A 47,701-nucleotide genomic window follows, 5' to 3' on the forward strand; every position below is an offset into this window, starting at 1 on the left:
GATTAGTATATTTCATACTGTTTTGTGCCTTGAGCGAGGCGAAAGGAATGGTTATAAAAATGAAAAAAGTCAATGAATGGATGTTAAAAAAGCAAAGTAAAATGGTATCACTTCTTAATAATCAAAGAGGTTCACAGACATTAGAATGGATAGGTATTGCGGCAGTTATTGTTATTTTAGTGGGTGTGATTTCTACGGCAATGTCTAATGCTGGAAGTATTGGGGATGAAGTAGTAAAAAAAATAACAGAATTGATCCAGAATATAGGATGATTTATTTTACCTTCCAGAATTCGTAGCTAAAAGGAGTTACATTGCTTATGTCGAGATTATTACTTATTATATTTCTTTCAGCCCCCTTTCTTTTCATTAGTTGCTTGTAATGAAGGGGGGGAGAATGGTTCAAACCAAGGTGTAAAAGCACCAGTTGATGTAACCGATGAACAAGAGGCAACAGAGAAAAATCATTCAAAGATTGAAAAAGATGCAAGAGCAGAAGAACCATCCTCTAAAAGTAATATGAGATTTTTAGAAGATATACCCGAAGTACCAACAGATGCAGCTGGGTTTATTGATCAAAAACCGGGAAAATATGGTGAAAAAAGCTTAACTGATAAGGAAGTAAGAGACGCGCTGATAGATGACTTATCCAAACTTGAACCCTTGACAGATCAGGCAACGGATGAAGAAATAGAAGCCTATTTTAAGTATGCGTATTCGTTAGTGGTGAAAGATTTTCCTGATCCTGAAAATTTGGTGAAAGAGTGGGAGTTTCAATCTTTTGGTAATCCTGATTTACCGGATAGCCGTTATCACTTCAAAGAGAATTATAATATTGAAGTAATCCTCGATGCAAGTGGCAGTATGGCTGCGCTACATGATGACAAAACCTTAATGGAAACAGCAAAGGAATCAATTTTAGATTTTATGGCACAAGTACCAGAAGAAGCAAATGTTTCTCTTCGTGTTTACGGACATGTAGGATCGAGTGCAGACAGTGACAAGGAAGCTTCCTGTAAGGCAATTGAACAGGTATATGATTATGCCACATATGACGAAGAAATCTTTCGAGAAGAAATGGATCTGATTCAACCGGCAGGCTGGACACCTTTAGCAGGTGCACTGGAGGAAGCGAAAGATGCGTTATCCTCCTTTAATGGGAGTAATCACACCAATTTAATTTATTTGGTTAGTGATGGAATTGAAACCTGTGATGGAAATCCGGTAGAAGTTGCAGAGTCATTAGCAAATTCTGATGCCCAACCGATTATTAATATTATCGGCTTTCATGTGGATGCCGATGCCCAGCAACAACTCCAGCAAATGGCCGAAGTATCCGGAGGGATCTTTGCCACTGCGTATAATCAACAGGAACTAAGTGAGGAATTTAAACGAGCTGAGCAAACATTAGCTGCATGGGAAAGATGGAAAGAAAATGCGTTATCGAGTCTAGACATAAAAGAACTTAACCAAGGCGGAGATATCATCCAGTTTACGGGCGATTGGACGTCTGCAAGACTTCAAACTTATGATAAATTGACTAGTGCAATATATGATATGGAAACTAACGATATTGTTACTAACGATATAGCAGATGAACTGGATGAGCAAAGAGAAGAATTGCAAGAGTTATTAGAACAGATAGAGCAAGAATTAGTTAACGACCTAGAGGGTAAAAATGTGGAACACATCGAAGAATTGAGAGAGACGATCCGTAATAAATATAATAGCCAAGTTGAAAATTAAGTAAAATAAATTACTGATGTTTTAAAGAATCTGTCGTAAAAGTTAAAAGGGGGAATTTTCTTCATGCTAAAACTTTTATTGATTGTCCTATTATCTTCTTCCTGCCTTTTGTTAATAGCTTGCAATGCAGAAGATGATAGTCCACCAGAAGATGTAACAAAGACAGTTGATACAACCGATGAACAAGAAGCAACAGAAGCAGGTTCCAATCGTGAGCAAGAGGCAAAAAAAGAAGGGTCGTCTTCTGAAGCTGATATGAGATTTTTGGAAGATATACCAGAAGTACCAACAGATGCAGCTGGATTTATTGATCAAAAACCTGGAAAGTACAGCGAAAAAAATTTAGTGGATAAGGAAGTAAGAGACGCGTTGGTGGATGACTTATCCAAACTTGAACCCTTGACGGATCAGGCAACTGAAGAAGAAATAGAGGCCTATTTCAAATATGCGTATTCGTTAGTAGTAAAAGATTTTCCTGATCCTGAAAACTTGGTGAAAGAGTGGGAGTTTCAATCTTTTGGCAATCCCGATTTACCGGACAGTCGTTATCACTTCAAAGAAAACTATAATATCGAAGTAATCTTGGATGCGAGTGGTAGTATGGCTGCGGTCCATGATGGCAAAACCTTAATGGAAACAGCAAAGGAATCAATTTTAGATTTTATGGCACAAGTCCCAGAAGAAGCAAATGTTTCATTACGTGTATACGGCCATGTGGGATCAAGTGCAGACAGTGACAAGGAAGCTTCCTGTAAAGCAATCGAACAGGTATATGACTATGCATCCTATGACCAGGAGGCCTTTCAGCAAGAGATGGATAAGGTTCAACCAGCAGCTGGACGCCTTTAGCGGGAGCATTGAAGGAAGCGAAGGATGCTTTAGCATCTTTTAATGGCAGTAACCATACCAATTTAATTTACCTTGTTAGTGACGGAATTGAAACCTGTGACGGAGATCCAATAGCTGTTGCAGAATCCTTAGCAGACTCTGATGCCCAACCGATTATTAATATTATCGGCTTTCATGTGGATGCCGATGCCCAACAACAACTCCAGCAAATGGCCGACGTATCAGGTGGTATATTCGCCACTGCATATAACAAACAGGAATTAAATGAAGAATTCAAGCGGACTGAAAAGGCGTTAGCGGCATGGGAAAGATGGAAAGAAAATGCGTTATCAAGTACTAATATGTAAGAATTCAACCAATGGAGAGAGATAATGAGTTTTCAAGATGATTGGTTGTCAGCAAGACTTAAAACAGATAACCAACTATATAGCGCAATATACGACTTGGAGAAATACAACATTATTACTGAAGATATAGCTGATGATCTAGATAACCGAAGAGAAGAATTGAAGGAGTTATTAGAACAGATAGAGCAAGAATTAGTTAATGACCTTGAGGGTAAAAATGTGGAACACATCGAAGAATTGAGAGAGACGATCCGTAATAAATATAATAGCCAAGTTAAAAATTAAGTAAAATAAGACTTCTTAGCTGAGACCACTGTAAAAATATGTATAAGGAAGAAATGAAACAATGTTGAAGATGTGTCCGATGTATTGCTATAACAGTTTATTTGAAAAGGAAACTTTTTAAATCCTAACACGATTAAAACATGATCATTAAATAATTATAAGAGAATTAGCATCAAAGGAGGATAGCATCGAAAGGAGAGATAATTTGCGGAGAGCCAGAAGCTATTTTCAAAAACTATTTATTATTCTAGCAATATTTATTATCACCTTTCTACCAGTAGTTACACCAACTGTATATGCAGTTAGTTCATGGACGGGTAATTCGTGGACTGGGAACAGTTGGGAAGGAAATCCATGGCAAGGAAACCCATGGGATGGATCTGACTTAACATGGAAAGGGAATTCCTGGAATGGACAAGACTGGAGCGGAAATGAATTTGCTGGTGATGTAACAAACAGCAATATATCGTGGTCTCTTGAACCATGGATGGGTCATGATTGGTCTTCTAATGGTTTCCAAGGTAACGATTTCAGTGGAATGCCATGGTCACAAGATGGCTATAGTGGCAATTCATTTAATGGTACCCCCCCGTGGATGCAAAATGGCTATAGTGGCAATTCATTTAATGGTACCCCCCCGTGGATGCAAAATGGCTATAGTGGCAATTCATTTAATGGAAACCCGTGGATGCAAAATAGCTATAGTGGCAATTCATTCAATGGTAATCCATGGATGCAGAATGGATATAATGGCAATTCATTCAATGGTAATCCATGGATGCAGAATGGTTATAATGGCAACTCATTCAATGGCAGTCCATATATGCAAAATGGTTATAATGGCAATTTCTTCAGCGGGAATGCATGGGACCGTTATAGGCTAATACAGCAATGAATAGTTACAATTATTCGAATTCGAATCCTCAGCGATTTTATGATTCGAAAGGTTATAAAATAACTGAATTTATAGCAAAAGATTTTATTGGTAGTAGTGCCCAAATGGCTGTCGGTGGTATGGAACATATGAGACATATGGATGCTGGCAAAAATTATAATTGGGATTATGGAAGTCGATTTTATTCTGATATGTTAGTCGGTGGATTTAAAGTAGCTGGTGTCGATAATGGCGTAACCCAAACTTATGATGCTGCCTCTAAAATGTGGGATGGCGTAGAGGGTTATAATCAGTTTAGGGGGGGTAGACCTGATATTTTAAATAGCTTTCGGTCTTCCATCGATGATAGTATTATCCCAACATTAGGTAGTAAAAAGAATATATTGAATAAACTTATCCCGCCAGCTCCTGTTCAAAAAGTATTGTCAAAGTTAAGTGTTCCTGGTGCTGCATTAGGTGCAGTCTCGTCAGGTGGGAAAATAATAGATAGTTCATTTGAGGCATTTAAAGCATGGAATAGTGATTCTTCTACTGCGGAAAAGGCAGTTTCAACTGCTTCAGCTGGTGAGAATGTTGGAGACTTTTTGATGAGTGCGGGGGGGGCAATAACTGCGGCGATCCCTGGTGGGCAAGCAGCAGGAGGAATTTTGGCTGCTGCAGGTGCTGGGATTTGGGCGGTTTCTAAGGGTGTTAAATGGTATGCGAAAAATTCTGAGAAAATAAATAAGGGAATAAAGAAAGCAGGTAAAGCCGTAGTAGATGGAGCTAGTAAAGCGTGGAACTTTACAAAAGGACTATTCTCATAAATGATGAGAATAGTCCCAACAAAGAGTAGAAAGGATGATTATTTGAATAAAGATCAGAAACAATTGCTTAACCAGGCAATGAAATATAAAAATATGTTTGAATCCTATGAAATAAATACCGGGGGGCTTATCAAATTGAAAATATAGCATTTTATTTAGTCGTTTACTCAAAAAAAATACTATTTCAAAAAAAAATTACAGGAAGTGCAGTTATTTCCACAGAATTTTCAGATTCAGTAGAGGAATCTAAATATGTAGAAGCATATAATTTATTAACTGATTTTGCCTTACTAAAAAACATGATAAACACACACGTTTTTTATAGCTGATATCAATATGGATTCATTTAAAACGGTTAAGGGTTTTTTAGAAAAAGTTACTGAAAATGTAGAATTCAATCAAAAGTCATTATTTTTGGATGCATTAAAAGCAAATAATTATATATTGGAATTACAAGATATTTTAATGGAAAAATATAATTTCTATGCAGATAGAGGTCAGAAAATACAACGTGGTGAGATTGAGTATATCACAAATGAAATAATGGAAGATTTGTATAACTTATTATGTGAAGCAGACTATATACAATATCAACAAGTCCATAGACAATATATTAAGATGAACGATTATAAAGAAATTTTGAAGATATCAAAGTCACATCCTTCTATTAAAAAGTTTTTAACTTATGAAACAGAAATTTACTTAAAGGAGTTCACTAAAGGAAAGAGAGAGTTTGAAGATACTTTTGAGAGGATAACTCGTATAAAAGATCAACATAAACTAACGAAAGAAGAACATCTTGACTTGGCTAGAGAAGTCCTAACAAAAAGTGTAGAAAAAAGAAAAAAGGAATTTGCGAAAAAAAATAGATATCCAATTATGAAAAACCAAATGAAATATAATAAATTGAGGCGATAAAATGGACAGACCCTTACATTTCACTTGGAATATATACATGCATAAGTTTGAAAAAATCCTTGTGTTAATGCTCTTAACAACACTACCTATTTTATTATTCCATTCTGTAGTAACTAATTATATGTATGCTGTTTCGGCTCAGGGCGATACAGCGTACCTATTTGCTGATTTGTTTTATGCATTATTAACATTAATCTTTTATTTGTATGCACAAATTCCCTTTATTCGTTTTGTTTACAATGAGCATCAGGGAATCGAAAATAGTTTACGTAATGCACTTTATCACTTTTTTGGCAAATGGCTTTACCGTTTTTGTTTTTGCCTGTATTGTATCCTTGTTAAGTACAATCGGCTTCATGCTTTTGGTTTTACCTGGATTGATTATATTAGCGTTACTCTTCCCGATACCATATATTACGATATTTGATGATAAATCAGTTTGGAAGTCATTCAAAGAAGGTCTACGTTTAGGGAAGAAATATTATTGGAAGCTTGCATTATTAATAGGTCTAGCTGGAGGGATGGAGTTAATCTTCGGCATAGTAATTACTGTCCAGCTATTTAATGTCACCGATTCATTTATGGCGCAAGTTATTACACAAATAGCACTGAATATTATAATTTATCCATTCATCGTTATTTTAATAACCTGTTACATATTGAAATGGCGAGAATCCCTTCATACATTTGATCTTGCAAAATGATATAGACATTTTTATCTATACCTATTAAAAACAGAGGTGTTCATAATGAAAAAGTGGTTAGATAAATTTAAAAAACAAAAAGGTTCGGCCACTATAGAATTTTTGGGAATTATACCTTTGGCATTTTTATTGATATTAATTCTGTGGCAATTTTTAGTCGCCATGCATGGAGTACTGATTACACAATCAGCTGCGAATGAGTATGCAAAAGTGTATTCCATTACTGAAAATGCAACGGAAGCTGCACAATCAGCGGGTAATATACTTGCGGAAAGCAATTCCTTATCCTACACAATTAATGGTCCCAACTATACTAGCAGTAAAGAATTTACCACGCAAATTAATGTTAATATTAATCTCGTAGTGTTACCAAATGAATTGTTTGGATACAGTAGCCCCTCTATCCCGTATTCAGCAGAATCAAGCAGTAGGGTGATAGAATGAGAAGAATATACAATTTGAGAAATCAGAAAGGTAACATTGCCCTCTATGTTTTAGGTATGTTAAGTGTCATCATGATACTATTTTTGCTAGTCGTCAATTTGGCGGGTGTACTTATAACTAAAGAAAAATCACAAAATACGGCTCAGCAGGCAGCTATGACAGCATCCAGTGTATATTACGAAGAAGTACAGAAAGCTATTTATGAATATGAAGACGACGCATTAGTTGAAAGTACACTAATTTTTTTAGCACAGTTGAAATGCTTGTTACTGATAAAAAAATGACTTGTCGCAAAATCCGACTTATAATGACTGGTCAGCTAATGAGATCGAATTAGAAGCGTTTGATCAAGTATTAAATACATGGTTAAATGATTTAGAAGTGAGAGCTATCATATTGATGATACTATCATCCGAAAATATAGAACAGAAAGTAATAAATGAAGTAAAATCAAGTATCCTTAAAAACGATGGAGAGTTAGAAGATGCTAAGCTTGCAATACATAATAACAGATTCCATGTGAAAGCTTCGAATAAAATGAAGTCAGTTAATTGGTCTGATCATATAGATGATTTTGAGGAAAATGTATTTCAAGAATCTTCTGGTCCTAAAATCGATTTCTTAGAATTACTTTGGAGTGGAAGTCAAGTAATTGACTTAAATTAAGGGAGGAGCAATTAAAATGAAAAATATTCTGAAAATAGCAGTTATCACAACTGTGATCACCTTAGTAGCATGCTCTTCACCAGAAGCAGAAGCGATTGTCGATTACCATGATGGATATATCAAAAACGTAAGTGATAAAGTAGAAGAGATTGATACTATAAATGAAAAATCTTTAACTTCTGCAACTTATGAGCAGGCATATGCTATACAAAAAGAAGAATTATTGCCTATAATAAATGCTATTAAAGAGTACATGCATAGTAATGAACCGGAGGATGAATCGGTGACAAAATACCATAACCTGAGGTTAAAACAAGTGAATACATGGATTGAAGGATTTGAAATTCAGTTAGATGCTTTAGAAAAATTGACAGCGGAAGAAATATTTGAATCAGAATTAAATGAGTTAATTGCAGGTGCACAGACAAAAATTTCTGAATCATTTGAACTTGCAGCTCAAGCAGAAGCTGAACTAGAATCATTAGTATCAGAATATAATTTGGAAGTAATAGAATAATAAGGGGGGGAAATATGTCACAGAGAGAGAAGAAATGGAGAATCTTTTATTTGGTATTAATGTTATTTATCTATCTCATTTATATTCCGATCAATATTTATGAATGGCTGGTTCAATCAAGTGGCTTTCCTATTACTGCTTTTGTGTTGTTCTTTGCTCTACCTTTGATGCGTTATAACCATTTGAGAAGTATTCGTACCAGTGAATAAAAAGTTCTTTTATTCATTTAATGAGAAATCTACTTTGCATTAAGGTCCTCTTTTTTATATACTCAGACAATACAATATACTAATAGATTTTACTGTTAAACTTCAGGATGTAAGAAGGATCTCTTCAAAGAAATTAACTATCGCTAGACGGGAATTTTCTTCCTCATTACTGGGAAAATAGGTAAAATAAAGGATGCAAGTGGGACAGAGAGCCTGTCCCCTTGTCCCATTATGATCCCATCCAGCCGCCGTCTACGCATAGAATGTGGCCGTTGACGTATCTGGAGGCGCTGGATGCTAAGAATATGACTGGTCCTTTAAGATCTTCGGGGGGGTTCCCCCATTCACCTTGTGGAATTCTTGATGTAATATATTGATAGCGAGTTTCGTCTTCTCTAATAGCAGCAGTGTTATTGGTTATCATATATCCTGGGGGGGCAATTGCGTTAACATTGACACCTTTACTAGCCCATTCATTAGCAAATGATTTTGTTAAGCCGGCAACTGCATGTTTGGTGGCTGCATAAGCAGGCACCTTAAGTCCGCCTTGAAAAGACAGCATGGATGCAATATTAATAATTTTTCCTGTCCCATGCTCGATCATGTGGTTACCGAATTCGCGGGTTAATCGAAAAACAGCGTTTAAATTTACATCAATAACAGCATCCCAATCTTCATCCGTAAAGTTTTCTGCCTGATTTCTTCTAATAATCCCTGCATTATTGACAAGGATATCCACTCTGCCTGTTTTGCTAATAGATTCTTCTACTAAAGACACGATTTGATCCTGTTGAGATAAGTCAGCTTGTATTTGATAAAATTTGCGACCTGTTTTTTCGACTTCCTTCTTAGTATCATCCTGATTACTGCGAGAGGCAATTCCGATAATATCAGCTCCAGCTTCAGCCAAGCCAATAGCCATCCCTTGTCCTAAACCTGTAGAAGATCCTGTTACAACCGCAACTTTACCTTCCAGTGAAAAATCATTATTCATGGTTCATCCTCCTAGTCATTGAGTCTAAGTAATACAAAGTCAAATTTGTTTCAAAAAGCTATTTTAAATCTTCGATAGGAACAAAATCCATATCCTTGAATGTATAATTTTCTCCTGCCATTGCCCAAATAAATGTATAATTTTTAGTTCCTACCCCCCCAGAGTGAATAGACCATGGAGGTGAAAGAATAGCTTGTTCATTTTTCACCAGTAAGTGACGTGTTTCATCCGGTTTACCCATAAAGTGAAATACTCTTGATTCTTCCTCCATATCAAAATATAGATAGATTTCAGATCTGCGGTCATGTACATGTGCAGGCATCGTATTCCACATATTATTCGGTTCAAGTAAGGTCATACCCATCATCAGTTGACAGCTTTGAATTCCTTCACCATGAATATACTTATAGATCGTCCGATTATTAGATTCAGCATCTGCGCCTAGTTTCGTCGGGATGGCATCACTAATTGGTAACACCTTTGTAGGATATTCTTTATGCGCATTAGCTGAGACAAAATAAAGTTTCGCAGGGTTTGACGGATCGTTACTATGGAAGGTAACATCTTTTTTGCCTAAACCGATATATAGACAATCGCGTTTATTTAATTGAAATTCTTCGCCATCTACTAACACTTTTCCTTGTGAACCAATATTCACAATGCCAATTTCACGACGTTCCAGGAAAAATTCGGTGCGTAATGCCTCACCTGCATCTAGCTGAATCGGATCTTTCCCTGGTATGACACCTCCAACTAATAGCCGGTCATAATGAGAATAGACCATATTCAATTTATTCGGTTGAAATAGTGATTCGATTAAGAATTGATTTCGTAATTTTTCGGTGGTGTACCCCCCCTTCACATCTTCTGGATTTGCTTCATGTCTAATTTCCATTTGCAGATTCCCCTCTCATTTTTATAAAAAGTTTTGGTGAATAACAATTTTCGCTGTGTGTTTCTATTCATGAATGAAGTAATTGGCATATTCGGTATGAATTTTATCTCCCAGCCTTGCAAAACCGCTATTAAGGTGATCTGTGATGTGTCTTTCAATATTTTCAATATCCCGGTTTTTTATAGATTCCACTAATTTTTGATGGTCATTGAAAATAGATTGAAAATCTTTGATGACGACAATATCTAGCATTCTAAATCTTGTATAATGGACTTGTAATTTTTGAATCTGCTCCCAAACTTTAAGCTTATTAGTTGCGCTAAACCAAATTGCATGAAATTCACCATCCAATCGGTAAAATTCCTCTGCGGTAAAATCTGATTGTAGTAAGGACGCCTGACTGTCAAGATTTGATTCTAGTTTATGAATCTGTTTATCGTCTAAATTCTCAATGAAGTCTTTGATAACCGCTATTTCTAGTACTCTTCTCATATAGATGAATTGTTTAATTGTCTCTATAGATAGCAAAGTTACATAGTTCGCTTTATATGGGATACTTATTACTAATCCATCATTTTTCAATTTTTGGAGCACATCCCGACTTGGTGTCCTGGAAATATTATATTTTTCACATATCTCCTGCTCTGTGATTACCTGTCCAGGCTTTATAGTCAAGTTTAGAATGTCTTTTGACAAACTTTTATATACTTCTTCTGGCTTCGTAGCTGTGTCATAAAATTTGTAAGTTGACATGATATACTCCTTCTACATATGATAATTATTTTAAAAGTTTATTTTCACTTCATTTATTCTCTATAGAAATCACATCCCTGCGTCAAGTATTTTGTACTATTATTTTCTTTTACGGAAAAAATTAAGCAACTTTTTGCCTCTAATAAGTGGAAGCACGGTGGTCAATACGACAATGATAATGAATAAAACGGAAATAGGCCTGGTGAAAAAAATCGAGATATCACCACTTGATAGTATTAAGGATTGTCTTAATGACTCCTCTACTTTTGGCCCTAAGATTAAAGCAATGACCATAGGAGCGGGTGGATAGCCATTTTTTAGCATTAAATAACCTATCACACCAAAAAATAAGCTCACACCCACACCTGTTAATGTTCCAATAATCGCGTAGCCACCAATAATACAAAAAGCTAATATGACAGGATACAAAATGGAATTTGGAATCTTAAGAATATTGATAGCCCATTTTGAAGCAAAGAATCCTAGGAAAAGCATAATGATATTAATAATGAAAAAACCTATAAATACAGTATAGATTAATTCACCTTGGAACCTGAAGAGATCTGGTCCCGGAGTTAAACCATGGATCATTAATGCTCCTAAAAATATCGCAGCAGAAGAGGTTCCCGGAATACCTAACGTAAACGTGGGAATTAAGGATCCTCCTGTAATCCCATTATTGGATGACTCAGAGGCGATAATTCCTTCGTAACTACCTTTTCCGAATAACTCAGGCTTTTTAGAGGTTCTTTTTGCTTCATCATATGCAATAAATGATGCGACACTACCGCCTGTTCCAGGAATCGCACCAACGCCAACACCAATGATTGAGGACTTTAGCAGTAATAGCTTGTGTTTAAATAAATCTTTCCATGAGACATTACTTGGTGTGTCAGAATGATCAGGCATATCTTGAATAAATATTTTCCTTCGCCTTTCTATTTGATAAAATACCTCTGCAATCGCAAATAATCCAATGCAAGCTGGTATAATATTTAATCCAGCATTTAAAAAATTCATTCCAAAATTAAAACGTGACACGCCTGATACAAGATCTATCCCAACACTCGCAAACAATAAACCGAATGCAGCTGATATCAAACCTTTGATAGGGGGGGAAGTTCCACTAACTCTTGCGATCACCGTTAATCCTAAGAATGTAAGAGTAAACATCTCAGGAGGTCCGAATTGTAATGCTATTTTTGCTATTTGGGGGGGAGCAAATAGCATTAAGAAAATGCCACTAATTAATCCACCTATTACAGAAGAATATAACGCTATCCGTAGCGCACCTGACGCTTGTCCTTGATTGGTAAGTGGATAGCCATCCCAAGCTGTAGTAACGGAAGATGGCGTTCCAGGTGTGTTAATTAATATTGCTGTGATAGCACCGGCATATGTTCCTGCACAATAGACACCAGTCAATAGGATAATCCCTGATAAAGAATCTAATCCAAATGTGAAAGGGAGGACAAGGGCGACTCCCAGAGTAACCGTTAGCCCTGGCATTGCGCCGACAAAAAGTCCAATAACAACACCAATAGACATAAGCAGTATATTTTCAAATGTAAACAATTGACCTAGTCCTGCTAAAAGGTATTCCATTAACAATATACTCACCTCCTTTGATTAGAAAAAGATTCCGGTTGGTAACGTTCGACCAAGAAATGTTGTAAACACATAGTTAAGTAAAAAACTCGTGAGTAACGGCACAAGGATAATTTGCAACCAGCTTCTATTTCCCATTAACAGCATGACAGACACTAACAGAATGATCATTGCGATAATAAAACCTAGATATGGAACAAGGACAATCCATAATACAATAGCAATAAACGTGAGACAAACTCTGAATATGTTCATATATTGTGTTTTACTCATTTTTTTGTACTCTTCTACACGTTCTTTCCTTTTGATATTTATTATTTCTACCACACTTAATAATACGATGAGTGAAGAAAGGAAGTAAGGTAAAGTACGGGCATCAACTCCGCTAACGTTATTTCCATTGACCATACTTAGATCGATTTGAAATGGTACAAGGATAAAAATCGCCAGTCCGATCAAAGCAGTACTAATGCTCGGAATATACTTTCTGCTATTGAGATACATATAAACACCCCCCCTTATCACTTTAGAAAAAGCTTGACTTTTTTTGTTTTGAGTAAGATATAGATACGGGAGATTTGAGAAAGGGCTTTCATTCCTCCCGTATCTGAATTATTATTGAAGAAGTTCGTTAAACATTTCAAAATCTTTTTTGTTCTTTTCCATAATTTCTCCCCCATTTCGAATGATTAACTGCTGTCCTCTTTCATCAACAAATGCCTTAAATTCCTCACTAGCTGCAGCTTCCATTACAGCAGTTTCTAATGTTTTTACAATATCATCGGGAACCTCATTTGGTGCAAGTACAAAGAATTCCACTCCTACCGAAACGTCATAACCTTTTTCTTTGAAGGTTGGAACATCTGGCAAGTTATCTAATCGCTCATCGGACGCGGCTGCTAAAATTCGAAGTTCACCAGATTCAATATAAGGCATCATAGCACCAGCTGTACCTCCGACAACATCCACGTGTCCTCCCAGAAGGGCTGTAATTGCCGCTGCACCTCCATCAAAAGGAACATCATTTGTTTTTATATTTGTTTGTCCGAAGAATAACTCTAGGAATATTTGGGCAACTCCTCCAACTCCTGAGTGGCCTCGATCTATTACGGTATCCGTATTTTCCTCTTTAAGTAAATCATCTAGTGTTTCCCAAGGTGAATCAGCACGTACAGCTAATACACTGGCATCATATGAAACACCTGCAACACCTTTGAAATCATCGAGACTATATTCGACATCGATTAAATTGGGTTGTACAGCGATTGGATCAGTTGGAGCAAAAAAGATTGTATAGCCATCTGGTTCAGCAGTAGAAGCAACTGTGGAGCCAACTGTTCCAGAAGCGCCTGCAATATTTTCAACATTAAATGGCTGACCTAATATCTTTCCAACCTCTTCCATTAGTACACGTGATGTTAAATCATTTGAGCCACCTGTTCCATATGATACGATAACTCTAACTGGTCGGTCGGGATAGGCCTTATCAGAACTAGCCTTTTCCGTGCACCCAAATAATAAAGAACTAAAGCTTACCATTACCATTAACAAAACGATTAATTTTTTGTTCATAAGTTCATTCCTTCCCAAATTAATTGTGGAATTATTTAATAAAAACTTTTTTAGAACCCAAAAATTCAATTGCCGGTAATATCTGTGGTCCGAGATAACGCTTTCAAAATAAAATGTGTTGGATACTTAGATGGCAGACAAGTTAATAGAATTACTTTCTCACTTTATAGTATCTCACTATCTGACCAATTCCCCCCCTTATTTATTGGTAAATGTATACATTGTATACAATGTATACGATATAATTAGATATTATATAGAATAACTTAGGAAAAAGCAATATATTTTTTTGGGAACATGAAACATGGAGACGAGCGGTTCTTTTGTCTACTTGGCGTGATAAAGGCTGAAGTGAAGGAAGAAAGGGACAGATAGATGGCAAAGGAGAAGGAAAAATGGAAGCACTTGCTAATGTTACTATTTGATTTATTATGAAATTTGTAACTGGAGTGTTTGAAAAATTAATTTAAGATAAAGGGAGACGCTGGAAATACCTGTTCTTCTGATGTCTATGAATTTATCGCTCTCTTAATATTACTTGATTTCTCCCCCCCTTATCTTTTGCTTGATACAAGGCTTCATCCGCTTGTTTTAACATGTTGTCTTTATCGATATGTTTGCCAAGAATAGCAGTAAATACACCAATGCTGATTGTAACATAATTAGATACCGGAGATTTTTCATGTGCTATTTTGAGTTGCTCGATTAGCTGATTGATCTCATTAGCAATTTGTCCTACTTCACCTTTACTCAATTTAGGAATCAGACAAACAAATTCCTCACCGCCATAGCGGGCTGCTAATCCATCAGGTAATGCGTGCAATTGTTTATCCAGTGCCTGGGCAACCTGTTTAAGACACTCATCCCCCTTCTTGATGACCATACCAATCGTTGAAAAGTTTAAAATAATCAATATCTAAGAACAACATGGAAAGAGGTGTATTATTTTTAGCACAATCCTTAAATTGTTTTTGAAAGTAATCATCAAATTGTCTGCGGTTCGGTATATTGGTTAGTCCATCCACCAACGCCATATTTTTAAGTTTATCGTTTAATTGCGCTAGTTTTTATTACTTTACTGAAATTGATTGGTGTGCGCTTCGATCTTTATGGAATCTTTAAACCAATTACTTCATTCAGCTCTGTCGCTGAAACTTGCAATCGATAGGTAGCATACCCATCACCAGGCAGGCTTTGATCATTCCAAGTTCCTGGTAAATCTATTACACTAGCACTTTTAGCTTTAGTATCTTCAGCAAAATCATCTGGTTCTAATAGCTGTTTCCAATAAAACAGCCATTCACCATTAAACTGAATTAATTCGTCTTTATGATTCCATTCAGATAAATCTAATTCACCATTTACGGCAAACTTATTTTCTGAATCTATTTCAGCGGGCACACCACATGCTAGTAATATGAAAATAAAAGATAATAAGATGATTAATTTAAGCTTCATAATCCCACCATTTCTTCTAGATGCTGTGAAACTAGGGGGGGAAGGTTTTTCAGTTTCAATAGGCAGTTTCGTTTTAAGCTTATTATAACAGGAAATAAGAAACGGGGGGGATAGGCTTATTTTCCTATCTTAGTGAAAACATCAGTACTGACATACAAAGCTTTAATTTTAAAAGCTAAATGAATTTAAACTCATAATTCAACAAGGTATAACTGTAATTTTAAACATCTAAAAGTGGATTGTTAGCATTTATAAAGCATTTTTATCAACTTTTTTCATACACTGCTTTTAGAGGTGATAAAAAGTGGCAAGAGTAAAATACAACAGCAGTGATATTGACTTAATGGCACGTATGATGAGGGCGGAAGCGGAAGGGGGAAGGGAAATTAGGAATGCTGATGGTTGGCAATGTCATCATAAATCGAGCCAAAGCAGGTTGTTTAGATTTTAAAGATTTAAGGAGCATCTCCGACGTTATTTATCAGGTTCAGGGTGATAATTATTCTTTTGAAGCTGTTCAAAAAGGAAACGTTTTTTATCAGCGTGCAAGAGAGGTGGAAAGAAGATTAGCAGAACAAACGATAAAGTACTGGAGAGAGCATCCTTCTAAATATGCGTTATGGTATTTTAATCCTTATGGTGAATGTCCACCGACATGGTATGGCCAGCCATTTGCTGGACAGTTTAAAGAACATTGTTATTATGAACCAGAAGCAAATACTTGTGAAGGTGCTTATAGATGGTAACAAAACCCCCACTGTTGGTGGGGGGGTTTTTATTTTGGGAATAGGAAACAGAGCCTGTCCCCCTGTATCCAAAACAGGTCAATTTTATATCCCTGTGTGGTCAATTTTGTTGACTTTTTTAGTATGCGCTTACATTTATAATGGGGGTTAATTACTTAACGAGGTGGTGCTAGAGGGTGAATTCATATGCAGAAGAGAAAAAGGTGGATGTTCCAATCCAAAAAGCTCAAGTAAATACCGCCAGAAGAAAGGCGAAGTGGAAGAAGGTTTTAGCATATGCAGCGTTCGTTGGACCAGCACTGCTATTCTTCTTAACCATTCAGATTGCTCCTTTTATCATGGGGATTTATTATTCCTTTACTTCCTGGAATGGGGTAAGTGCAGCGATTGAATGGGTGGGATTTGACAATTATATAAAAATCTTTACCAACGATCAGAAATTTTATCAATCCTTTCTATTTACAACAAAATTTATGTTAGCCGCTGTCTTTATTAGTAATCTGATAGGCTTTGGACTTGCTTTAATATTAAATGCGGCGCTGAAGACAAGAAATATTCTGAGAACTGTCTTTTTTATTCCAAATGTAATCGGTGGTTTATTGCTTGGTTTTATCTGGCAGTTTATTTTTATCAAAGGTTTTGCTTCCATTGGTAACATAACTGGGCTGTCTTTTTTTCAGCAACCCTGGTTAGGAACAGAAAACACGGCATTTTGGGGGAATTGTTATTGTATTTGCATGGCAAATTAGCGGCTATATGATGGTAATTTATATTGCGGCATTACAAGGGGTAGATCATTCTCTTTTAGAAGCTGCCAAAATAGATGGTGCATCCTATCTGAAAGTATTAACCAAGATTATTGTTCCATTGATCTTACCGGCATTTACGATCTGTTTCTTTCTAACGATTTCAATGGCCTTTAAAATTTTCGATTTAAATATTTCGTTAACAGGTGGCGGACCATTTAACTCCACCGAATCGGTAGCGATAAATATTTATCAAGAAGCTTTTACCAATAATAGATATGGACTTGGAACAGCTAAATCGATCTTGTTTTTCATCGTAGTAGTGATCTTTACAACATGTCAGGTGATGTTTACCAAGAAGAAGGAGGTTGAAGCATGATCACAGGAAGATATACAAAAGCTACGTTACTTTTAGAAGTGTTTGCGATTCTCTTAGCTTTGTTTTTTCTCGTTCCCTTTTACTTTGTAGTAGTCAATTCTGTCAAATCTTTCTCAGAGATTCTTGTGGATGCAGCAGCTTTACCAACAGAAATTCTATTTAGTAATTACGCCAATGTCTGGGATGTGCTTAATTTCCCGGTAGCCTTTATGAATTCATTTTTAATCACGATTTTTAGTATTGCTGGTATCGTGTTGATTAGTGCAATGGCTGCATGGAAAATGGTTCGAACACCAGGCAGACTGAGTAAAATTTTGTTTATACTGTTTGTTTCCGCAATGGTGATTCCCTTTCAAACGGTGATGATTCCCCCCCTGATGAAGCTGGGAGGCATGCTTGGGATCATGAATAGTATTCCAGGAATTATTCTTATGTATTTCGGTTTTGGGGTTTCGTTATCCTTGTTCTTATTTCATGGTTTTGTCAAAACAATACCAAAGGAAATTGAGGAATCTGCGAGAATTGATGGTGCCAATGACTTTAGTGTGTTTTGGCGAATTGTCTTTCCACTATTAAAGCCAATTGCAGTTACCGTAGTGATTTTAAATACGCTATGGATTTGGAATGATTATCTGTTACCACTGCTAGTTTTACAGGATCCAGATTTGAGAACGATTCCATTAGCAACTAGTTCCTTCTTTGCTCAGTATACAAAGCAATGGGATATGGGACTTGCGGCACTTGTAATGGGGGGGATTGCGCCAATTGTTGTCTTTTTCCTCTTTTTACAAAAACATATTATCAAAGGGATTGCTGCTGGTTCTATTAAATAATTCAGAAATTTTATTAAAAAAGATAGATACAAAAGGTATATAATGAAGGTAGAAAACAACTGCCTCCATTTATATAAAGTAAGATTTCCTTTATTGGGAAGTCTTACAAACGGTTCACGCCGTAATCAATCTAACAGGTAATAAAATATCAGGGAGGTTATTAGAAAATGAAAAAAGGATTGCTATTATGTTTATTATTGATGTTCTTGGTTGGTGTACTGGCAGCGTGTGGTGGCACGTCTGATAGTGCGTCGGAAGCAAATGATGCAGAAAGTCAGGAAACAGATGAGACGAGTGAAGAAACCACGGCGGAAGAGGGAGAACAGGTAACACTTGAATTTTTTAATGGAAAAGTTGAAATTCATGATCAAGCATTAGAAATGATTAAAGAATTTGAAGCAGAGCATCCAAACATCAGTGTGGAATTAGAAACAGTAGGTGGAGGTGCAGATGGGGGATGCGGCATTAAAAGCAAAATTTGCCTCAGGCGAAGCACCGGATATGTTCACGAATGGTGGCTATAAACAGCTGGAACTGTGGAAAGAACATTTAGCGGATCTGTCAAATGAGCCATGGCAGAACATGTCTTACCATTTGCGAAAGAACCGATGACAGATGAAGATGGTAAGCTGTATGGAAGACCGGTTAACTTAGAAGGTTATGGCTTTATCTATAATAAAGATTTATTCGAACAAGCTGGAATTACCGAGCCGCCTGCAACGATGACAGAATTGGAAGAAGCGGTACAAAAGCTGGAAGACGCAGGTATCACACCGTTTGCAGCTGGATATGGTGAATGGTGGGTGATTGGACAGCATTTATTAAATATTCCCTTCGCTCAACAAGACGATCCAGCGGCATTTATCCAGGGATTATATGATGGAACAGAAACTTTTGTAGGTAATGAACACTTCGAAAACTTTAAAAAAGTCATTGACATTGAGACGCAGCATGGTAATGATAATGCGTTGACGACCGATTACAATACCCAAGTAACCTTATTTGCAAGTGGCGAAACAGCTATGCTGCAGCAGGGGGGGAACTGGACAGAAAATATGATCTATGAAGTAAATCCCGATATCAATATGGCATTCTTGCCGATTCCATTGAGCGATGAAGCGGATAGCAATCGAATTCCTGTCGGTGTTCCTAACAGTTATGTAATTAATAAAAATTCCGAGCATCTTGAAGAAGCGAAACTCTTTTTAAATTGGATGACCACTTCTGAGACGGGGAAACGTTATATGACAGAAGTGTTTGCCTTTATTCCAGCCTTAGATAATGTCGAGGCATCAGGATTGGGTGACTTAGGTCAATCGATCTTGGAATATTCTAAGGAAGATAAAACGATTCCATGGACATGGTTTAGATGGCCAGAGGGTGCCAACAAAGAATTTGCAGCTTCGATTCAAAAATATGTGTCAGGTCAAATTGAATATGAGCAAGTATTAGAAGAATTCCAAGCTTCATGGGATAACTTAAAATAATAATCGATGTGGCGGGAAGTATCTATTACTTTCTGCCGCAAAACCGAATAACCAAACGAATTAAGATAAACACAAGGATGATTAGGATCATAATCGTTGTAGAGCAAATCAATAGCGAAGGCGTCCGCTTTCACTCCTACGGGATGTTTTTATCCGAAGATCCACTTTGGCTTGCCAAAGTTAGCTGAGGAGAAAAACCCGTGGAAAGGGAAGCGGACAAGCCAAAGCGATGGTTAAGCACTTATAGCATTTCAAAATTATTCCATCAGTTAGAGAACATAATTTTTCTGTTATGCAATTAATAGATCTGAACGATAACAAATTCTTTGCAGAATTCGCATATTCGTTCGGATTTTACTTTTATTAAATAAATTTTGTCCCAGGCCCTTCTTGTTTTATACTTAGAAGCAAGATAGGAGGTACCTTCTTGTTTAAAAACAGTATACGAAATAAGCTGATTGTTCTATTATTATTGATCACTATTATTCCGTTTGGTTCTTCGGTATTGGTAACTTATCTCTACACGAAAGAAACATTAACAGAAGAAACAACAAAGGAAAGTGTGAATTTGCTCTACCAGGGAAAAATCAATATTGAGAATTACTTGAATGAATTAAACAATCTTTCACTGTCTATCTATAATAATCCAGATTTAATGAACCATTTAAAATCATCTAATTATCAAACTAATTATTTGATGCAGGACATTGTCAGCAATGTGATGTTAACACTCTTGTACGCAAATGACAGCATAAAGCGTGTGACGATTTCCAATACCGAAAAAAATTATCGGATTTCAGTATCAGCAAGATCGAACGTCGTTTTTACCTCTTTGGGAATGAATGTAAATAAAGAGATTTTTCATAAGGCAAAGAATAGTCCTAATCATTTATTTATCGAGTCGATCTATCAAAATGATCAACTAAATTCGATTGCTTTCCACCGAGCAATTGTCAATGTACCGGCAAATAATATTGTTGGTTATATTACTCTCGAGATTGATCCTGATAAACTTTCAGAATTAAGTCAACGGCTTTATCATAATGAAACAGAAGAGCTTGACATTGTGTCCCCCAGAAGGAGATTTCATTTTTCGATCGGATAACAACGAAGTCGAGCACCATAAACAGCCATGGGTCAAGGAATTACTAGAATCAGAGGATGATAGTGGAGTACGCGAGCAACGTGATGAACATTTTGACGGAATCATTGTCTATCAGCGCATTTCTGAAAAATTAGGGGGGGATTGGCTGTTGATTAAACGTCTGCCTTATACTTCTTTATATCAAAGTGCTAATGAGGTTGGTTTGATTAATATTGGCTTTGGTTTAATTGGCTTAGCTTTAGTGATTATGGCTACCTTTTTTGTTTCTTTTAAAATTACGTCACCGATTAGGGTTCTAGTTCAAAGTATTCAACAAATTGATAAAGATAATATGCAAGTGCCATTTAAGTCATTAGGGAATGATGAGATTGGTATGCTTGGGGATCGTTTTAAACAGATGATTGAGAGAATCAATCGATTAATTAATCGTGAGCTTAAGCTGGAAATTGAAAACAAAGCCAATCAGCTTAAAGTACTTCAGTCTCAAATTAACCCTCATTTTCTTTATAATGCATTACAATCAATTGGAACATTAGCGTTAAAAAGCAACGCACCAAAAGTCTATGCTCTTATTACCCAACTATCAAAAATTATGAGGTATGGAATGGACATGAAGGAAGATATGGTTTTGTTGGAGAAAGAAGTCGAATATATCAAGGCGTATCTTTTGCTAAATAAAGAGCGATTTGATGATCAATTCCAGTATAACTTGGAATTTGACCCGGATACCTTGGATTGTAAGGTTCCAAAAATGATTATTCAGCCGATTGTGGAAAATTATTTTAAGCATGGATTTCTTTATACAGAAGAACAGGTTGGACAGTTAACCATTAAGGGAGAGCAAGTGGAAGATCAACTTATTATTTCTGTAAAGGATAATGGAAAAGGAATGACGGCGGAACGGATTGCTGAAATCAATCGTGCCTTAATCGAGGATCATACAAGTAACTCGATTGGTTTGCGGAATGTATATGTTCGCTTAAAGTTAAATTATGGGGGGACGCGGCAAGCCTGCAATTTCAAAGTTTAGCAGAAGGTGGTCTTCTTGTAAGATTGCAATTACCACTAGATGGTGAGGGTGAAAACAAATGAAAGCAATTATTATAGATGATGAAAAGCATGTAAGAGAAGGGATACAGCTTTTAGCGGAATGGCACAAATATGGTATTAAAGAAGTGTTTGAAGCGAAGGATGGCGAAGAGGCGAAGACGATAATTAACGCACAAAAGCCAGAATTAGTTTTTACGGATATGAATATGCCAAATGTGGATGGCATAGCATTGTTAAAGTGGTTAGATCGTTTAGGATATTTAAATGAAGTGATTGTGATTAGTGGCTATGATGATTATCAGTATATGAGGAATGCCATTTATTATGGAAGCTTTGATTATATTTTAAAACCAATTGAACCCGATGTATTAAATGAAACATTAGAAAGAGCGGTAACTCATTGGCGCGAACGTGATCAGAAACAGCAGTTCGATTTGGAAAATGACAAAGTAGCTAAGGTAGTAAAGCCGATTTATTGGGATCATCTTTTTTCAGGAATTATCGATCGGTCTTCTGTTTCAGAGGAGACGTTGCAGAAAATTAAGAAGGAAATTAATGTAGATATACGGAATGTTCCCTGTACAGTTGCATTGCTTCATATTTCTTTCATGATCGAACAAGTATTTGATCGTGATGAGGAACTGGCCTTTTTTACTCTTTTGAATATTTGTAATGAGTATATTGGCGAAGCTGGTGTTTGTTTTAGAAATGTGAATCAGCGCGACCAAATTGTGATCCTTCTCTGGGATAACGTTCAAGGGAAAAGTTATATTCAAAAAATTCATGAGGCTATTTATAGCTTTTCGGCTAGATATTGTACTACAGTAGTAGGAGCGGAAAGACAATCGGTGGCAAGTGCCTATCATTCTGCAAAAGAGACGCTGTTAACCTTTAATTTACTAAATGTTAAGCGATGGAAACAAGTGGTTACACGTGATAAAACAGATTCGCGTCCCGTTATTCATCTTTTGGATTATTCACAGGAAATTAGCTGGGCATTGCAAAGCGGAAGCAAGGGAAAAATCGATGAAATTCTGGATCAGCTTTTCCAATCGATGGAATCAACCTGTAATCTTTCGATAAAGCAACTGCAGATTTGGGAGCAACAATTTGAAATTTTGAAGAGTAATTGGCTGAAGGAATATCAGATTGACGAGCCTTCATTACCATCGAAACGGCTCTGTTACTGGGAGGAGGATGGCTGCTTTTCCTTTGAATACTTTCAACGAGAAAAGCGTGAAGACTTTTATCACTTAATCGACTTATTGTCTGACGCGAAGTATTGTAAAAGCAAGAGTAGTATCGAGGAAATTGCGGAATATCTTGTACAACATTATGATCAAGATATTAAATTACAGGATATTGCGGATCATTTCTATTTGAGTCGTGAATACATCGCAAGAAAGTTTAAACAATCCTATGGAGACACCGTGATTGGATATTTAACCAACATACGCATGGAAAAGGCAATCGATCTGTTAGAAAACCCCCCATTTAAAAATAGCGGAAATCGCTTCAAAAGTAGGCTATCAAAACGAAAAATATTTTAGCAAAATCTTTAAAAAAAGAACAGGCACCTGCCCAAAAGAATATCGCCAAAAGTGAGGAGACATGGGGGGGACGGTTCTTGTGTTGCATTCCTTCTTTTTGCAAGGAGAATAATGGTTGAAATTTTTCCATTCTGGTAAGTTCTGTTAAGCTTAGTTTCTTATCATTTGAATATTTTTTTAAGAATTCAGAAGTAAATAAAGTGAGGCTATGATCCGTGGTGGCTTTTGACTCTCCACTGATCATTAGCGAAACTTACCAGGGTAGTAGCGTTTTTTACTTCAATTTAGCTTCCTTGTGGTACTTGAAGCTTAAAGTGGTGGTCTTACAGACGATTAGCGCTATGATAAATTAGATTTATCTAACTTAGGCGAGAAGACTTCTTCCTCAAAACGCGAAACGTTTAGGTGGGAGATGAAACGAATAAAGCTCGTATTTCTTACGGAAAAGGCAATATCGTTTAATGATGAAATTGTCAGCACGATATGTATTAACGGATGACTTTACACAGAAGGAAAAATAAATTCTGTTAGATATGTTAGAGCGAATTACGAAGAATGCTGTAAATTATATAAAAAGGTAGGAAAGACACTACGTTATTTGATAAAATAGAAAAGTATGAAAATTAAAATTGAATGTAAGGAAGTGACATGTATTTATGAAAAAAATATTGGTTGTATTTGGGACAAGACCTGAAGCAATAAAAATGTGCCCATTAGTTAAAGAACTGGAAACGCGTAAGACGCTTGAAATAGTGGTTTGTGTGACGGGACAGCATAAAGAAATGCTCCAACAGGTGCTCAACGTATTTGATATTGAACCGGATTATAATTTATCGATTATGAAAGATAAACAAACTTTATTTGATGTAACAACTAGAATTTTGGAGAAAATGAAAGATGTATTAGAAGAAACAAAACCAGATGTAGTGCTTGTACATGGCGATACTTCCACCACCTTTGTCACATCTTTGGCATGCTTTTACTTACAAATTCCTGTAGGTCATGTCGAGGCTGGACTTAGAACCTATAATATTTACTCGCCTTATCCAGAAGAGTTCAACCGTCAAGCTGTTGGCCTAGTGGCGAAATATAACTTTGCACCGACTGAAATGTCAAAAGAAAACCTTTTAAAAGAAGGAAAAGATCCAGCATCGATTTATGTAACAGGTAACACGGCGATAGATGCGTTGAATACGACAGTACGTGAAAATTATGCACATGAACAGCTCGATTGGGCAGCAGGTAGTCGCCTGATCATGATCACCGCTCACCGACGTGAAAACCTTGGGGGGGAACCAATGCGTCATATGTTTAAAGCAATCCAACGTATTGTCGACGAGTATGAAGATATTAAAGCGATCTATCCGATTCATATGAATCCTGTCGTTCGAGAAGCTGCGAATGACATTTTAGGAAATAATGATCGAGTACGCATTATTGAACCATTAGAAGTAATTGACTTTCACAACTTCTTATCCCAATCTTATATGATTCTCACTGACAGTGGGGGGGGTATTCAAGAGGAGGCACCAAGTTTAGGTAAACCGGTGCTAGTAATGCGTGATACCACAGAGCGTCCGGAGGGTGTGGAAGCTGGGACATTAAAATTAGTCGGGACAGATGAAGAAAATATTTATACACATTTCAAACAATTGTTAGACGACAAGTCAGAATATCAAAAAATGAGCAAAGCAAGTAATCCATATGGTGATGGTCATGCAAGTAAGCGTATTGCAGATATACTAGAAGGGTAATTAGGACATGAGGATAGGCTGAGACACTTAAAAAACACTCCTTTTTTAAGTGATCTCAGCCTGTCCCATTTATTGGGATGCGGCCCCCATGTCCCGATACGTTCTTGGCGGCTGGTTGGTGATTTTTTTGAAGTTGCGGTGGAAGGTACGCAGGTTTTGGTAGCCGCATTGGTTTGCGATTTCTCCGATTGATTGTTGACTGTTTTTTAAAAGGTAGCATGCTTGTGAAATCCGATATTGATTTAAATATTCCGAAAAAGACATATTGGTCATTTGGGCAAATAATTTGGATAAGTATGGATAGTCATATTTTAAATGGGCAGCTACCGCCTTTAACGTGCATTCCTGAAAATAATGCTGATCCACGTATAGAAGAATTTTATGTAGCACCTTTGTTTTTGTGGAATATTCTACTGGAAGAAATTCCGTATTATCGATTAATAAACTACATAGGTAATAAAGAAAACTTTTTTGCGAATAAATGGTATCGATGGCTGTAAGGTTAGGTGCCTTATGTAAATGCAACAGATTATTTTTGGGAATATAACCTTTATAATTTGAAAAAAAATGACCGATTAATTCAGGTGAAAATAATATAATAGTGATGTTGGACTGTGTGATCGTTTTAAATTCGTGCATCTGATGATTAAATATAAAAGCAAGGTCATTTTTCTTTAATCTATATTCATTTTGGTCAATGGTTAAAAGTAATTCGCCTTCTTCGACAAAGACAAGTTCATAAGCTCGATGAAAGTGAAGAGGAAAGCTGTCATTAACAAAAGAAAAATAACGAAAAAATTCCTTTTCTTCAACCCCCCCGTGTTTTTCAAAAAATACCATCTGGTAATCCTCCTCTTCAAAAACACAAATATTGTCTTATATTATACTAGAGGAGGAATAGAATTGCATGGTTTCCTCCTTTTATAATGAAGATAGATTTTATTATCAAGGAGGAGATAGAATGGCTATCGAATATCATGTTGCAAAAAATGGTTCTGAGCTTGGAAAAGGTACAAAACAGGATCCGTTTCATTCAATTAACCAAGCGGCAGCTGTTGCGGTTGCAGGCGATACAGTGACGATTCATGAGGGAGAATACCGGGAATGGGTTAAACCAAAATATCCCGGACTTAGTAACAAGCGGCGTATTACGTATCAGGCAGCAGATGGGGAACAAGTAGTAATTAAAGGATCTGAACAGATTCGGGAATGGGAACATGTGGATGGTGATATTTGGAAAGTGGTCTTGGCCAATTCCTTTTTTGGCGATTATAATCCATATAATGAAATTGTCTTTGGTGACTGGTTATTTGATTTGGAAACAAGGCATTTAGGTGATGTGTATTTAAATGGGATGTCTTTTTATGAAGTGAATAGCTATGATGAATTAAAAAATCCAAGTGTAAGAACAGAGGTGCTTGATCACTGGACAAAAAAGATTGTCCCTGTTCATAACCAAGAACAGACGAAATATGTCTGGTATACAGAAACAGATCATAAAAATACGACGATTTTTGCCAATTTTCAAGGAGCGGATCCGAATCAGGAATTGGTTGAAATCAACGTTCGCAAAGCATGCTTTTATCCAGAAGTAACAGGTATTGATTATATTACTGTAAGAGGTTTTGAAATGGCACATGCTGCAACGCCTTGGACACCGCCAACTGCAGATCAGCCAGGTTTAATAGGTGCGAACTGGAGCAAAGGCTGGATCATTGAAGATAATATTATTCACGATTCTAAGTGTAGTGCGATCAGTATTGGAAAGGAAGCGTCTACAGGTAATAATTATCGATCTGTTCGCAAGGATAAGCCGGGTTATCAATACCAATTAGAATCTGTCTTTACTGCTAAAAAGGCTGGCTGGAGTAAAGAAAAAATCGGCTCCCATATCATCCGTAATAACACGATTTATGACTGTGGCCAAAATGGAATTGTAGGTCATTTGGGTTGTGTTTTTAGTGAAATATATAATAACCATATTTATAATATCGCTTTAAAACGGGAATTTTTTGGCCACGAAATAGCTGGTATTAAGCTTCATGCGGCGATTGATGTTCAGATTCATAACAACCGTATTCATGATTGCTCATTAGGTCTGTGGTCAGACTGGCAGACTCAAGGTACAAGAGTGAGTCAAAATCTTTTTTATCACAATAATCGTGACATGTTTATGGAAGTAAGCCATGGCCCATATATGATAGATAACAATATTTTAGCTTCTGAGTATTCGTTTGATAATTTTGCGCAGGGTGTTGCTTACATTAATAATATTATTTGTGGAAAGATGGTTCATCGTAAAATCTTAAATCGTTCGACTCCATACCACCTGCCTCATAGCACAGATGTAGCGGGATATTCCCTAATATATGGTGGCGATGACCGTTTTTACAATAATATTTTTGTAGGGGCTCACGATTTAGAAGATGTTGGGACTGCGCATTATAATGGCTATACAGCTTCACTTGATGAATATATGGAGGAAGTTAATCAAGAAGCAGGTGACGTCGACCGTTTTGAAAAGGTGGAACAGCCAGTATATATTAATAACAATGCGTATTTTAATGGTGCAAAAGCATATGATCGGGAGGAAAATAATATAATCGATCAACATTTCGATCCAGGATTTGAAATTGTAGAAGATGGCGATCAAGTATTTCTTTCATTTGAATTACCAGAGGAATTGGAAAAATTTCAAGGAGAGGTTCAGTCAACCGCAACGCTCAATCGTGTCCGCATTGTGGACGCTGAATTTGAAAATCCAGATGGTAGCGATATAGTGATCGACAATGATTATTCAGGTAATCAACGATCATTGAAAAGCCCACTAGGCGCGTTTACCAACATCCAAAAAGGAAAAAATAAAATCAAAGTCTGGAGTTAACGGGACGAGGGGACAGGCTTTGTGGCCCATTTATTTGGACACAGAGCCTGTCCCCCCCATGTCCCATTCATTAATCTATTGTTTTTTCAATGACGAACATTGCTTTACTGTCTGGTAGTCTTATGTTCCTGTTATCAACTGCATCTGTAAAATCAATTTTCTTGGATAAAAAGTAATGATAGCCTTCTTGCAGATAATTTTCATGTTTAAGGATATGTGCGCCTTTGAGTAAACTTTTTAAATATAAAAGATATTCATGCAATGTCATGATGCCAAATTGTTCTTTCACTTCACGATCGTAGGCATCTTCTCCCCCCCAAGTATAGGTGTACAGAAATTCCATCGCATCATCTAAAGGAAGAACGACATGACCATCACCAACATACTTTAACTGGATTTGTCTTCCTTTAAAGTCGTTCGTGAATCTTTTCACAATGTTAATATCTCCTTTATTTTTAAACCAAATGGCAACATCATGAGAGGATTTCGGTGGTCTAATGCCGTCTCGAATAATAATACGGCCACCTTTTGGTAGGACATTCCAAGCGCCTTGTAATGCTTCACTAACGGCGTCTATACTAAAATCGTTGTAAGAATATACTTCATGAAGTACAGAAGAAAATAATACGGTATCTATCTCTCCGTATTCAAAATATTCATCGATTTTTCTAACATCACCTTGTACTAGCTTAGGATTATAATTACTTGCTGTAGTATCAAAAAGTGTCTTGGTGTAGCTGATTGATTTATGAGACAAATCGATTCCATGTGCCTTAAAGCTTGATCGAATAATTTTTTGATCATTTCCCCCCCTCCACCACTACCAGCATCAAGCACGTTCTTTCCTGCAATATATGGAATCACTCTAAGTTTGTCATCAATATTTATATTTAATTCTTCGAAGTAGTCTGTTGTATGTTGTAGCAATTGTTACCCTCCTGTTTCTTATTCAGTTAACCTTTATATTATATATAATTTTGGGGGGTCTATTTCAAGCTAATAACTAGAAGTTTGTAAAAAGTCTTTTGTTTTAAGGATGACATAATCGTTAAAATAGTCTATTAGGCGTTGATTTAGTGGGATAAACTATAAGCATTTTCTTTGTAATTTTCATTTGATTTTGGTATCGTTTTCATAACGATTATTTATATGAAAGGGGTTTCAGTAGTTTCGCTTTAATGCCAAGGCTTTCGTCATAATATTAATAAATTGGAGTATAAGGGAGGAATTACAAATGCAATATCGTACATTAGGTAATTCGAATTTATCTTTATCTGAATTATGTTTTGGACCAATGAGATGGGATGATGTGAAAGAGGGGGGGGAAAAAGCCTTTAATCGGGCTGTCGACCTAGGTGTGAATGTTATTCATTCCAGCTATGAATATAATACGATTGATCAGCTTGGGGGGGCATGTATTGGGAAACATTCAAAGCGAAATCAGCTTCATCACATCATTAAAGTATCAACCCTGATTATGGTGAAACTAGGTTTGATAAGCAGCTTTTTCGAAAGCGAGTCGAGGATGCATTAAAGACATTACATACGGATTGTATTGATGTTGTACAGCATTTGCATCGTACGGTCTCTAAGGATATTGTTTACCATAAAGAAGGAAATCCGGAACGATTAGCTGGTTTTTCTGAAGTAACAGAGGAATTATTGGAAACATTTGAACAATTGAAACAAGAAGGAAAAGTAAAGTATTTAGCATCTTTTCCAATGACAACAGCATATGCGAAAAAGGTTGTGAATAGCGGAAAATATCAGGCTCTGGCTGGTTATTATAATCCGATTGAAACAGAAATGGCAAGTTTATTTCCAGAGATGAAGCAGCAGGGGATGGGATACATTGCAATTCGTCCTTTATTGGCAGGATTACTCACGGATAAACGGGCAAACCGGGACCAGCTACCAGAAGATTCTTCTCTTCGTGATCATAGCTGGGATGATGCCTATCAGTTATTTGATAAGGTAAAAGAAGTAGTTCCAGCATCAGAAATCAGTTGGGAATCCTTTGCGATTAAATTTTGTTTAGCAGATCCAACTGTCACGACAACGGTGATGGGTCTAAACAATCCTGCGCAAGTAGAAGCTGCTGTTAAAGCAGCAAATGGAGTCTACCCAGATGCAGAATTAGTTCAACAAGTATGGAATACCATTGCCAAACATCGTAAAGAAAGAAATACCTGGCCACCTTATTAAAAGGTAGGGAGCGATACTATATTTTACTTAACTTCTCCCAAGAAGAACAGTTGATTAAGGTTAAACAGGAAATGAAGAGCTTACTGGATAGTAGTACAGTTACTGGAGATGTGAGATTGACAGCATATGATGTAATGGTGTTGAAAGAAATTAAATATGGCAACGTAAAAAGAAGTACTTTAAATAGAAGTGCTTCTTTTTATTTATCCCTAAACATCTAAATACGGGATGTAGTACCTGTCTCTTTTTCCTAATATTAATACTTTTCGCTTACTAATTTCTATTTTATGGATAATATTCGGGATGAATAATTATTATATATATGTAAGTATTTGTAGATAATTGTCAAAAGCGTTTCTAAACTACTATAAAAAATATCGGGATACCTTGATATGAAGATAATACTAGGAACATTGTCCTGTTTTTAGTAAAATATTACAATATTGGTTGACATTATTTGGTGAAATCTTCTAATCTTATAATAAGAAATACTTAGGTTACTAACCTAGCTAATTTTCAAAAAAAGGGAGATGTAAAAAATGGCAGGACAAATTCGTATGTCACCAGAGGAATTAAAAGCAAGAGCACAGGTATATGGTCAAGGATCTGATCAGATTACAGAAGTGCTAAACAAATTGAAGAATTTGCAGGATCAACTTAGAGGGGGGGAATGGGAAGGTCGCGCATTTGAACGATTTGACGATCAATTCAGAGAATTGGAACCAAAAGTTCAAAACTTCTCCCAGCTATTATTAGAAATTCAAACCCAATTACAAAAAACTGCACAAGCAATGCAGGAACAAGATGAAGCTCTTTCTCAAAACTTCGGCCTGAGATAAGCTGCCGCTCAATTATTAGCTTAAAGAACGAAATGTGGGCTACACGATGAAGTGCTATTGTGTAGCTCCTAATGATTACTGCCTATTTTTTATCTTTCCTACTATCAGCACTAATTATTTTATTAAAAGAAATTATAGAATACATAGGAGATGTCATATATGAAAAAATCGTTCATACAGCTACCACTCTTCATGGCGCTTATCGTAGCTATGATCTTTGGCTTATCTCATTTATCTTTGGATGGTGGTGCGTCTGTAAGTGAGAATGTGAATAGTCCAAATGAAGATAGAATGTCTATCGCGCTTGTGAATGAAGACGAGGGTGCCGTTTTTAGTGAAGCGGAATTAGATTTCGGTAATGCCTTCGTTTCGAGTATTAACCAAAATAGTAATCATGAATGGTTTGTAGTAAGTAGAGGAGTAGCAGAAAGTGGTTTGGAACGAAATACGTATGACATGATGATTGTCATTCCGAACGATTTTACTCAGAAAGCCTTATCGATAGAGGCTGAAACTCCTGAACAAGTAGTACTGAATTATAAAATTAACGCTTCTGACAGTGAAGCCATTCGTGCCCAGGCAGAAGAAACGGCTAGCAGTATCTTAAATGATTTTAACCGTAGAATTATTGATGTTTATTTTGCAAGTGTCATTGGTAATTTACAGGATGCACAGGATAATGTTGCACAACTTGTTGAAGAATATGAGAACTTAACTTATACATATAATAATGCTGTCAATGAGCCATTGTCAGGCTACACTACCCAATTCACAGCGATAAAAGATAATACAGCAATGTCAGTGGACAGCTTTAGTAACTTTGAAAACTTACTGAATTCATATCGGGAAAGTTTAGTAGAACAGTTTGGAAGTTATGAAGAGTATCGTTCAGGTATTGATGACGTCAATGATACCCAGCAAGCTAATTATGTAATAAATCAAGCATTTTATGAACAATTAAACGCTTTTAAGAATGGATTAGAAAATGGTGATGTGAATAACCAATTACAACAACTTCAAGAAACAAATCAATTTATTAATTCTCAGTTTCAGATAAACGAAGATCAAGAGAATCAGATGAGAAATATTGCATTTCATACAAATGGTATCCGTAATCGTCTTGATCAAGCATTGAAAGAATTAGAAAAAGAACAAGCCGAATTCGATGTGGTGGCAATAAACACCAATGTGAAGGAACGCTTAGCGGTCATTATGGAGGAAGCATTTGACGATGAAGATCAATTAACTGTATTACTATCCTCTCAACAAGATCGGTTACTAGCAAAAATAGAGGATCAAATCGCAAACTTACCATCATTAGATATAGACGGACTGGAGGATACCGAACTTTCTCCTGAAATTATCAGAGAATTACAAAATGTTATTAAGGTTACAGAAAAATATAATAGTGAGTTTAATGAAGTGCCCCTTAACAATCCAGATATGATTTTATCTGAACATATACAAACACTTAAAACCAGTTTGAACAAAAACGGTGTTGTATTGACAGATAAAGTGATTCTTCCTGAATCAGATAAACCATTAAGGGATTTTAAAGTATATGATATCCCAGAAGGTTTCGAGATTAATAGATTAGTTGTACAGCTTCCAGATGAAGAAGAGGTGGTTTTTGACGATTATCAGGAGAACGAGATGGTTACGTTACCGAGCTATCAAAATGGGGGGGAGTTTACGATTTCTTTATCCCTTCGTCTAAAAGATGACTATCTGGATATGCCAATTAACATTTTTAACATAAAGCAATGGAAGTGGGACTTATACCAAATCGATGAAGAAGATAAAGGATTACTTGACCTTCTAGACATTTTCAAAAACAAGCAGGACGACAAAGAAACAGATGATTCTGTTCCAAATGCTGATTCTGATGAAACGTCTTCTGATCAAGAGAACAGCAATGGGGGGGATGAAACAACTGATCAATCAGATAGTCCAGACAAAAATAACGATAATACAGATCAAACAGATAACGAAGACAATCCAACAGGAACTGAAGAAGATCAGGACAGTTCTGATGGGAACGGAAATGACGAAAATACAGAAGGAAACGATGATGAGCAAGAAAACCCTGAAGAGAACCAAGGCGAAAATGATGGAACTCCAGGGGACAACGAGGAAAATGAAAGAACACCGGGAGATAATGAAGATAATAAAGGAAATCCAGATGAAAATGACGGATCGGATGAAGAGGAAGAAGAAACAGAAATTGAATTAGTTGCAATCGATCATCATCATATTCGTCATAATGTCCAAACACCACTTATTGATGAAGTAACTAAAGATTTGATCCGATCTGTGGAGAACACGATCTCTCCTTATCAAAAGTTACTATCATCATATGAAGCCTATTTTGGAATGTCCTTGACATGTACAGATGTTGAAGGTGACGAATGTGCGAATATAAGTGATGAAATAAGCTTAGTGGAAATGGCGACAGATGATTCCCTTTATGCTTTATTTAATAAAAATGTCAGCGAGTTATTAACCAATTATATTGCAGATCAAGTAATCGCTGATGTATTGCAAGAAATAAAAGAACCTTTAGCAAACTATCAGGGACAAATAGAAGGTCATCGCAGCTTTGTTGAACAAACAAATCTGAAAGCAGATCAGCTAGCAAATACCATCACGCAAACCAAAGAATCGGCGCGGGTTTTAAACGATAATTTACAAAAATCACTAGAAGATATAATCGAGTGGAGAAATCAAAGTTTAGTGCTAATCGAGGACCAGGCGGAAATTCAAAATCGAAATGACGAAGAGCAGACAATGGTGATGGCTTTAGGAGACAGGTATCAGCCGTTGCTTACACAAAGTCAGTCTCTTGCAGATGCAGCTTCCACTAATCTGACTGAAGCGGAGACGGTTTATCAGACTTTTGAAAGAATTGATACACAAGCAGACACGATTCAGCAAAGTGGATCGAGTATCATCCAACAAGCAGATACATTAGCAGAAAATATGACATCGAAATTGATGAACGACCAGAATTTCGCGGAGAATTTCTCCACAGTGATGGCAAATAGTCGAATTGGCGAAAGACAAAATGAAGATTTATATGACTTTTTATCAAATCCAGTTGAAACAAAAAATGCGGGTGTCATTATTGAAACGGAAACATTTACACCATATTTTCTTGTGGTAATAACATTTATTGTTGCCTTGTTTACAGCTTACGGTATTTCAACAATCAATCAAAAGCGGTCACAAGAGGATCAATTTAAAACAGAAGAATCTCTTGTTGGTCAGAATGGTTTGATTACTGGAATTACTGCCGCTATAGGGGGGGTATTAGAAGGATTAGTAATCGGAATTTCCTCGTCCACCCTTCTTAATATTGCGGGTGAAAAATTAGTTATTTGGAATGGGTTAATGGTATTGATAATGGTTACCATGGTGCTTGCTGCCACTTACTTGTTACGACAACTGAAAATGCTTGGCATGTTCCTTTTACTAATGGTAATCAGTTTGTATCTTTTCCTAACAGGTGCTCTAACCAATAGCTTGTCAGGTGTTGGACAGTTGCGTGACTATTCTCCATTACAATTTGTTGAAAAATTATTAAATCGTGTAATCCAAGGTGCTTCTGACTACGGTTTTATCGTTTTTGGGTTGATCGTGATTGCGTTACTCGCCTTGACCGCAAATTTATTAGTCGTGAGTCGAGGATCAACAAAAATAACGGAGGAAGATGATAAGAATGCCGCTTAAGTTAATCAGTATCATCCTCTTAATAAATTTCTGTCTTCTCCTGCTGATGCCACTTTCTGCCTCAGCAGAAGACAGTGATCAGAATAAGGGGAAAATTGACTGGAAAATCGATCGAATTATTGAAAAAGGTCAAAAAAAGGAAAACAATAATAGAGAAACAGAATTGGAAAAACGTTTTCCTAATTTGTTTAAGGAAGAGACTGCTGAAGTAATCTCTGCAATTCAAGCAGCAGAAAAACAATCGATAGAGCAATTGGAGCGCGATTTGTTTTCCTCAAATATAGAGGGAAACACGACGATTGAGAAAACGAAACAAGCATTATTCACTTCAGACTATGTTGCACCAAGTTCAGTTGCAGCTGAAGCTGAAGACCAAGAAGAAAACGGAAACTCCTTTAATACCTTACTAATGGGAGGGTTAGCAGCGTTAGCCTGCTTTGTCAGTTTAGGAGTTTATATTTTATATCAGCGGATTGCTAATTAGGAGTGTAGCACATGAAGAACAGCCATATTGATGTAACAATTGATTTTCGGGAAAGTGGATTAGCAGATAGCTATGATTTAAAAATTCCTGTGCATATTTCGGTGAAACAACTATTGCAGGACGTGATGGCAGCGTTGAAAATAAGTGACATACAGGAAGTGAAATCCGTTATTAAGGTGAAAACAAAAGGATTGGTGTTAGCGGATGATGATATGCTGATTGATTACCCAGTAACAAACGGTGATATTTTAACTGTTTTGCGTTGAGAGACCCTACAAGATGAAGGAGAAAGTTATTATGAGCGATATGAGCGAAATCAATATAGAGATCGATTCCTTAACACTTCCATTTTCCATTACAGAAAACACGTGGAAACTAAGGCTAGCCAAATCACAAACTCGTGTGAAAGATTCCCAACAAATTCATATGGTAACAAGAGCAAATGAAGATACATTTGTACCATTAGAAGTTGAAGAAGAGGGAGATGCTTTCACTTTTTCGTTTTTTATTGATCCTGAGAAAAAGAAGTGGAAGGATTTAGAGAAGCTTCATCGCAATGAGAAATTACGTTTGTTATGCAACGTTTCCAAACTGAAAAACTATTTATTATCACGCCTTACTTTTTTTCTACACCCTGATAACGTTATTTTTGATGATAATTTACAGCCACGTCTTATTTATCGAGGTGTGCGAAATGTGATTCCACCTTTTGAGATGGAAGAAGAATATTTCTGTAAACAATTAAAGTGTTACAGTATTGCACTTTTTCAAAAAAATACAGTTTTGATCAGCTTATGAACGGGGGGCTCTCGCACAAGCTAGTGATACTGATTTTGAAAAAATATTAAGAAAGCAGAGAATCTTGAGCAATTAATTAGCTATTTACAGAACAGCTATCAATCAGAACAAAAGAAAACCGAAAAAACCATGCAATTAATACCAACCAAGCGTTTCCAGTTATTTAAAAGACTTGCGATCGCTTTTATTATTGTGTCCGTTGTGTTAGCTGTGCCACTTGTTTATTTCGGTCTGATAAGTCTTCCATATCAACACAATTTATTAGATGCCCATGAAGAATATCTAGCTGCTAATTACGGAGAAGTGATTAATTCCTTAATAGATGAACAGGCGGAAAACCTGCCAAAAGCATCAAAATACATACTTGCTTATTCTTATGTTTCTACAGAGCAGATCTCAGACAGTGATAAAAAAATAATTATGAATAACATCAGTTTGAACAGTGATGCGAATTATTTACTTTATTGGATTTATAATGGTCGCGGCAATTTTGAGTCTGCGATGGATAAAGCAAAATACCTGGATGACCCGGTACTTATTATGCATGGTTTAATCCAACAGATTGAGCAAGCAAAAAATGATCCTGATTTGAGCGGAGCAGAACGAGATGATATTGTGAATAATTTACAGGATGAATTGTTTGAGTATAAAGAGGAATATAAACCTGATGTGACCGAAGAAAACCAATCTCAATCTGAAACAACGACTACTCCAAATAACGATGTACAAGGGGGGGATACTCAGTCTACAGAATAATACTTACGGACAAAAAATTGGAATTCAAGAATATTTGTCCGTAATAAACGATCTTATAGACAAAAAAGGAATAATATTAACTATTTTGTCCGTAAGAATTAATATTACGGACAAAAATAGCGGAACAACCCACAAACTGTCCATAAGAACACGTCTTACGGACAGAATTTGCACTTTCTTAATAAAACTGTCCATAAGAATAAAATAGTGAGTATTTACCTGTGGTGTGGTGAAGAGAGGAAGAAAACAAATGATACAAAAAACATTTGTAGCCATTTATAAAAAACAATTACATAAAGCACTATTACCTGAAGGCAATCGAAAGAAGATAACGATCGGGGGATAATCTCTCTGATACACTAACATTTCAGGGTATGGGCCAAACTCTATCTGTAAATTGGGATGGAGAGAATTGTCTGATCGAGGGAGAAATATTAAAAAACAATCGACAGTGGTCATTAAAAAATGAAGAAAAGGTAGAGCTCTTTCTTGTCGATGACAGGGACCAGTCTATCTATGATACGGCAGGTAAACAACATATTACATTTAGTCAAAATGCCTTCGATGATGTCATTATAGAGAATATCGAAGCTGATCTGGTTCTTTTTCGGGAACAAAAAGGCTTGCGTTTAGAAGTTCATGATGGAAAGGTATTTCATAACTATACGTTAACTAACGGGAATATCCTGATCGAATCGGGTGATCACCTTTTCTTTGATGGTGTACGAGTAATTGTCCATGAAGGAGATATTCAAGTCATACCTTCAGGGAAAAAAGTGTCGTCTTCGTTAGTTCCACTAATTGATACGGAAGAAGGATTTAGTCCGGATTATCCTGATTATCATCGATCACCACGTATTATTTACAGAGAACCCGAGCAAAAAAGAACAATCGCTAAACCTTCGCCACTACCATCTAAACCGAGTGAACAATTAGCAAGAACGATTGTTCCGCCGCTTGTAATGATATTAGCTTTAGTCATTATTTCACTTATACAGCCGAGAGGAATCTTTATTATTGTGATGCTTGCTATGACGGTCACAACTGTTATTTTTTCTGTTACTTCTTATATTAAAAGTGTTAGAAAATACAAGGCAGATATGAAACATCGCGATAAAACATTTAAAGAATATTTACGACGTAAAACAAAGGAATTGTATCATGTCACAGAAGAACAACGTCATGCCTTGGAATATCATTATCCAGATGTAGAAAAAATGAGAGAACTTATCTTACAGGTGAATGCACGTATTTATGAAAAAACATTGTATCATCATGATTTTTTGCATTTTCGTGCTGGGTTGGGAGACGTAGAAACGAGCTTTGAAATCGAATTCCGGGAAGAGGAATTCACGCAAGACAAAGATGAATTAGTGGATGCGGCACGAGATTTATTATCACATTTTGAAGGGTTAAAAAATGTGCCGATTGTAACCTCTCTTATGAAAGGACCTGTTGGGTATATTGGTCAACGGGAACTCGTCATCGAGCAATTACAATTACTGATGACACAAGTTTCATTGTTTCATAGTTATCATGATGTTCAATTTATCACTATTTTTCCGGAGGATGAAAAGTCGAAGTGGGATTGGATGCGATGGTTTCCACATGCAAGCTTACAGGATTTAAATGTTCGTGGATTTGTCTATCACGAACGATCAAGGGACCAGGTATTACATTCGATGTATCAAGTGTTAAAAGAACGTAAGCAACTTTTAACAGAAAAGGCAAACTCAAACGAAAAACGTTTTTACACCTCATTATGTAATTTTAATCACTGATGAGAAATTAATCCTGGATCATATCATTATGGAATTCTTCAATGAGGATCCAAGTGAACTGGGTGTTTCCCTAATCTTTGTCCAGGATGTCATGCAATCTCTTCCTGAACATGTGAAAACAGTCATCGATATTCGTGATGCAAAGAATGGAAACATTTTATTGGAAGAAGGGGAATTAGTTAATCATTACTTTGAACCGGACCATTTTCCTAATGAATTTAATAAAGAAGATCTGTCTCGCGGTCTTGCGCCACTAAACCATTTACAAAGCTTAAAAAATTCTATTCCAGAGACCGTAACGTTTCTGGAAATGTATGGTGTCGAAAAGGTTGAGGAATTAGGGATAACACAAAGATGGGCATTAAATGAAACCTATAAAACAATGGCGGTACCATTAGGTTTACGAGGCAAAGAAGATTTAGTGCAGCTGAATTTACACGAAAAGGCACATGGTCCACACGGTTTGGTAGCCGGTACGACAGGCTCAGGGAAATCAGAAATTATTCAATCCTATATTTTATCATTGGCAGTGAATTTTCACCCCCCCTATGAAGTTGCCTTTTTATTAATTGACTATAAAGGTGGGGGGGGAATGGCGAATTTATTTAAAAATTTACCACACTTATTGGGAACTATTACGAATCTCGATCGTACACAAGCTATGAGGGCTTTAGCATCGATTAAAGCAGAGTTGCAGCGTAGGCAACGATTGTTTGGTGAGCATGATGTCAATCATATTAACCAATATCAGAAGTTATATAAGCAAGGGAAAGCAAGGGAAGCAATGCCACACCTTTTCCTAATATCTGATGAGTTTGCAGAATTGAAATCAGAGCAGCCTGACTTTATGAAAGAGCTTGTCTCTACTGCCAGAATCGGGCGATCACTAGGTATCCATTTGATTCTGGCGACACAAAAACCGAGTGGTGTGGTTGATGACCAAATCTGGTCGAACTCAAAATTCAAATTAGCGTTAAAGGTTCAAAATGAAAGTGACTCTAACGAAGTGCTGAAAACACCGGATGCAGCAGAGATTACGTTACCAGGTCGTGCATACTTGCAGGTTGGGAACAATGAGATATATGAATTGTTCCAAAGTGCCTGGAGCGGTGCTGATTACGTACCAGATAAAGAAGATCAGGAATATGTAGATACCACGATATACGCAATAAACGATTTGGGCCAGTATGACATCTTAACAGAGGATCTGAGTGGTCTTGACAAGAAAGACGAAGTAGAAAGTGTACCGACAGAATTGGATACGGTTATTGATTATATTCATGACTATACAGTAGCACAGCAAATTGAAGCACTGCCGCGGCCATGGTTACCACCTTTGCCAGAACGAATTGTGGCAACAGAATTACAGCCTCTAGACTATAAAGAAGCATGGAAAGAACCGAAGAAGCCAATGGAGGCTATAATCGGTATGGTCGACCAGCCAGAATTGCAAAAACAAGAGCCGTTATCAATCAATATTACCAAGGATGGCCACTTAGCTGTCTATTCAAGTCCGGGATATGGCAAGTCTACTTTCTTACAAACGGTAATTATGAATCTCGTACAACAGCATAACCCAGAGCATTTGCATGTCTATCTCTTAGACTTTGGAACAAACGGCCTTTTACCATTAAAAACTTTACCACATGTAGCCGATACAATTTTACTGGATGATACAGAAAAGGTGTCTAAATGGATACGCCTGTTAAACGCTACTATATCAGAGCGCAAAAAGAAACTAAGCGAATATGGTGTTGCTGACATGGAAATATATGAAAAGGCTAGCGGAGAAATGGTGCCGAATCTATTGTTAGCGATTGATAACTATGACTCTGTTAAGGATGCAGACTTCAGTGATGAATTCGATCGATTGATAACACAGATCGCCCGAGAAGGAGCAAGTATTGGTATTCACTTGGCAATCAGTGCAGGTAGACAAAGTGCCATGAGAATGCCGCTAGTATCGAATATCAAGCGGCAGTTATCCTTGTATCTGATCGATTCAGTCGAAGTCCGTACGATTGTTGGGAAAACAGATCTTGAGATAGAAGAAATAGCTGGCCGAGGAATTGTGAAGTTGGATGATCCAGCTTTATTCCAGGCAAGCTTACCAGCAGTAGGCGAGGAACCTTTAGACATTATTGAGAATATCCAATCACTTGCAAGAGAGATGGATCAATACTGGGAAGGGGGGGAAGTACCAGATGAAATTCCAATGATGCCAGAAGGTCCGATTGATTTCGAAGCATTTAAAGAAAAACGAAAAACAAAGAAACTACTGGAAAAGCAGGAATTGCCATTGGGACTTGACTTTGAAGAAGTGGCACCAATCGCTTTTCAGCCAGATAAGGATCATTTCCTTACTGTTGTCAGTGATCGGCGAGATGGCCTGGACAAAATGACAAATGCGCTCGCGAAAAACATGACACTACTCCAAGAACCATATCAGACGATGATCATTGATAGTGCAGATAGGTCGTTGCAAGGTATTGGCTCAACGATGAATGCTTATGTTTCTGAGAGTGATGGCATTAAAAATGTTAAAAGGAATATCATTACCGAAATTAATAACCGGGCAAACGGTGATCATAATGGCGTAAAATGGATGATTATGATAAAAGACTTAAAAGATTTTGTTGATAGAGCTCTGTTGTTAGAAGACGAAGTGACAACATTGTTTGAGTTAGGGCCAAGTATGGATGTTCATTTTGTTATTTGCGTGGATGCAAGCTATCTCAGCACAAGCTTTGAGAAAGCGGCTAAAGTAGTTCGTAAGTTATCCAATGTAGGTCTCGTCAGCATGCGATTAGGGGGGGATCAGGATATTTTCAGCCAAGCTTTTATTCGCAAGGAAATCTATCCAAAAGCATATGAATGCTATGTAGCGAGAGACCATCAGCATATTAAAATAAAAGTTCCTAGATGAGGAGGGATTATGTGAGTTCGTTAAGTCAATTAAGATCACAGAAACGTACTGTATTACAAGGGATGAATAATTCCAGAGAACAGATTTCTATATTGGAAGATAAGATAACAAGATTACAACGAGCATCCAACACGTTATCTAGTAATATTTCAGAATTGAATTCATTTAAAAGTTCAATTGAATCTTTAACCATCGAAAACAGTAAATGGAAAGGTCGAGAAAAAGAAAAGTTTGAAGGGAATTATGATACGTACAAAGGCAGTGTAAAAGCTTATGTAAACAAAGTGGAAAATGCAAAAGAAACAATTGATGAGGATATAGGTCGATATTCAACAACCCAAGCTAATTATGTGAATGGTCTTAATAGTCTTCAGAACACTTTATCTTCACTCAATTACCAGATTTCAGCTGCTGAAAGAGAGGGAGAGTAAATGACTAAAGAAGTTAACATTAACATGAATGTTTTCCGGTCAAATATATCAAAACTCAGGACATCTGAAGCAGAATTAGAGGGCAACATTAAGGATGAATGGACTTTTGATAAGACGAACATTACTCCTTTTACTAATGATTTAGAAAATAGTTTGAGAACAATGGAATTACTAAAAAAATACGTAGACCTGTTAGAAAGTGATATTATCACATTACAATCAATCGGGGGGGAGAAAATACAGGAAACTGATGAAAAACTGGGAAGTCAAATTGATTCTTCTAATTTTGTCCCTCAATCAATACGTTAAACGAGGAGGGATTTAACTTGGTGAACAAAGTAGATATAGCAGAGGTTATAGAATTTAGAAATGATTTAAAAACTACTTCTGCACAAATAAAGGCAAGTATAGAAAATATTAAGACTAATATTCAGCAAATCGATGGTATGGATTCTTTTTCAGGGAAAGCAGCCAAAAATGCAAAAGACTACTTTTGGAACTTTCACAAGAGTAGCGTTCTAGAAGCTTTTGAGGAACTGCATACAGATCTTTTTGATCAATTGAATAATCATAGCGATAGTTTTAATTCTAATGTTGATTCAAGTGAAGTTGCAATAGTACAAAGTGATTACTTAGATGATCTTGATTACCAGATTGATTTAGATTATCAGAAATTAGATAGTATTCAGTTAACAATTCAACGAACGATCAATAGTGTTTCTGATATTACCAGTGCAGCTGCACCTACTTTTTATGATGTGACTAATGGCAAAAAGGAAGTAGAAAAACTAATTGAAAATCTTAAGAGTAATCTAGTATCCTTTACTAGAGAGGGAAGCTATATTGATTCACGAACAAAGGCTTTAATTGAACGTATAGAAAAGACGTTAGCTAAAGTAGGAGCTGTTAAAGGTGAGAGCAGGTTTAATGACCATAACTTTAAGGAAAAAGCGGATAATCTAAAAGATTTTTTAGGCAATTATGCACTACCTACTGTAACAGGATCTGTTACTAGTGCGGCTATTGCAAAGGCAGCAAAAGATAATGGATTAAGTGTAACAGAGTATAAAAAGAACGGGAAAACAACTTATCGAATTAATGCTTCTGAAGATGCGTTACGAGCATTAGGTGTTGAGCCTGATATGAATGCGAATCGTGCATTACAACAGAGTGGAAAAACAGGAAATCCAAAGGCGCCAATTAATTATTATGATAAAGGACAAGGAAAGCAAATTTATTCTTCTATAGGTGAGGAAGTAATAAATAATCATCGAGCAATGACAGCTTATAATGATAAAGCAACAACTGCGGTGAAATGGAAAAATGTCGGTAAAGCGGCAAAAGATGGCGCACTTGATAGTATTAAAGAGTTAAATCCTAATGGAATACTTAAGAGTGGTTGGGTAAAAGGCGTAACTAAAGCGGGCGGTATTTTTACGGCTGGGTTATCAGGATACAGTAACTATAACGATGCACTAGCAGACGGTTTGACAGGCGGAAAAGCAGTTGGCCGAGCAGCTGTAGATACTACGATTGAAACAGTAGTAGGTGGTACGGTACAAGTGGCATTTACTGCAATGGGGACAGCATTTATCCCTATACCAGGAGTAGGGACAGCAATAGGAGCAGCAATAGGGATTGGTATAAATATTGGATTAAATACCAAATTTGGAAAAAGCGACAAATCAATTATGGATAGAGCTAAAGATGGTTTTCATAAGTTAACAGGTTGGTTTAGCTGATAATATGGAGGGTTTTATGTGTTTTTAAACAAATTAAAAGAAGAAGATTTCTATGTATTAAGAGGGGGCTTTATCATCCGGAAGGCAAAGTCCGCAAAGCTTCGGTGGTATGTTTACTATGGCTATATTTGGTCAAGCATTAATAGTTTTTTTAGCCCATATTGTAGTAGGAGATAAGTCAAACTTCCCTTATAAAGATCTTATTTTTGTGGTCCATGTCATTATTACTATTTTGATTATTATTTTCTCGGTAGTATTTGCTATTCCGACAATTTATAAGAAGATGGAAAGCTTTCAGTATCTTATTAGTATTATCATCTCTCAAAATCTTTTTGGAATTACTCCATATTTTTGGACGTTACACGCTATTGGACGAACTGAGGCGTCTACAAATTCGTTAATTTTTGCTACTGTACTAACATTATTACTTGGCATATTCGTGTTCATTTTGACATGTATAAGATTCCGTAGGTTGTTGGTACAAGGAAAATTTCGTAAAGGAACCATTAAAGAACAAACGCGTCAAAAATTAGAAGCAAAATCCTTCTTACCACTTGCAGTTATTGGCGGTTTAGGAGTTGTTTATTTTATTCAATTTATTTCAAACCATGTCAGCAGAATTGAATTTAATATTTTAACAATGGGGATCATTGGATTGGGAGTGTTTTACACAATGTTATTCGTACTACCTGAACAATTAGTCATCCTATATTGTAAAAAGCGATTTAAAAGCTTTAATTTCAACAAAGAGGGCAAAATTTATCCATTCGGATCTGGTGAAAAGCCTGCGGTAATATGTCAAGAGCAAAATGAAAAATATTTAGATATCAAGGTGCAATTTTGGTAAAAAAGGCAATAGGAAACTAGGCCATTAATAAAATGGTAATTAATGGCATTAATAGTAATTATCAAGGGGGGGTGTGAGAAGCTGTTTTTATGCTTCCAATTTCACGCTCCCTTGTGGCGTGTAGACTTGATGGTTGCGTAGTAGCGCATCCACCAAACGCACTAATTTTCTTGCGGTTAAGACGAGTGCTCTTTTATGTTGGTGTTTCGGTACTTCTTGGTATTTCTTTTCGTAATAAGCTTGGTATTCAGGAACATGCCTTCTCACCGAGTTGGCGGCTTCAACCAGGTAATAACGCAAGTACTGATTCCCATTATGAGATAAAGAAGTATCATCTGCCGTAAATCTACCCGACTGATGCTTTTGCCAGTAGAGCCCTGCATATTTGGCTATTTTGGCCTCTGCTTTAAATCGCTCAATTTGACCGATTTCTGCGATGATACCAGCAGCGAATACAGGACCAATACCAGGCAGGGATTGCAGAGTATTCGGCAAGCCAGCCATGATTTTGGTGATGGCTTTATCGATTTGCTTAATTTGTGCCTTCATGGTGCGAATAAGCTCGATAATGGTACCTAGGATGAGATCAATCGAGTCTTCCACTACTTTATCCAGTCGATAAGAAGAGCGCACTGCTTTTTGAATGAATTTGGCCACCTTTTCAGGGTCATGAAACCCATTTTTACCTTTGGATGGAAGGTAAGCAGCCAGGTCTTCGATGGACATCTGAGCGAGTTCTTCCAAGCTATATTTTTCAAAGAATAACTCCATCATAGCTTGTCCAAACACGGAAGATTCGACGTTTTCTTGAAACGTATTACACTTATAGCTCAAGTGTTGAAGGAAGTGTTGCTTTTCTTTGGTCATCTGATGTACGAGTTGGTAGCGAGAGCGTGTCAACTGTTGTAGAGCGACATATTGACTCTCTTTGACTACGGACATCGAGAAACGACCAAATCGTAAATAATCAGCAATCACAAACGCATCAATCTCATCGGTTTTGTCCATATCTGGATAACTCTTTTTGAAATTAGCGATCTGTTTGGGATTCATCAAAAATACTTGGGCACCAAGTGCACGAAGCTCTTCATCTTGATGAAAAAACATGGCTGGATGAAAGCTATACACGGAAGTAGATTCTAAGCCAATCTTTAATACTTCCACGGTTTGACCATCGATCGTTTGAAGAATCGCGTCACGTAAAGCCGTAGCACCAGGTAAATCATTCGATACGGGGGGGAAGGAAGATAACGTGACTCCTTCGCCGTTTAGAAAACAAACCTTGATATCAAAAGAACTAACATCTAATCCGACAAATAATTGCATGGGGGGGGAATCCTCTCCTTTCTAAATTAGAATCATGGGAACTTATCTTGGACGCCTCGGGATATCCCTAGTGTGAACGCCGATCAGCAACCTCGTGTATCAGTACTATCTCTGTATCGAAAGCCGCCTTGGAGCTACTATCATCCAAGTTCGAGGGACAGAGTGCACAGCCTGCGAGTAGGAAGGTCCGCACGTACACTGGGAAACAGTCTTTAAATGTGGTTAGCCACAGGAGTGAACAGAATGGTCCCAAATGATCCTTAAAACCATTATCTAGGAACATCACAAGACGTCCAAGTGTTTTTTTGAAATTATTGTAGGTCAAATGAGTAAAAATGTAAGTCCAAAAGATGGGCTTAAATATAATATACGAGGAGTGATAAACATGAAAATAGAGAACCGATCATTAATATTTGAAAATGTCATTACCTATCAAACCACACAATTAAGAAAAGACTGGCAAGAAGGGTTTTACAAGATGGAAGAGATTATGCTAGCTGAAGGAATTTATCAGAGCGGCCCCACTTTTTTTTCTGTAGAACCTGAACGAGGAGAAGCTAAATATGGTGATTTTACCTATTATCTTCCGATCAATAACCCTGTTCAATTTACAGAAGAATCGGAATTTGGCTTTAAAGAGCGATTTCATATATCGGAAGCGTTCGTGCTAAGACAAGCGGATGAAGCAAAGGACTTTCATGTTGCGCTTGAGAAAATCCAACAGCATGCGGAAGAAAAAGATATTGCAATAGAAGACACTTTTTATTGTGTGTTATTAGAAGTATTCGATGATTATATGATAAATTTATATGTTCCACTAAAAACGGAAGGAGAAGCATAACTATGATTGTAGAAAATCATCGTATTGCCCATCGAAATGTAGCTTCTAAATATTATCGATTTTACCCAGATGAAATAGAATTAGCTGTACAAGATTTTCAGTCTATACTTAAAAAACATGATTACCATCCTGATGGACGAATGCTTTTTTCCTTATTAAGTGATCCGACAAGTGAAATTATGAGTGCAGAAATATTTTTACCTATTTGGGAGAACACATTTACGATACAAGAACAAGAAGAAATGAAATTTCACAGTTATTTGAGTATAAGTCCCATGATTATGACACGCATAACAGATGATTTTAATGAACAATCGCAAGTACAATTTTGGGAATTAATGAACTACATTAATCAAAATAAATTTCAACAAAATACACCGGTATTTGCAGAGTATAAGACGACACATTCCGGCAGCATCTTTCTCGAAATGAGTGTAGGAGTTAAACGATTGAAATAACAGCATGGAACAGTTCATTTTTAAAACGGTGTTAGATATCCGTAAAATTACTCCGACTCATTGTCTTATGTGATAGACTTCGTTCCTATTAAATACCGTATTTACAAAAAGACAAGCAATATCTATACATTTAACATTTGAAAATAGAAGATTCATACAAAGAAATAGAACATACATAGATTGAAATGGTTACCTGGTCTTATGTCAAGAATTCGGACAAGTTAAATGTAGAAATTTCTTAGTATAGAGCTCATGCCAAGTCCACCACCCTTGACCTTGTTTGTGTCCATGGTAGTGTTCCAGTGTCGGCTGGAATAAAAACAGCCTTAAAGGCTTTCC

The 47,701-nt window shown here is 36.7% G+C and carries 47 protein-coding genes and 5 pseudogenes; 39 read left to right on the forward strand and 13 right to left on the reverse strand.

Going from position 1 to position 47,701, the window contains the following annotated elements:
• The 14 genes from JCM21714_RS13305 to JCM21714_RS13375 all read left to right on the forward strand — a co-directional run.
• A partial coding sequence (locus tag JCM21714_RS13305) for a hypothetical protein (protein WP_235182867.1) occupies positions 1–272 on the forward strand: 272 nt, incomplete at its 5' end.
• Between the two features lie 246 nt (positions 273–518).
• Positions 519–1,745 carry a VWA domain-containing protein gene (locus JCM21714_RS13315; RefSeq protein WP_052000661.1) on the forward strand — a complete coding sequence of 409 codons (1,227 nt, stop codon included), beginning with the start codon at positions 519–521 and terminating at the stop codon, positions 1,743–1,745.
• Between the two features lie 63 nt (positions 1,746–1,808).
• The gene (locus tag JCM21714_RS13320) at positions 1,809–2,594 is read left to right on the forward strand and encodes a vWA domain-containing protein (protein WP_035725021.1); all 786 of its coding nucleotides are present in this window, start codon (positions 1,809–1,811) and stop codon (positions 2,592–2,594) included.
• A gap of 8 nt (positions 2,595–2,602) precedes the next feature.
• Positions 2,603–2,941, forward strand: coding sequence for a vWA domain-containing protein (locus tag JCM21714_RS13325; protein WP_035725022.1), 339 nt, complete (start codon positions 2,603–2,605; stop codon positions 2,939–2,941).
• Between the two features lie 24 nt (positions 2,942–2,965).
• The gene (locus JCM21714_RS13330; protein WP_035725024.1) at positions 2,966–3,226 is read left to right on the forward strand and encodes a hypothetical protein; all 261 of its coding nucleotides are present in this window, start codon (positions 2,966–2,968) and stop codon (positions 3,224–3,226) included.
• Positions 3,227–3,431: 205 nt separating this feature from the next.
• Entirely contained in the window at positions 3,432–4,121 is a 690-nt protein-coding gene (locus JCM21714_RS13335; protein ID WP_035725027.1) for a hypothetical protein, read from the forward strand.
• Complete coding sequence (locus JCM21714_RS13340) at positions 4,118–4,927, forward strand: hypothetical protein (protein ID WP_035725030.1); 810 nt, start codon at positions 4,118–4,120, stop codon at positions 4,925–4,927. The genes JCM21714_RS13335 and JCM21714_RS13340 overlap by 4 nt, the downstream gene beginning before the upstream one ends.
• A 336-nt stretch (positions 4,928–5,263) precedes the next feature.
• Complete coding sequence (locus JCM21714_RS13345) at positions 5,264–5,845, forward strand: hypothetical protein (protein ID WP_035725031.1); 582 nt, start codon at positions 5,264–5,266, stop codon at positions 5,843–5,845.
• 290 nt (positions 5,846–6,135) lie between these two features.
• Entirely contained in the window at positions 6,136–6,549 is a 414-nt protein-coding gene (locus JCM21714_RS21890) for a hypothetical protein (RefSeq protein WP_235182868.1), read from the forward strand.
• A 45-nt stretch (positions 6,550–6,594) separates the two neighbouring features.
• Positions 6,595–6,993, forward strand: a complete 399-nt coding sequence (locus JCM21714_RS13355) for a TadE/TadG family type IV pilus assembly protein (protein ID WP_035725033.1) — start codon at positions 6,595–6,597, stop codon at positions 6,991–6,993.
• Positions 6,990–7,277 (forward strand): Tad domain-containing protein, encoded by a 288-nt coding sequence (locus JCM21714_RS13360; protein ID WP_035725035.1) that lies wholly within the window; start codon positions 6,990–6,992, stop codon positions 7,275–7,277. The genes JCM21714_RS13355 and JCM21714_RS13360 overlap by 4 nt, the downstream gene beginning before the upstream one ends.
• Before the next feature lies 1 nt (position 7,278).
• Positions 7,279–7,659 (forward strand): hypothetical protein, encoded by a 381-nt coding sequence (locus JCM21714_RS13365; protein WP_035725038.1) that lies wholly within the window; start codon positions 7,279–7,281, stop codon positions 7,657–7,659.
• Positions 7,660–7,675: 16 nt separating this feature from the next.
• Positions 7,676–8,176 carry a hypothetical protein gene (locus JCM21714_RS13370; RefSeq protein WP_035725040.1) on the forward strand — a complete coding sequence of 167 codons (501 nt, stop codon included), beginning with the start codon at positions 7,676–7,678 and terminating at the stop codon, positions 8,174–8,176.
• 14 nt (positions 8,177–8,190) lie between these two features.
• Entirely contained in the window at positions 8,191–8,385 is a 195-nt protein-coding gene (locus JCM21714_RS13375; RefSeq protein ID WP_035725042.1) for a hypothetical protein, read from the forward strand.
• Between the two features lie 229 nt (positions 8,386–8,614).
• Here JCM21714_RS13375 and kduD read toward each other — a convergent pair whose 3' ends face one another.
• The 9 genes from kduD to JCM21714_RS13415 form a co-directional block, all read right to left on the reverse strand.
• Positions 8,615–9,379, reverse strand: a complete 765-nt coding sequence (gene kduD / locus JCM21714_RS13380) for a 2-dehydro-3-deoxy-D-gluconate 5-dehydrogenase KduD (RefSeq protein ID WP_035725044.1) — start codon at positions 9,377–9,379, stop codon at positions 8,615–8,617.
• 58 nt (positions 9,380–9,437) lie between these two features.
• Entirely contained in the window at positions 9,438–10,274 is an 837-nt protein-coding gene (kduI, locus tag JCM21714_RS13385; RefSeq protein WP_200868454.1) for a 5-dehydro-4-deoxy-D-glucuronate isomerase, read from the reverse strand.
• 63 nt (positions 10,275–10,337) lie between these two features.
• Positions 10,338–11,027 (reverse strand): GntR family transcriptional regulator, encoded by a 690-nt coding sequence (locus JCM21714_RS13390; protein WP_035725048.1) that lies wholly within the window; start codon positions 11,025–11,027, stop codon positions 10,338–10,340.
• A 99-nt stretch (positions 11,028–11,126) separates the two neighbouring features.
• The gene (locus JCM21714_RS13395; protein ID WP_035725099.1) at positions 11,127–12,632 is read right to left on the reverse strand and encodes a tripartite tricarboxylate transporter permease; all 1,506 of its coding nucleotides are present in this window, start codon (positions 12,630–12,632) and stop codon (positions 11,127–11,129) included.
• Between the two features lie 24 nt (positions 12,633–12,656).
• Complete coding sequence (locus tag JCM21714_RS18555) at positions 12,657–13,139, reverse strand: tripartite tricarboxylate transporter TctB family protein (RefSeq protein WP_052000664.1); 483 nt, start codon at positions 13,137–13,139, stop codon at positions 12,657–12,659.
• A 111-nt stretch (positions 13,140–13,250) separates the two neighbouring features.
• Complete coding sequence (locus tag JCM21714_RS13405) at positions 13,251–14,207, reverse strand: tripartite tricarboxylate transporter substrate binding protein (protein ID WP_035725050.1); 957 nt, start codon at positions 14,205–14,207, stop codon at positions 13,251–13,253.
• 517 nt (positions 14,208–14,724) lie between these two features.
• On the reverse strand, positions 14,725–15,090 hold the full coding sequence (locus tag JCM21714_RS13410) for a GGDEF domain-containing protein (protein WP_084040801.1): 366 nt from the start codon (positions 15,088–15,090) through the stop codon (positions 14,725–14,727).
• The gene (locus tag JCM21714_RS19410) at positions 15,068–15,241 is read right to left on the reverse strand and encodes a diguanylate cyclase (protein WP_084040803.1); all 174 of its coding nucleotides are present in this window, start codon (positions 15,239–15,241) and stop codon (positions 15,068–15,070) included. The genes JCM21714_RS13410 and JCM21714_RS19410 overlap by 23 nt, the downstream gene beginning before the upstream one ends.
• A 73-nt stretch (positions 15,242–15,314) precedes the next feature.
• Positions 15,315–15,665 carry a hypothetical protein gene (locus JCM21714_RS13415; RefSeq protein ID WP_035725053.1) on the reverse strand — a complete coding sequence of 117 codons (351 nt, stop codon included), beginning with the start codon at positions 15,663–15,665 and terminating at the stop codon, positions 15,315–15,317.
• Between the two features lie 304 nt (positions 15,666–15,969).
• On the opposite strand from JCM21714_RS13415, the pseudogene JCM21714_RS13420 reads away from it, so the two are divergent.
• The 9 genes and pseudogenes from JCM21714_RS13420 (at position 15,970) to wecB (ending at position 25,315) form a co-directional block, all read left to right on the forward strand.
• Positions 15,970–16,411, forward strand: a pseudogene (locus tag JCM21714_RS13420) (cell wall hydrolase).
• A gap of 215 nt (positions 16,412–16,626) precedes the next feature.
• Positions 16,627–17,536: pseudogene (locus tag JCM21714_RS13425) on the forward strand (carbohydrate ABC transporter permease).
• Positions 17,536–18,369 carry a carbohydrate ABC transporter permease gene (locus tag JCM21714_RS13430; protein WP_148295043.1) on the forward strand — a complete coding sequence of 278 codons (834 nt, stop codon included), beginning with the start codon at positions 17,536–17,538 and terminating at the stop codon, positions 18,367–18,369. Before JCM21714_RS13425 ends, JCM21714_RS13430 begins: the two are co-directional and overlap by 1 nt.
• Positions 18,370–18,536: 167 nt before the next feature.
• Positions 18,537–19,856 (forward strand): annotated as a pseudogene (locus tag JCM21714_RS13435) (ABC transporter substrate-binding protein).
• Positions 19,857–20,283: 427 nt separating this feature from the next.
• The gene (locus tag JCM21714_RS21895; protein WP_235182869.1) at positions 20,284–20,961 is read left to right on the forward strand and encodes a hypothetical protein; all 678 of its coding nucleotides are present in this window, start codon (positions 20,284–20,286) and stop codon (positions 20,959–20,961) included.
• Positions 20,900–21,991, forward strand: coding sequence for a sensor histidine kinase (locus tag JCM21714_RS21900; RefSeq protein ID WP_235182870.1), 1,092 nt, complete (start codon positions 20,900–20,902; stop codon positions 21,989–21,991). Before JCM21714_RS21895 ends, JCM21714_RS21900 begins: the two co-directional genes overlap by 62 nt.
• Positions 21,992–22,049: 58 nt before the next feature.
• Complete coding sequence (locus tag JCM21714_RS21905) at positions 22,050–23,561, forward strand: response regulator transcription factor (protein WP_035725059.1); 1,512 nt, start codon at positions 22,050–22,052, stop codon at positions 23,559–23,561.
• Positions 23,521–23,616 (forward strand): helix-turn-helix domain-containing protein, encoded by a 96-nt coding sequence (locus JCM21714_RS21910; RefSeq protein WP_235182872.1) that lies wholly within the window; start codon positions 23,521–23,523, stop codon positions 23,614–23,616. The genes JCM21714_RS21905 and JCM21714_RS21910 overlap by 41 nt, the downstream gene beginning before the upstream one ends.
• 601 nt (positions 23,617–24,217) lie before the next feature.
• Entirely contained in the window at positions 24,218–25,315 is a 1,098-nt protein-coding gene (gene wecB / locus JCM21714_RS13450; protein ID WP_035725060.1) for a non-hydrolyzing UDP-N-acetylglucosamine 2-epimerase, read from the forward strand.
• Positions 25,316–25,384: 69 nt separating this feature from the next.
• On the opposite strand, the gene JCM21714_RS13455 is transcribed toward wecB, so the two are convergent.
• Positions 25,385–26,155: a helix-turn-helix transcriptional regulator gene (locus JCM21714_RS13455; protein WP_035725061.1), complete on the reverse strand. Its 771-nt coding sequence runs from the start codon at positions 26,153–26,155 to the stop codon at positions 25,385–25,387.
• A 121-nt stretch (positions 26,156–26,276) separates the two neighbouring features.
• On the opposite strand from JCM21714_RS13455, the gene JCM21714_RS13460 reads away from it, so the two are divergent.
• Positions 26,277–28,199 (forward strand): right-handed parallel beta-helix repeat-containing protein, encoded by a 1,923-nt coding sequence (locus tag JCM21714_RS13460; RefSeq protein ID WP_035725107.1) that lies wholly within the window; start codon positions 26,277–26,279, stop codon positions 28,197–28,199.
• 70 nt (positions 28,200–28,269) lie between these two features.
• Here JCM21714_RS13460 and JCM21714_RS19425 read toward each other — a convergent pair whose 3' ends face one another.
• Positions 28,270–28,956 carry a class I SAM-dependent methyltransferase gene (locus JCM21714_RS19425; RefSeq protein WP_158413522.1) on the reverse strand — a complete coding sequence of 229 codons (687 nt, stop codon included), beginning with the start codon at positions 28,954–28,956 and terminating at the stop codon, positions 28,270–28,272.
• On the reverse strand, positions 28,884–29,126 hold the full coding sequence (locus tag JCM21714_RS19895; protein ID WP_052000670.1) for a hypothetical protein: 243 nt from the start codon (positions 29,124–29,126) through the stop codon (positions 28,884–28,886). Before JCM21714_RS19895 ends, JCM21714_RS19425 begins: the two co-directional genes overlap by 73 nt.
• A gap of 307 nt (positions 29,127–29,433) precedes the next feature.
• On the opposite strand from JCM21714_RS19895, the gene JCM21714_RS13470 reads away from it, so the two are divergent.
• The 13 genes and pseudogenes from JCM21714_RS13470 (at position 29,434) to JCM21714_RS13525 (ending at position 44,737) form a co-directional block, all read left to right on the forward strand.
• A complete protein-coding gene (locus tag JCM21714_RS13470; RefSeq protein ID WP_035725064.1) occupies positions 29,434–29,733 on the forward strand; it encodes an aldo/keto reductase in 300 nt (99 codons plus the stop codon).
• A complete protein-coding gene (locus JCM21714_RS13475; protein ID WP_084040807.1) occupies positions 29,664–30,404 on the forward strand; it encodes an aldo/keto reductase in 741 nt (246 codons plus the stop codon). Before JCM21714_RS13470 ends, JCM21714_RS13475 begins: the two co-directional genes overlap by 70 nt.
• Positions 30,389–30,625: a Beta-galactosidase C-terminal domain gene (locus JCM21714_RS19430; protein ID WP_084040809.1), complete on the forward strand. Its 237-nt coding sequence runs from the start codon at positions 30,389–30,391 to the stop codon at positions 30,623–30,625. Before JCM21714_RS13475 ends, JCM21714_RS19430 begins: the two co-directional genes overlap by 16 nt.
• Before the next feature lie 318 nt (positions 30,626–30,943).
• On the forward strand, positions 30,944–31,243 hold the full coding sequence (locus JCM21714_RS13480; RefSeq protein WP_035725069.1) for a WXG100 family type VII secretion target: 300 nt from the start codon (positions 30,944–30,946) through the stop codon (positions 31,241–31,243).
• A 159-nt stretch (positions 31,244–31,402) separates the two neighbouring features.
• Positions 31,403–34,972 carry a type VII secretion protein EsaA gene (gene esaA / locus JCM21714_RS13485; RefSeq protein WP_035725071.1) on the forward strand — a complete coding sequence of 1,190 codons (3,570 nt, stop codon included), beginning with the start codon at positions 31,403–31,405 and terminating at the stop codon, positions 34,970–34,972.
• Complete coding sequence (gene essA / locus JCM21714_RS13490) at positions 34,962–35,456, forward strand: type VII secretion protein EssA (protein WP_035725076.1); 495 nt, start codon at positions 34,962–34,964, stop codon at positions 35,454–35,456. Before esaA ends, essA begins: the two co-directional genes overlap by 11 nt.
• Before the next feature lie 11 nt (positions 35,457–35,467).
• Positions 35,468–35,722: an EsaB/YukD family protein gene (locus JCM21714_RS13495; RefSeq protein ID WP_035725078.1), complete on the forward strand. Its 255-nt coding sequence runs from the start codon at positions 35,468–35,470 to the stop codon at positions 35,720–35,722.
• A gap of 40 nt (positions 35,723–35,762) precedes the next feature.
• Positions 35,763–37,010: pseudogene (essB, locus tag JCM21714_RS19435) on the forward strand (type VII secretion protein EssB).
• Positions 37,011–37,260: 250 nt separating this feature from the next.
• Positions 37,261–41,717: pseudogene (essC, locus tag JCM21714_RS13505) on the forward strand (type VII secretion protein EssC).
• Between the two features lie 11 nt (positions 41,718–41,728).
• Positions 41,729–42,148 carry a YwqH-like family protein gene (locus JCM21714_RS13510; protein WP_035725081.1) on the forward strand — a complete coding sequence of 140 codons (420 nt, stop codon included), beginning with the start codon at positions 41,729–41,731 and terminating at the stop codon, positions 42,146–42,148.
• Positions 42,149–42,457, forward strand: coding sequence for a TIGR04197 family type VII secretion effector (locus JCM21714_RS13515; RefSeq protein ID WP_035725084.1), 309 nt, complete (start codon positions 42,149–42,151; stop codon positions 42,455–42,457).
• A gap of 20 nt (positions 42,458–42,477) precedes the next feature.
• Positions 42,478–43,890 (forward strand): T7SS effector LXG polymorphic toxin, encoded by a 1,413-nt coding sequence (locus JCM21714_RS19440; protein WP_235182873.1) that lies wholly within the window; start codon positions 42,478–42,480, stop codon positions 43,888–43,890.
• Between the two features lie 118 nt (positions 43,891–44,008).
• Positions 44,009–44,737 (forward strand): hypothetical protein, encoded by a 729-nt coding sequence (locus JCM21714_RS13525; protein ID WP_200868455.1) that lies wholly within the window; start codon positions 44,009–44,011, stop codon positions 44,735–44,737.
• An 87-nt stretch (positions 44,738–44,824) separates the two neighbouring features.
• Here JCM21714_RS13525 and JCM21714_RS13530 read toward each other — a convergent pair whose 3' ends face one another.
• Positions 44,825–46,063 (reverse strand): IS110 family RNA-guided transposase, encoded by a 1,239-nt coding sequence (locus tag JCM21714_RS13530; RefSeq protein ID WP_035725087.1) that lies wholly within the window; start codon positions 46,061–46,063, stop codon positions 44,825–44,827.
• 385 nt (positions 46,064–46,448) lie between these two features.
• Between JCM21714_RS13530 and JCM21714_RS13535 the strand changes: the two genes are divergently transcribed.
• Positions 46,449–46,904: a hypothetical protein gene (locus tag JCM21714_RS13535; protein WP_035725089.1), complete on the forward strand. Its 456-nt coding sequence runs from the start codon at positions 46,449–46,451 to the stop codon at positions 46,902–46,904.
• Positions 46,905–46,906: 2 nt separating this feature from the next.
• The gene (locus JCM21714_RS13540; protein WP_035725093.1) at positions 46,907–47,362 is read left to right on the forward strand and encodes a DUF5085 family protein; all 456 of its coding nucleotides are present in this window, start codon (positions 46,907–46,909) and stop codon (positions 47,360–47,362) included.
• The last annotated feature ends 339 nt before the right edge of the window (positions 47,363–47,701 follow it).

It is taken from the genome of Gracilibacillus boraciitolerans JCM 21714, assembly GCF_000521485.1.
In the GTDB taxonomy this organism is placed as follows: Bacteria; Bacillota; Bacilli; order Bacillales; family Amphibacillaceae; genus Gracilibacillus; species Gracilibacillus boraciitolerans.

Coding starts and splice junctions, on each gene's coding strand:
- JCM21714_RS13315 (WP_052000661.1), top strand. CDS start 519: ATGAGATTTTTAGAAGATATACCCGAAGTACCAACAGATGCAGCTGGG.
- JCM21714_RS13320 (WP_035725021.1), top strand. CDS start 1,809: ATGCTAAAACTTTTATTGATTGTCCTATTATCTTCTTCCTGCCTTTTG.
- JCM21714_RS13330 (WP_035725024.1), top strand. CDS start 2,966: ATGAGTTTTCAAGATGATTGGTTGTCAGCAAGACTTAAAACAGATAAC.
- JCM21714_RS13340 (WP_035725030.1), top strand. CDS start 4,118: ATGAATAGTTACAATTATTCGAATTCGAATCCTCAGCGATTTTATGAT.
- JCM21714_RS13345 (WP_035725031.1), top strand. CDS start 5,264: ATGGATTCATTTAAAACGGTTAAGGGTTTTTTAGAAAAAGTTACTGAA.
- JCM21714_RS13355 (WP_035725033.1), top strand. CDS start 6,595: ATGAAAAAGTGGTTAGATAAATTTAAAAAACAAAAAGGTTCGGCCACT.
- JCM21714_RS13360 (WP_035725035.1), top strand. CDS start 6,990: ATGAGAAGAATATACAATTTGAGAAATCAGAAAGGTAACATTGCCCTC.
- JCM21714_RS13370 (WP_035725040.1), top strand. CDS start 7,676: ATGAAAAATATTCTGAAAATAGCAGTTATCACAACTGTGATCACCTTA.
- JCM21714_RS13375 (WP_035725042.1), top strand. CDS start 8,191: ATGTCACAGAGAGAGAAGAAATGGAGAATCTTTTATTTGGTATTAATG.
- kduD (WP_035725044.1), bottom strand. CDS start 9,379: ATGAATAATGATTTTTCACTGGAAGGTAAAGTTGCGGTTGTAACAGGA.
- kduI (WP_200868454.1), bottom strand. CDS start 10,274: ATGGAAATTAGACATGAAGCAAATCCAGAAGATGTGAAGGGGGGGTAC.
- JCM21714_RS13390 (WP_035725048.1), bottom strand. CDS start 11,027: ATGTCAACTTACAAATTTTATGACACAGCTACGAAGCCAGAAGAAGTA.
- JCM21714_RS13395 (WP_035725099.1), bottom strand. CDS start 12,632: ATGGAATACCTTTTAGCAGGACTAGGTCAATTGTTTACATTTGAAAAT.
- JCM21714_RS18555 (WP_052000664.1), bottom strand. CDS start 13,139: ATGTATCTCAATAGCAGAAAGTATATTCCGAGCATTAGTACTGCTTTG.
- JCM21714_RS13405 (WP_035725050.1), bottom strand. CDS start 14,207: ATGAACAAAAAATTAATCGTTTTGTTAATGGTAATGGTAAGCTTTAGT.
- JCM21714_RS13410 (WP_084040801.1), bottom strand. CDS start 15,090: ATGGTCATCAAGAAGGGGGATGAGTGTCTTAAACAGGTTGCCCAGGCA.
- JCM21714_RS19410 (WP_084040803.1), bottom strand. CDS start 15,241: ATGGCGTTGGTGGATGGACTAACCAATATACCGAACCGCAGACAATTT.
- JCM21714_RS13415 (WP_035725053.1), bottom strand. CDS start 15,665: ATGAAGCTTAAATTAATCATCTTATTATCTTTTATTTTCATATTACTA.
- JCM21714_RS21900 (WP_235182870.1), top strand. CDS start 20,900: ATGAAACAGAAGAGCTTGACATTGTGTCCCCCAGAAGGAGATTTCATT.
- JCM21714_RS21905 (WP_035725059.1), top strand. CDS start 22,050: ATGAAAGCAATTATTATAGATGATGAAAAGCATGTAAGAGAAGGGATA.
- wecB (WP_035725060.1), top strand. CDS start 24,218: ATGAAAAAAATATTGGTTGTATTTGGGACAAGACCTGAAGCAATAAAA.
- JCM21714_RS13455 (WP_035725061.1), bottom strand. CDS start 26,155: ATGGTATTTTTTGAAAAACACGGGGGGGTTGAAGAAAAGGAATTTTTT.
- JCM21714_RS13460 (WP_035725107.1), top strand. CDS start 26,277: ATGGCTATCGAATATCATGTTGCAAAAAATGGTTCTGAGCTTGGAAAA.
- JCM21714_RS13470 (WP_035725064.1), top strand. CDS start 29,434: ATGCAATATCGTACATTAGGTAATTCGAATTTATCTTTATCTGAATTA.
- JCM21714_RS13480 (WP_035725069.1), top strand. CDS start 30,944: ATGGCAGGACAAATTCGTATGTCACCAGAGGAATTAAAAGCAAGAGCA.
- esaA (WP_035725071.1), top strand. CDS start 31,403: ATGAAAAAATCGTTCATACAGCTACCACTCTTCATGGCGCTTATCGTA.
- essA (WP_035725076.1), top strand. CDS start 34,962: ATGCCGCTTAAGTTAATCAGTATCATCCTCTTAATAAATTTCTGTCTT.
- JCM21714_RS13495 (WP_035725078.1), top strand. CDS start 35,468: ATGAAGAACAGCCATATTGATGTAACAATTGATTTTCGGGAAAGTGGA.
- JCM21714_RS13515 (WP_035725084.1), top strand. CDS start 42,149: ATGACTAAAGAAGTTAACATTAACATGAATGTTTTCCGGTCAAATATA.
- JCM21714_RS13525 (WP_200868455.1), top strand. CDS start 44,009: ATGGCTATATTTGGTCAAGCATTAATAGTTTTTTTAGCCCATATTGTA.
- JCM21714_RS13530 (WP_035725087.1), bottom strand. CDS start 46,063: ATGCAATTATTTGTCGGATTAGATGTTAGTTCTTTTGATATCAAGGTT.
- JCM21714_RS13535 (WP_035725089.1), top strand. CDS start 46,449: ATGAAAATAGAGAACCGATCATTAATATTTGAAAATGTCATTACCTAT.
- JCM21714_RS13540 (WP_035725093.1), top strand. CDS start 46,907: ATGATTGTAGAAAATCATCGTATTGCCCATCGAAATGTAGCTTCTAAA.